The organism is Bradyrhizobium sp. SYSU BS000235, assembly GCF_049747295.1.
Lineage (GTDB): Bacteria > Pseudomonadota > Alphaproteobacteria > Rhizobiales > Xanthobacteraceae > Afipia.
In genome coordinates, this window is record NZ_JBMHJM010000001.1 from 1,522,501 (window position 1) to 1,576,744 (window position 54,244).

Sequence of the window (54,244 nt, forward strand, 5' to 3'; positions counted from 1 at the left end):
GCATTCATCCGAGGCGATACCTAAATATCTTTCGCGGAGAACCAGCTATTTCCCAGTTTGATTGGCCTTTCACCCCTAACCACAAGTCATCGGAGTCTTTTTCAACAGACACCCGTTCGGTCCTCCAGTGAGTGTTACCTCACCTTCAACCTGCTCATGGCTAGATCACTAGGTTTCGGGTCTAATACAACGAACTTGGCGCCCTATTAAGACTCGCTTTCGCTACGCCTACACCTATCGGTTTAAGCTTGCTCGTTAAATTAAGTCGCTGGCCCATAATACAAAAGGTACGATGTCACCCAGAACGTATCTTGGGCTCCATCTGTTTGTAGGTGTCCGGTTTCAGGTCTATTTCACTCCCCTCGTCGGGGTGCTTTTCACCTTTCCCTCACGGTACTGGTTCACTATCGGTCGCTGAGGAGTACTTAGGCTTGGAGGGTGGTCCCCCCATGTTCAGACAGGATTTCACGTGTCCCGCCTTACTCGAGCATAAATGTTTGCATTACCCATACGGGGCTATCACCCTCTGAGGCCCTGCTTTCCTGACAGGTTCTGGTTGTCTCACATTTATGACTGGCCTGGTCCGCGTTCGCTCGCCACTACTAGCGGAGTCTCGGTTGATGTCCTTTCCTCCAGGTACTTAGATGTTTCAGTTCCCTGGGTTCGCTTAAAACCTCCTATGTATTCAGAGATTTCATACCTTCACTTGATAACCGAAAATCCAAAACCTCACGGCTTGGTTTGCACCAAGGCACAAGGCCTTGGAGTTTCGGCTATCGAAGGTGGGTTTCCCCATTCGGAAATCTATGGATCAAAGCTCCTTCGCAGCTCCCCATAGCTTATCGCAGCGTAGCACGTCCTTCATCGCCTCTCAGCGCCAAGGCATCCACCGAACACCCTTAAGGCACTTGATTGCTCTCATTATCAATATCCACACACTCGGCAGAATGTTGCCTGCATGAGGCTCCTTTCGGAACGCCTGCAGACGGATATTGATTAGAAAGACCAGATTGCTTCGTAAGATCGAACCGATAGCGAGGCGGTCAAGCTTCGCTAAAAGGATCATTTTACAACTCGATCATCTTGCGATGGCCGAGCGCCGAAAATGATCCGGAGATAATGCAAGTCCCGCAATGTTTGCCTTACAGCAAACCCTGCGATCCAAGCTCGGATCGATCTCCTCTTTACGATGTCAGAAATCACGCAAGTCAGCGTTTTTGGTGAAAACACTGAATGCGAAACGATGTTCGCGGACTAAAAACAGGCAGCTTCCGAATGAAGCGCGCTGTGAACACAACAACCAATCTCGTTGATCAACTCGTCACCCCAACCAAACTTCTGGTGGAGGCAGACGGGATCGAACCGACGACCTCATGCTTGCAAAGCACGCGCTCTCCCAGCTGAGCTATGCCCCCGTTCCAGAAGACGAATGCTCGACGCTTAAGATCAGCATTTTTGCAAATACGATGTCGTGACGTGAGCAGCAGCTTCAATCAAGAAGCGCGCAAAGATGGTGGGCCTGGGAAGACTTGAACTTCCGACCTCACGCTTATCAAGCGCGCGCTCTAACCAACTGAGCTACAAGCCCTAACGACGAGGAGCTTGCCGGATCAACATTGCATGCAACATCGATCACTCAGCGCCGCCCCTGGCGCGTGTTCGTCCGCGAAGAAAGAGAAACGAAGACGGCGGTGTCCCGCCAATGGAGCTCAACGATCTGGCGATCTGTTGGCCCCTGAATGTTTCTAAAACGATCCGATAGATACCGAAGCATCTGAAGGATCATCCTTAGAAAGGAGGTGATCCAGCCGCAGGTTCCCCTACGGCTACCTTGTTACGACTTCACCCCAGTCGCTGACCCTACCGTGGCCGGCTGCCCCCTTTCGGTTAGCGCACCGTCTTCAGGTAAAACCAACTCCCATGGTGTGACGGGCGGTGTGTACAAGGCCCGGGAACGTATTCACCGTGGCATGCTGATCCACGATTACTAGCGATTCCAACTTCATGGGCTCGAGTTGCAGAGCCCAATCCGAACTGAGACGGCTTTTTGAGATTTGCTAGGGCTTGCGCCTTTGCATCCCATTGTCACCGCCATTGTAGCACGTGTGTAGCCCAGCCCGTAAGGGCCATGAGGACTTGACGTCATCCCCACCTTCCTCGCGGCTTATCACCGGCAGTCTCCTTAGAGTGCTCAACTAAATGGTAGCAACTAAGGACGGGGGTTGCGCTCGTTGCGGGACTTAACCCAACATCTCACGACACGAGCTGACGACAGCCATGCAGCACCTGTCACCGGTCCAGCCGAACTGAAGGAATCCATCTCTGGAAACCGCGACCGGGATGTCAAGGGCTGGTAAGGTTCTGCGCGTTGCGTCGAATTAAACCACATGCTCCACCGCTTGTGCGGGCCCCCGTCAATTCCTTTGAGTTTTAATCTTGCGACCGTACTCCCCAGGCGGAATGCTTAAAGCGTTAACTGCGCCACTGAAAAGTAAACTTCCCAACGGCTGGCATTCATCGTTTACGGCGTGGACTACCAGGGTATCTAATCCTGTTTGCTCCCCACGCTTTCGTGCCTCAGCGTCAGTATCGGGCCAGTGAGCCGCCTTCGCCACTGGTGTTCTTGCGAATATCTACGAATTTCACCTCTACACTCGCAGTTCCACTCACCTCTCCCGAACTCAAGATCTTCAGTATCAAAGGCAGTTCTGGAGTTGAGCTCCAGGATTTCACCCCTGACTTAAAGACCCGCCTACGCACCCTTTACGCCCAGTGATTCCGAGCAACGCTAGCCCCCTTCGTATTACCGCGGCTGCTGGCACGAAGTTAGCCGGGGCTTATTCTTGCGGTACCGTCATTATCTTCCCGCACAAAAGAGCTTTACAACCCTAGGGCCTTCATCACTCACGCGGCATGGCTGGATCAGGCTTGCGCCCATTGTCCAATATTCCCCACTGCTGCCTCCCGTAGGAGTTTGGGCCGTGTCTCAGTCCCAATGTGGCTGATCATCCTCTCAGACCAGCTACTGATCGTCGCCTTGGTGAGCCGTTACCTCACCAACTAGCTAATCAGACGCGGGCCGATCTTTCGGCGATAAATCTTTCCCCGTAAGGGCTTATCCGGTATTAGCACAAGTTTCCCTGTGTTGTTCCGAACCAAAAGGTACGTTCCCACGCGTTACTCACCCGTCTGCCGCTGACGTATTGCTACGCCCGCTCGACTTGCATGTGTTAAGCCTGCCGCCAGCGTTCGCTCTGAGCCAGGATCAAACTCTCAAGTTGGACTTGAACTTTGAACCGGCTGATCACAACGTTTGACGAGGTCCCACCATTCTTGTCGGCCGAAGCCGACAGCCGCCCACGATTCACATCGTTGGCAGCGATGGTGTAACCTTTAAAACGTGTACCGCCGAAGTCTTTCGTCCGGCCTCAATCCCCAAAAGCCGAAGCTTTCAAAAACCAAGACCCGCAAGGACTCCGCCGTCCACGTTTCTCTTTCTTCATCTTTACTTGTCAAACAGCCCGGAACCCGAAGGATCCACAGACCATCCATGGCTGGACAGTCATCAAATCTCAATGATCCTTGTTTATAAAGGATCTCACCAACCTCATCCGACGCCGAATAACAACCGACAACTATCGGCTGTTGTTTCACTCATCTGAGGTAGGAGCTTATCAGGCATGGAACCACCCGGGCAAACCGCCCCGGCGCCGCCACGCTCAGTGGCCGGTTTATAGGCCAGCCCTTCCGCGCTTGTCAACGCCTCTGTCAACAAATCGTCGCATCGCCCCGAACAAATTCGAATCACGCAAGAAGTGCTGATTTATCAGGGGCTCAGCCGTACTTGAGCCACATTCCTGCGACGTTCTGCTCCCCGGTGATGCCCTCGCCGAGCAAATCTTTTCTGGAGAAGCTTGTTCGGCCGAGCTCGAAAAAAGATCGTCGGGTGCATGGGAAGCATCTGGATGGTCCCGGGCGAGAGGCATCAACGAGGCAAACGGCATTGACGTAGACCCGTCTGACCAGCACTTTGGCGTACGGCGGGTCACTTCGATGAAGACGACGAGGCATTTGAGGCTCCTAGAAGAGCCGTATTCGGAATGCATCACTCGTTGACCAATGAGAGACTTGGGGGGAAGCGGGTTTGAGCCACGGGACGTCACGCGGGGGACATTACGGCCGTGCCGGGATCATTGATCTCGGACATGAGCCCCCGCTTTCCGTTGATGGCTCGGAAGCCGCCGTTATCGATCGCCGCCGCGTTTCCGTGCAGTGGTTTAGCGGCACGATTCTCACGGGTCTGTGCGGCGCAGCTCTGATCGGCGGCGCCGTTTTTGCGTCACTCGATGGCGAGATGACGTTTGCGAAGCTTCCCGAACATGTCGAAGGCGCGCTGCGCGGCGCGTTCGGTGCCAGCGACAAGGCCAGCGTTGCCCGCAAGAGCGACAGGCTGCCCCCGCCAAGTGATTCGGCCGCCGCGCGTCAGGTGATTCGGGTCTCGACAGCGACCCGCGCCGGCAACCGCGAGGTGATGCGCGTACGCCCCTTTGTGCGAATCGCCGGCAATTTGTCGCTTGCGACCAGCGACCTCTCCGCAAAAATTCCGCCCTTCAACGCCCAGCGTCTTCTGACCGATGTCGGCTCGGCCGCTCCTGCGGGCAGCGACGACCAACAAAGTTCCAGCGCCGCCGAACCGGATGCCGAAGTTTCGTTCGTGACCCGCGATCTCACGACGGTGCTTCCGCGCGCCAAGATCGCGGCCAATGTCGCCATCGACGAAGTTCTGATGCGGGTGCGGGACGCCTCGACCTGGCGCGGCAACAGCGCGGTCCGTTACGCATCCACCATGCCGACCGACATGAAGATGGCCTACGCCGCGGAAGGCACGCCAGATCCTTATGCCGGTTTCGAAACCCGCGTCGTACCTGAAAACGTGACGCTGCTGCCCAAGACCAAGGATCAGATCACCGGCGGCAATCCCACCGGCGAACGCATCCACATCGTCAAGAAGGGCGACACGGTCCAGAGTATTCTGCGCGACATGGGGGCTACGCCCGGCGAAGCGCAGGCGATCGCCAACAATCTCGGCGCCCGTGGTCGCGATGGCGGCCTCAAGGAAGGCCAGAAGCTGCGCATCCTGATGGCTCCGGCCGGTCCGGGGCAACAGCGGCAGCAACCGGTCCGCGTGATCGTCGCCAACGACACGACGATCGAGGCCGTCGCGGCGCTGTCGGATCTCGGTAAATACGTGGCCGTCGACGTGCAAAGCTTCAACAGCGTCACCGAGACCGCCGGCAAGAGCGACGACGATGACGACGACGATGATGACGGCACCGGCGTGCGGCTCTACCAGAGCATTTACGAGACCGCACTTCGCAACAAGGTTCCGACCAGCGTCATCGAGGATATGATTCGCATCTATTCCTACGACGTGGACTTCCAGCGCAGAGTTCAGGCCGGCGATTCGTTCGAGGTGTTCTTCGCCGGCGAAGACGAGACCCCGGCGGTCAGCAACGAAAAGAACGAGGTGCTCTATGCGGCCCTCACCGTCGGCGGCGAAACCAAGAAATACTATCGTTTCCAGACGCCTGACGATTCCGTCGTCGACTACTATGACGAGACCGGCAAGAGCGCGAAGAAGTTCCTGGTGCGCAAACCGGTCAACAACGCCATCATGCGCTCGGGCTTCGGCGGCCGCCGCCACCCGATTCTCGGCTACACCAAGATGCACACTGGCGTGGACTGGGCAGCCCCCTACGGCACTCCGATTTTTGCGTCCGGTAACGGCGTTATCGAGAAGGCGCAGTGGGAAGGCGGCTACGGCAAGTACATCAAGATCAAACATCCGAACGGGTATGAAACCGCCTACGGCCACATGACGGCCTTCGCCAAGGGCATGGAGCCCGGCAAGCGCGTCAATCAGGGACAGGTCATCGGATTCGTCGGTTCTACCGGCCTGTCGACCGGCGCCCACGTTCACTACGAAATCCTGGTCAACGGCCGCTTTGTCGACCCGATGCGCGTCAAGCTTCCGCGCGGCCGATCGCTCGACGGCCCGTTGCTGGCCAATTTCGAGGCCGAGCGCGACCGAATCGAAGGCATGATGGCGAATCGCCCCGGCGGCCGCCCGGCTCCGCAGGCCGCCAAGGGACAGAAGACCGCCCTCGCCGGCAATCGCTGATTTTCAAATTGGTTTGAACTGGTTCGAGAAGCAATACGGCTGGATCTCTCCAGCCGTATTGAAGCTGCCCGCTTAATGCAGTCGGCCCTTTGGTACGGACGCCGCCGCTTCTGCGCTCACGGACTGGCCGTTGAAGGTCAGACCGCTGTCATTCGCCGAGATCGCGACCGCCTCACCGTCGTGGACCTGGCCCGCGAGAATCATCTCGGCGAGCGGATCCTGAACGGCGCGCTGGATGGTGCGCTTGAGGGGGCGAGCCCCGTACGCCGGATCCCATCCCTTCGCCGCGAGCCAGTCACGCGCCTTCTCATCCAGCGAGAGCGTGATCTTGCGATCTTCCAACAGCCGCGACAGCCGCTGCATCTGGATATCGACAATGCGCCCCATCTCGCTCCGCTGCAGCCGATGGAACAGGATGATCTCATCGACGCGGTTGAGAAACTCAGGCCGGAAGCTCGAACGGACAATGGCCATGACCTGATCGCGCACGGCGCTGGTGTCTTCACCTTCCGCCTGCCCGACCAGATATTCGGAGCCGAGATTCGACGTCATGATGATCAGCGTGTTGCGGAAATCGACGGTGCGGCCCTGACCATCGGTCAGGCGGCCATCGTCGAGTACCTGCAGCAGCACGTTGAACACATCGGGATGCGCCTTCTCGATCTCGTCGAACAGCACCACCTGATACGGTCTGCGCCGCACCGCTTCGGTCAATGCGCCGCCCTCGTCGTAACCGACATAGCCCGGCGGCGCACCGATCAGTCGCGCGACCGAATGCTTTTCCATGTACTCGGACATGTCCATGCGGACGAGCGCGGTCTCATCGTCGAACAGGTATTCTGCGAGCGCTTTAGTCAGCTCGGTTTTGCCGACACCGGTTGGACCCAAGAACATGAACGAGCCGATCGGCCGGTTCGGATCCTGCAAGCCCGCGCGTGAGCGGCGCACAGCGGTGGAAACAGCCGTGACGGCCTCGGCCTGGCCGATGACGCGCTTGGCAAGCTGCAGCTCCATTTTGAGCAGCTTCTCACGTTCGCCTTCGAGCATCTTGTCGACCGGAATTCCGGTCCAGCGCGAGACGACCTGCGCGACGTGGTTCGCAGTGACAGCTTCCTCAAGCACGGCACCGCCGCCCCGCTCGCTGTCCTCAAGGTCCTGCAAACGCTTTTCCAGCGCCGGAATGCGCCCATAGGCCAACTCTCCGGCTTTCTGATACTCGCCACGCCGCTGCGCATCGGCCAATTCCTGGCGCGCTTGCTCGAGTTCACTTTTGACCTTCTGCGCGTTCGACAGCTTGCTGCGCTCCGCCTGCCATTTGGTGGTGAGCGCATCGGCTTTCTCTTCGAGATCGGCGAGTTCCTTTTCCAGGCGCTGGAGACGGTCCTTCGAAGCGGAATCGGTCTCCTTCTTCAGAGCCTCCTGCTCGATCTTCAGCCGCACGATCTCGCGATCGATGTTGTCGAGCTCCTCCGGCTTGGAATCGATCTGCATCTTGAGCCGCGCGGCAGCTTCGTCGATCAGATCGATCGCCTTGTCCGGCAGGAAGCGGTCCGTGATGTAGCGGTTAGAAAGCATCGCGGCAGAGACAATTGCGGAGTCCGTGATGCGGACACCGTGATGCAGTTCATACTTTTCCTTCAACCCGCGCAGGATCGAGACCGCGTCTTCAACGGTCGGCTCACTGACGAACACCGGCTGGAAGCGGCGAGCGAGCGCGGCATCCTTCTCGACGTGCTTGCGATACTCATCGAGCGTGGTCGCGCCGATGCAGTGCAATTCACCGCGCGCCAGTGCAGGCTTCAGCAGATTGGACGCATCCATCGCGCCGTCCGCCTTGCCGGCCCCAACGAGCGTGTGCATCTCGTCGATGAAGAGGATGATCTGCCCGTCCGAACCGGTCACTTCAGTCAGAACGGCCTTCAGGCGCTCCTCGAACTCGCCGCGATACTTGGCGCCTGCGATCAGCGCGCCGAGATCGAGGGACAGGAGCTTCTTGTCTTGCAGGCTCTCCGGCACGTCACCGTTGACGATGCGCAACGCAAGACCTTCCACGATCGCGGTCTTGCCGACGCCTGGTTCGCCGATCAGCACAGGGTTGTTCTTGGTGCGCCGCGACAGCACCTGGATCGTCCGGCGGATTTCCTCGTCGCGACCGATCACCGGATCGAGTTTGCCGTCGCGCGCCGCCTGCGTCAGGTCGCGCGCATATTTTTTCAACGCATCGTAAGCGTTCTCCGCCGTTGCGCTGTCCGCCGTGCGTCCCTTGCGCAACGCATTGATCGCGGCATTGAGATTTTGCGGGGTGACCCCGCCCTTGGCGAGCAGGCTGCCGGCCTCGCTGTCCTTGTCGAGGGCCAACGCGAGCAGCAACCGCTCGACGGTGACGAAGCTGTCGCCGGCTTTATCAGCGGCCTGTTCAGCCGCATCGAGAGCCCGCGCGGTCGCAGGTGCCAGATAGACCTGCCCCGCTCCGGAGCCGGAAACTTTTGGGAGCTTGTTGAGAGCGTCCTCGGTGGCCTTAAGGATCGCGCGGGAATTTCCGCCGGACCGGTCAATCAGACCGCCGGCGAGACCTTCGCTGTCATCCAGCAGGACCTTGAGGATATGGAGAGGCGTGAACTGTTGATGGCCCTCACGCACGGCCAGTGATTGTGCCGACTGGATGAATCCCTTCACACGGTCGGTGTATTTTTCGACGTTCATTCTGTGTCCCTCAGCCTGCCGTCCTGCCCCGAAAGCACAAGATCGGCATCTTCAATGGGTTTCCCGTCCGGCGCTGATATTCGTCAACCCGAAGCGGGGGACCGGCGCCTCGGCCGGCTTGACCCAGATGTGGGAACCCAGAACCGCCCGGGAAAGAGGCAGGACCAAAAATTCATCGGAAAACGCGCGCCGGAGCGGGAACTTGGAGAAATCAGCGCAGAAATCGACGAGGTCAGCCTTCAATCCCGGGCGGCGTCGCCGGCGGCGGAGGTTGCCCGCCGGCGAGACCATCCCGTCAGCTCGACGGCATGACGTAGGCGTAGACGCGCCCACGCGAGTAGGTCGCTTCAGCGACACGGTGGCCGTGATTGCCGGAGATGATGATCGGATTGCCCTTCGCATCGACGCCGCTCACGACACCGACGTGGCCGCCGCCGCGGCGGCTCATCACTGCAATCGCACCAACCTGCGGGCCAGACACCCGGTGCCCATAGCTGGCGAAGGAACGCGCCATGTCGGACCCCGTGCCGGTGTGCCCCGAGCGCTGCAACACGAAATTCATGAAACGTGCGCACCACAGCCGGCTGCGGCCCGTCGGATTGCCGCCGATATAACGGCGAGCTTCCGCGACAACGTCAGATACAACGCCAAAGCCGCCCGTATTCGCAGGCGCCTGTTCTTCATTCAGCGCAGCATGTCGCCCACGACCGTGCCGGACGTGACGATAGCGATGGTGTTTGCTGATGTGATGCTTGACGTGGTGAGAGTGAAAATGCCGACTTGCACCGTGGTGTGGCCTCGCCGAGGCCGGTGTCGCAACAGCGACGATTGCCAGTGAGCACAATGCAACAGCAGTGAGCGCGCCTGGCCGGCGAAACGCATTACTTACATTCATTCCATGAGTCCTCGTTACACCCCCAATTTCTGCCGCTCCAAAACCTCAGAGCGACATGCGAGAGTGGGCGTGAAACGGGCCCGGTATGGCAGAAAAAAGACGATCACTGTCACAATGGCTGTGAACAAGACAGCCATGCGCTAAACACTTATCAAATGATAACTTAGCGGGTGCCGTTAACGAATTCCGCCCCGTTCTGGCCGTTTACGTTAATCGCCGCGGCTTAAAAGAAACACGCCCTGCTCGCCGAACATGTTCCAAAACCACCACGGCGCATTGAGACGCAGCGGTTGGCCGTAGAGATCGAGCGCGACAGCACGCTCCATTTTGACGTGGATTTCATCGCAGAGCTGCACGAAATCCTTGATCGTACAGAAATGAATGTTCGGCGTGTCGTACCAGGTCGCGGGAAGATTTTCGGTGCGCGGCATCTGCCCCTTGACCAGGAGCTGCAAGCGCATTTTCCAGTGACCGAAATTCGGAAACGAGACGATTGCGCGTTGTCCGATCCGCAAAAGATTTTCCAGCACTACACGCGGCTGGCGGGTCGCCTGCAAGGTTTGCGACAGGATCACGTAGTCAAACGAGTCGTCAGGATAGTTGACGAGGTCGGTGTCCGCATCGCCCTGTACCACCGCAAGTCCCTTGGCGACACAGCGATTGACGCCTTCGCGCGACAACTCAATACCGCGACCATCAACGCCACGCGTCTCGAGCAAACGCAGCAGGTCGCCTTCGCCGCAACCCACGTCGAGCACCTTGGCACCAGGCTCCACCATCTGCGCCACCAACTGATGATCGCTGCGATAGCCGTCATCGTTGACGGGAAGCCGCGCCGTTAAACGAAATGCCTGATCCTGCAATGCCATGTTAGCGGCTCGCCGATGTCAGGCCGTGCGCGGACGCGGCCGATTCCAGGAACGCACGCGAAATATCGATAAATTCAGGCACATCGAGCAGGAATGCATCGTGACCGCGATCAGTCTCGATCTCGGCAAACGACACCCGTGCATTGCTGGCATTGAGCGCATGGACGATCGCGCGCGACTCCGATGTCGGGAACAGCCAGTCGCTGGTGAATGACACCACGCAAAAACGCGTGCGCGTGCTGCGCCAGGCTTCCGCCAGAACGCCTTGATGATCCGCAGCAATGTCGAAGTAATCCATCGCACGGGTGAGATAGAGATAGCTGTTGGCATCGAAGCGTTCGACGAACGACGAACCCTGATGGCGCAGATAGCTCTCCACCTCGAAATCGGCATCGAAGGAAAACGTCGGCACTTCGCGGTCCTGCAGCCGCCGGCCAAACTTGCGGTGCAAGGCAGCGTCCGAAAGATAAGTGATGTGTGCGGCCATGCGTGCAACACCGAGGCCACGGCGCGGATGGGTGACCGTCTCGAAATAGCGGCCATTGCGCCAATCCGGATCAGCCATCACAGCCTGACGGCCCAGCTCATGAAACGCGATGTTCTGCGCTGAGTGCCGCGTGCTGCAGGCCACCGCCAGCGCGGAGAACACGCGCTCCGGATAAGCCGTGGTCCATTGCAGCGTCTGCATGCCGCCCATCGATCCGCCGACAACAGCGAACAGTTTGTCGATGCCGAGATAGTCGATCAGCATCGCCTGCGCGCGGACCATGTCCGGAATTGTAATCACCGGGAAATCCAGTCCCCACAGCTTGCCGGTCGCGGGATTGGTCGACGAGGGGCCGGTGCTGCCCATGCAGCCGCCGACGACGTTTGAGCAGATGATGAAATAACGGTTGGTGTCGATGGGCTTTCCGGGGCCAACAAGCGTCTGCCACCAACCGGGCTTACCGGTGAGCGGGTGGACATTTCCGACGTGCTGATCGCCCGTCAGCGCATGGCAAATCAAGATCGCATTGGAGCGATCAGCATTGAGCTCGCCATAGGCCTGATAAGCGATTTGGAACGGTGCGAGATCGACGCCGCTATCCAGCCGCAGCGGCTTGTCCACGCCGAACTGCGCCACCAGAGAGGACGGATGATCCGCCTCGTGCGCGCGTTCGCCGGACTGCGCCGTCGGGGGCTTGAGCGGCTGAATATTTACCATATCAACACTGGCCTCTCAGGAAGTCGCGATACGACACCGAACACAGGCCACAAAAAACCGGCCTGAACTCACGCTCGGCCGGGATCCTTTTCATCCCCGGCCTGTTTAGCGAGTTGTTTAACGTGGCTGCAAGCCGGCCGGCTCAAATGACCACGGGATTGCCTTGAAGGTAGTGCTCAACAGGCTCCCCGTCAAGGTAAGCACCGGAACGGCCTGGCCGAAGGGGCAATGTTTTCTTTGCTTTCGCGGGTCGCGGCTCCTATCAAGCTCCTTGCAGGACTGACTTCCACCGCGGCTTTCGGGCTGCAAACCGAAATTTTGATCCCATGTCCAAAGAGCCCACGCCCCCCATTTCGCTGCAAGACCTCCGCCGCGAAATCGATCACATCGACGAGCAGGTGCACAGCCTGCTGTTGCAGCGTGGCGACATCATCGATCGCCTCATTTCGGTGAAGAAGACGCAGGAGGTCGGCTCGGCGTTTCGTCCGGCGCGCGAGGCCGACATGATGCGCCGGCTGGCACAGCGGCATCGTGGCATCCTGCCGCTCGACACGGTGGAGAGTATCTGGCGCGTCATCATCTCGACGTTCACCTACGTGCAGGCCCCGTTCGCGCTGCATGCCGATCTGTCCGGCGGCGAATCTGCCATGCGGGATTCCGCACGATTCCATTTTGGCTTCACAGTGCCGTTCGTCGCGCATTTCAGCGCGGCCGCCGCAGTGGACGCCGTCGCAAAATCGAAGGGCGACCTCGCGCTGGTTTCGGCCACCAGCAGCCGTGAGCCATGGTGGCTGACGCTCGAGCCGGAGAGCGCGCCGAGGATCATCGCGCGCCTGCCGTTCATCGAACGAGCCGATCACCCCGCAGCGCTGCCGGTGTTCGTTGTCTCGCGTGTCGCTGCCGACGCGATGGTCACCGAGATCGAAATGTGGAGCGTCCGCGTTTCCGGCTGGAGCGCCGACGTCGCCCGTGCGCTGTCGCCGTTCTCTGAAATTATCGCTGTTCCCGACACCGCCTCCGATGGCGCAGCGCTTCTGGTGTCGGTGCCGGGGCCGGGAGGGTTGGACAAGATCACCTCTGCGCTGATCGCAGCCGGGGCATCCGTGCGCTCTTCCGCCCTCGTCGGGGGCCATGCAACACGCTATACGGTGCCGTCAAACGGCGCTTCCAAGCCGTAAGATCTTTCTTTTTCGGAGTTTGAGTTGATGTCACGTCCCGTGCCGAACGCCGGTATTCTCGATATCGCACCCTACACGCCCGGCAAAAGCGGGGCGGGGTTGACCGGGCGCGTGTTCAAGCTGTCCGCGAACGAAACGCCGCTGGGCCCTTCTCCCAAGGCGATCGAGGCCTTCAAGTCCGCCGCCGATCACCTTGAGGACTATCCGGAAGGCTCGTCTCGCATCCTCCGCGAAGCGATCGGCCGCACCTACGGACTCGATCCCGACCACATCATCTGCGGCGCAGGTTCGGATGAAATCCTGAATCTGCTTGCGCATACCTATCTCGGCCCGGGCGACGAGGCGATCCACACCACGCACGGCTTTCTGGTGTATCCGATCGCAACCATGGCGAACGGCGCCATCAATGTCATCGTGCCGGAAAAGAATTTCACGGCGGACGTCGATGCCATTCTGAAGGCTGTGACGCCGCGCACCAAGATGGTGTGGTTGGCCAACCCGAACAATCCAACCGGCACCTACGTGCCGTTTGATGAAGTGAAGCGTCTCCGTGCGGAGTTGCCGTCGCATGTGCTGCTGGTGATCGACGCCGCGTATTCCGAATACGTCGTGCGCAACGACTACGAAGCGGGCATCGAGATGGTCTCAACCACCGACAATACGGTGATGACGCGCACGTTCTCCAAGATTCACGGCCTTGCGGCATTGCGCGTGGGCTGGATGTACGGCCCGGCGAACATCGTCGACGCCGTCAGCCGCATTCGCGGTCCCTTCAACGTGAGCACGCCGGCCATGCTGGCCGCTGTCGCCTCGCTGGAGGATACCGTCCATCAGGAACACTCCCGCGTTCACACCGACAAATGGCGTGCGTGGTTGACGGACGAAGTCAGCAAGCTCGGGCTCACCGTGACGCCGAGCGCCGCGAACTTCATCCTGATCCACTTCCCGCAGGAAGCAGGCAAAACGGCAGAAGATGCGGATGCATTCCTCACCAAGCGCGGGCTGATCCTGCGGGCGTTGAAGAACTACAAGCTCCCGCATGCGCTGCGCATGACTGTCGGCACCGAGGAAGCCAATCGCCTCGTGGTCGAAGCGCTCGCCGAATTCATGGGGCAGAAATAACGTGAACAGCGCGCCGCAATTCGCACGGGTCACAGTCATCGGGCTCGGCCTGATTGGCTCGTCGATTGTCCGCGCCGTCAAGCAGCTTGGCCTCGCGGGTGAGTCGGTCGCGACCGACGCATCACCCGAGGTTCGAAGCAGGGCTGTAGAGCTTGGTCTCGCAGATCGGATCGCGGCCACCAACGCGGAAGCCGTAAAGGATGCCGATCTGGTGATCGTCTGCGTGCCTGTCGGCGCGTGCGGTGACGTCGCCGCAAGCATTGGTCCTCATCTCAAGGCCGGTGCGATCGTATCCGACGTCGGTTCCGTCAAAGGTGTGATCCTGCGCGAAATGGCGCCACATCTGCCGAAGACGGTTCAGTTCATCCCGGCGCATCCCGTTGCTGGTACCGAACACTCAGGGCCGGATGCCGGCTTCGCCGAACTGTTCATCAACCGCTGGTGCATCCTGACGCCGCCGCCTGGGGCCGATCCATCGGCCGTGGAGAAGCTAGCGGAATTCTGGCGCGCGCTTGGTGCCAACGTCGAGACCATGGCCGCGGATCACCACGATCTTGTGCTTGCGGTCACCAGTCATCTTCCGCATTTGATCGCCTACACGATTGTCGGCACCGCCGACGAACTCGAAGACGTCACGCGCTCGGAAGTGCTCAAGTTCTCTGCCGGCGGCTTCCGCGATTTCACGCGTATCGCCGCCTCCGATCCGACCATGTGGCGCGACGTGTTCCTTGCCAACAAGGATGCGGTGCTGGAGATGCTCGGCGCATTTCAGGAAGATCTGTCGAAGCTCACCCGCGCGATCCGGCGCGGCGACGGCGAGGCGCTGTTCGAGCATTTCACCCGTACGCGCGCGATCCGGCGCGGCATCGTCAATCTCGGACAGGAAACCGCGAGTGCCGACTTCGGCCGGCCGCACGCAGACCTCCCCAAGAAGGCGCCGGAAAAATAATCAGAACAGCGGCGGGGTTTGCGCCACCCGGAGCGGACCGATCAACACCGCACCGTTGACGAACCGCAGCGGAAACGCCAGCGCGCTGCGGCCCTCGAGCGTCGACGGCTTTCCAAGCATGTTGATTCCAGCCATCACCCCGGCATTGGCATTCTTGCGTGCAGCGTCGCCTAAGCCCGGAATGAAACGATCGAGTGCCCCGATCAGCTTATTGACGCCTTGGACGTTGACACCAGCGCCACCGTTCCCTGGCTGAGCACTGTTATCGGCAAACGCCTTGTCGATGCCAAGCATCGGCACGATCTTCTCCATGCCTGCGACCGTCATCGTCAGTTCACCGTCGAGATATCCATCGGGTGTGATGGCGAGTGAGCCTGCCGCAACCGCAATCACATCTCCTTGCTGCACCCGCGACTGTGTGAAGTCGACGCGCCCGTTGGCGGCCTGAATTTCGCGAAATCGCTGAGGCCACGGCTTGGGTGAGAAATCCTTCAGACCGCGTAGTTGCGCACGAATGTCCGCATCGAACGGCTCCGCCAGAATCGGATGCAATCCCTGCAGGCTGGCCGCAGTGAGCTGAAATGCGGTTTCCACCACCGGATTGTCGCTGAGCGAGCCTTCCAGCAGACGCGTGTGCAGCTCGAGATGGCTGGCGCGGAGCAACGGCGCTGGCACAGCCCCATTCAAACGATCGAGCGTCGGATTATCGAACGCTATCGAGATGCGTTGCGGCGCGATCGGCAAGCCTGCAACGCTTGCCTGCCCGAGGGTCCAGTTCGCGCTGAATTGCGGCTCTGTGCCGCCGGCGGCGACCATCGTTGGACCCGTGAACTCCGCAATGATCTTGGTTGGATCATAGATCTGAGCCACGACCAGGATTTCTTTCAGACGTGCCGTCAGCCGCGCGTCCGCAACCTGCTGTGACGTCTGCGACGTCAGCGTCACAACCGGATTTTCGCAGCGAACCTCCATCCTGAACGGAAATCCGCCCACGGAGCGCTTGGCGCACTCGTAGATTCGTCCGGCCTTGGCCTCACGGGCCCGCCAGCCCTCAAACTGCGTATCGATCTGGGCCGCGGCATAGAACCAGAATCCGCTCCATCCGGCCGCGATCAGGAAAAACAGTCCCGGCGCAACGAAAACGGGCCAAAGGCGACGGCGCGGAGCGAGTTGAGATGGTTGCATGTCAGAACCCAGAGCACCCGAATTGGGCATTTGAAAGGTGCCATGTGGACTCAAATCGTCTTGAAGTCCAGTGCGGTGGATCTGACGTTCGTATCGGTATTGACCGCTGGTCCGTCATACGAACGTCAGATCCAAAACCGCACTAGGTTTATGTTTTTGCTAGTGTCCCTTTGGTTCTGACATTCGTAAACGAGCTAACCGCAGACAAATACGAATGTCAGAACCGGGACACTCGTACCGCCGATTTGAAGTCCCTGCATCAGTTGCGGCGATCGCGCTCAGGGACTTCAAATCGAAAGCGGTACTAGAATCATAGGTTGCTAGTACCCTTTGCTTTCCGAAGTTCGCAAAGTGGCTGCTGCGACGAGTTACGAACTTCGGAAAGCGGGTACTAGCGAGTTGCGCAGGCTGCAGGGGGCTGGTAGGCCATGAATCATGGCCGCAAAAGTTCTTTCAGATGCTGAATTTCCCGATGGCGACTTATGGGTGTTCGGTTATGGCTCCCTGATCTGGAATCCGGGATTTGAGTTTCTGGACAAGAAACCCGCAAGATTGATCGGCGAACATCGTTCGCTTTGCATTTATTCGATGGTTCATCGCGGAACGCCTGAAAAGCCCGGGCTCGTGCTGGGTCTCGATCGCGGCGGAGCATGCCAAGGCGTCGCTTTCAGAGTAGCGCCGGACAAGCGGCACGCGACAATTCGATATCTCCGCGAACGCGAGCAAGCGACCCACGTCTATCGCGAAGTGCTGCGCTCGGTCTGGGTCGAGGGCGATGCGCGGCAGCGTGTCAGCGCACTCGCTTACGTCGCCGACCGCAGTCACGACCAATATGCAGGCCGGCTCTCACCCGAAGAGCAGTTGCGGCTGGTGCGTCAGGGCCATGGCAATTACGGCCCCAACGATGAATACATCATCGCGACGGTAGCCGCACTGGAGGCGCAGGGCATTCGCGATGTGCCGCTGCATCAACTTGCGGCCAAGCTCCACGGCGAGGCCACATTGCATCGGCATGCGTCAGACGAACAATCCTTAGGATAGACCGGATTTCACTTCGCTTGAAAAACCCGAGGGTGCAGAGAAGCCGACCAACCGCACCTGTTCTTCGCGGCCGGCTTTTACCAAGCGATTGGTCGCGTCTTCGATGACACTCCTCACGCGTTCGGTGAATGCGTCGCGTGACAATCCCGGCTCGATTGGATCCAGGAATTCGATCACGATCGTGCCGGGATAACGCATGAAAGTACGCCGCGGCCAGAACAGGCCGGAATTGAGTGCAACCGGAATACAGGTCACGCCGCAATCAACATAAACCTGGCTGACGCCGGTTTTGTACCGCGGCGGCGCATCCACCGGGGTGCGCGTTCCTTCCGGGAAGATGATGAGTTGACGTCCGCGCCGCACTTCGTCCCGCGCGCGCCGCGCCATCTCGATTAGCGCGCGTGCGCCCGAGCCGCGGTTGACGCCGATCATCTGCGCTTTGCTTAGATACCAGCCGAAAAAGGGCAACCACAACAATTCACGCTTCAGGATGTAGAGCGGCTGGTCGAAGAACTGCAGCAGGGCGAAGGTTTCCCAGGCCGACTGATGCTTGGACGCCACGAGCAGCGGACCGGGTGGAATTTTCTCGCGACCGCGGTATTCGACCTTGGTGTTGCAGATAAGGGTCATCAGCCAGATGCTGGTCCGCCCCCAGTTCTTGGCAATCCAAATAATACCCCAGCGCGGCATGAAATAGGTCGGGAGACCGAAGATGACCCAAACCACCGTGTTCAGATAGAAAACGATATTGTAGATCAGCGAACGCAAAAATATCGAAACCATCGAACAATCCGATCAATTGGCGGATGCGGTGGCCGGCTTTCGAGGCGCCACCGGCGGCTGAATTTCAGTATCCGGCCTTCCACCCTGCCCCACGCCGCCGAACGCCACCCGTACCTCGGCAAACAAGTATTTGACGTATTCCGATAGCAGGAGCCGAAGCGCAGCGCCACTCGTCCACCAGGGCTCCTCGCGCCATTTCTCTCCCACCACAGCAAACGGGATCAATTCAATGTCGGGCATGGAGTGCGACAGTTCCACGATGGCGCGCGGCATGTGATAGTTCGATGTCACCACAATCAGCGACCGGAAGCCGCGTTCGGTGGCCCAGCGCCGCGTTTCCGTGGCATTGCTCCGCGTGTTAACGGCGGATCGGTCCAAGTCGACGCAGCACATGAGCAATGGCTGACTTTCCGGCAGGGAGCGCTGAATGTCACTAAATCCGTTGGTGGGATGCACACCGGAGATCAAGAGGCGCTTACCGTAACCCTCTGCCAGGAGTTCCACGGCATCGGATACCCGGGACGATCCGCCGGTGAGAACAACGATACCGTCAGCATTGCGCGAGGGCTTGTGTTCGTTTGGGAGAACAAGCGATAGGAACCAGACGAAGCCGGCACAGCCCGCCAATGCCGCAACCACGACCGCGGAAATCGCCGCACGCCATCGCCACCGCGTCACGCTCCGTGCGCGGATTGCTTCCGAAAAAACCGGACTGCTGTCTCCCTTCGACGTCATGATTTTACTGCACAATCTCCATCAGCAATTTTATCGCGAAATCCGGCACCGCTGTGACCTCAAAACGCGGCTCAATCAATCTCTTCAAGGGTCGCGAACAGCGTCCGCCGTGACGCCCAGGCTGTGACAATTGCAATCATCACCGCCTGCGCACCGAGCATCAGGTATCCCGAGGCCGGCAGCGCGAACGTTCCGAGCAGGGCCGCGAATTGATCGCCGACCGGCGTACCCGAAAACCAATTGGCGATCGATTCCGAAAATCCAAATGTCAGCATTGCAGCCAGACCGCCAATCAAGCCGCCTTCCAGACCAAGCCGCAGGAAATGCCGCAGGAAATGGTTGGCAATGTAGCGGTCCTGCGCACCGACGAAATGCAGCACTTCGACGATGGGCCGATTCGCCGCCATCGCCCCGCGTGTCGCGAACGAGACGGAGATCACCGTAGCAATGATCACGAGAATGAGAATGCCGGTCCCCGCAAGGACGATGGCACCCGTCATCGACCGCATGCGTTCAATCCAGGCCCGATGATCGTCGATGCTTGTGCCCGGAGCGGCCTTCGTGATGCTCGAGCGCAGGGCGGATAAATCGGGCACCGCGCCCGGCGCAACGCGGGCGACCACGAGCCGCGGCACTGGCAGATCGTCCAGTGACAGTCCTGTTCCAAGCCATGGCTCCAGCAATTTTGCGGATTCATCCTTGCTGAAAGGCCGCACTTCGATGATTCCGGACTGCGCCCGCGTAGCCTCCACGACCGCTTGCGTATCGCGTTCGAGATCTCGTCCGGGCGATGGCCGGATCTGAATGGTCAATTCACTCGCCACATCGGACTGCCATTCCGCTGCGGATGCCCGCACCAGCAACACCGCGCCCGTCGTCATCGACGCCAGGAATGTCATGATCGCGACGACGGCAATCAGCGCGCGGCCGGCGATCGATCCGCGCGGGACGATCGGCGACGTGTTGCGTGCATCCGCGACGACAGCCGACGTTTCGTCACCAAGGTCCCTCATTGCGCAACACCCATGGCGTTGACACTACTCATAGATATGCAACCGCGATTCATGCAGCACCATCCGCCGCGCTTCATATTGGTCCATCAACGCGATGTCGTGGGTTGCGATGATCACGGCAGTGCCTGATTTGTTCAACTGGATGAAGAGATTGAGCAGCCGCCGCGCGAGAGAAGGGTCCACGTTTCCTGTCGGCTCGTCGGCGAGCAGAAGCTGCGGCCGCGCGATGACGGCGCGTGCGATCGCCGCGCGCTGCTTTTCACCGCCCGACAGAATCGGCGGGAGCGCATCCATGCGATGCCCTAGTCCGACCCACTTCAACAAGTCGATGACTTCCTTGCGATAGCTGGACTCGCTTTTCCCCATCACGCGGAATGGCAGTGCAACGTTCTCATAGGTGGTCATGTGGTCGAGCAACCGGAAGTCCTGCAAGACGATGCCGATGCGCGAGCGCAATGCCGCACGAGCGTTCTTGTCCAGCAGCGAGACATCCTGTCCAAAAATATTCACGAGGCCCCGCGTCGGCCGCAGCGACAGGAACAGCATGCGCAGCAACGAAGTCTTCCCAGCACCGGACGGTCCGGTCAAAAACTGGAACGAACGCGCAGGTATTTGGAACGTCAGGTCGCGCAAAACCTCCGGACCAAGCCCGTAGCGCAGACCAACATTTTCGAACCGGACCAAGTTCAGCTCCGTTCGACAGGACCGATGAAATCAATGCCCGGACCGTTCCCGGACGGAACGCGTTCACGGGCGGGGACCAAGGAATGACCGTAAAAAGCTTGTGCGACCGTTATGGTTTCCGGTTCGTTAACGGACGCCGGGTAGCTTCCGGACGGTAACCCCTCGGCGATTCGTCCCATGCACATTGTCTGCCCTCACTGTACGACATCCTACGCGGTCGACGCGGCCAATTTCACCGACGCCGGGCGCCGGGTCCGCTGTGCCCGCTGCGGAGAGGTCTGGGTGGCGAAGCCCCAGGAGATGGCCGCCTCCGCGCCAATGGCAGCCCAAGACTTGAGAATGCAAGGCTCGGCAGCACAAGACCTGCCACCGCAAGGCACGGCCGCGGCCCCTCCAGAGACCGATTTTGGATCGGCTGCCACATCAGCCGGTGCTGATTGGCAAAATCATGATGCTCCGCACGTGGAGAGCCCGTCCATTTCCGCCGACTGGCCCGAGCCTGAGGCAGCCCCGCCGGCGGATGGAACCAATGGCGACTGGCCTGCGGAAGCCCAGCAGGACGGCGCAGCGGTTCATGACGACCAGGCTATAGCGCCCAAGAAAGCTGGTCGCATGCCATCCCTCAAGATGCGGGGCAACTGGGCGAGGCGTCTTCCGACCGCCTCCGCCCTGCCGACGCTCTGTGTTGCCCTTGCGGCAATCACCTTCGCGCTGATCGCCTGGCGCGGCGAAGTCGTGCGACTGATGCCGCAGACCGCCGATTTCTTCAAACTGACCGGCTTGGGCGTGAATCTGCGCGGCCTATCGATCGAAGGCGTTAAGGTCAGTTCCGAGATCGTCGACAACAAGCCGGTGCTGCTGATCGAAGGTGCAATTGTCGATGTCACGCGCAAGACCACCGAAATTCCACGGCTCAGATTCATCGTGCGCAACGCCAAGGGCGCCGACATCTATGCCTGGACCACAGTGCTGGAACAGCCCGTGCTGCATCCCGGGGAAAAAGCATGGTTCAAGACGCGGTTGGCTTCACCGCCGGCCGAGGGTCGCGAAATTGCCGTGAGGTTCTTCCACAAGCGGGACCTCGCCGCCGGGGGTATGTAAATGTCTCGTGTTTTGATTGCTGATGACGAAGAATCGATGCGCCTGTTGGTGGCGCGCGCGATTGCCATGGATGGGCATGATATCGTCACGGCTGAAGATGGGGCCGAAGCGCTGGACATCATCACGCGCGAAGACGGCGCCTTTGATTTGCTGCTGACCGACATCAAGATGCCGGTAATGGACGGCATCGCACTTGCGCTCGCTGTCGCGCGTGACTTTCCCCGCCTGACGATCTTGCTGATGACCGGCTTCGCCGATCAACGCGAGCGGGCTTCCGGGCTCGATGCCATCGTGCATGACGTCGTCACCAAGCCCTTCGCTGTGGCGGATATCCGCACGGCCGTCGCCGACGCGCTCGCGTCGCGCAAGCCGGATTAGTTCTGCTCCGCCGGCTGCGGCGCCATCTCCCGTGGACGCAACGTCAGCCGCGTCAGCACGAACGCCGCCACCGCACACGCCGCAATCGTCGTCACCATTGGCAGTGCTGTTCCGTTGAAGAACACGCTGGCGATGACGATCATCACAGCCCCATTGATCATTTGCAGGGTGCCGCCGAGCGCCGAGGCCATACCCGCGATCGGACCGTGGTCCTCCAGCGAGAGCACCATGGTTGATGGAATGACAAGGCCAAGCCAGGCAAAGGCCAAGAACAGCATTGCGATCAGTACGGCGAGATTATCAACGCCGGAAACAATGACAGCAAACAAAGCAACCGACATGGCCGCGTAGCAGGTGACGGCGACAGAAATCACGCGTGCAATCCCGAAGCGGCTCGAGAGATAGGCGCTGAACTGCGACGCCCCGATAAATCCGATCGCGTTGAGAGAGAACGCAAAGCTGTATTGCGTCGGCGTCAAGCCGAAGTGTCCAATATAGATGAATGACGAGCTGGCGAGGAACGCGAAGAAGCTCGCCATGCCGAAACCGCCGATAAAGGTCAGACCCAGGAAGCGCCAGTCGCGCAGCAACTCACCAAATCCATCGAGCACGCTTCGAACGCTGACTTGAACACGCTCCTCGGGCGGACGTGTCTCCGGAAGCACAAAAGCGACAAGCGCAAACGACAGAATTGCTGCGATCGTGACGGCGACGAACACCGCACGCCAGCCGAACGGCACGATCAGTGCGCTGCCGGTGAGCGGCGCAAGAATCGGAGACACGCTGAAGACCAGCATCACCAGCGACATCAGACGGGTGGCATCGACCCCGGTATGCAGATCACGGATGATCGCGCGGGGAATGACCATCACCGCTGCGGCGCCAAGCCCTTGCACGAAGCGAAAGAAAATCAGCCAGTTGATATCGGACGAAAGGCTGCAGCCGATACTGCCCAGTGCGAACACCACAATTCCGAAAAACAGCGGCGGCTTGCGGCCGACCATATCGGACAGCGGACCGTAGACGATCTGGCAGACGCCGAACGCCACGAAGAACACCATCAAGGTCATCTGCGTCGCGGCCGTGGACGCACCGAGATCCGCCGTGATGGTCGGCAACGCCGGTAGATACATATCGATGGCGAACGGCCCAATGGCGGAGAGAAGACCGAGGACGATAGCGTTGCGCATAAAGCTGGACGACATGACATTCACACCTGAAGAAATCGAAAACGTACATAACGGCAAATCGCCGATCTGCTTGTCTTTGGCCGAAAGACGCCCGTCACTTAGGATGGAAAAAGGGCGAAGTAAGGTTTCGCTTCTTCAACAACACGGGCGAAAGAAGGGCGCGCCATCAACTGATCGAAATATCGCGTCGCATTCCGATGCGTCTCGCTGAAGGGAAGCACCCGATTGGCGTAGAACAGCGCTGGCGCTGCAGCACAATCGGCCATCGAGAAATGATCGCCCGCTGCCCACGTTTTCGATGACATCTCCTTATCGACCAAATCAAGCCCTGTTCGTAACTTTGCACGGGTTTGGTCGACACCAAAAGGATCTTTCCGGTCGGCTGGGCGCAACCTGTCCGCAACAATCCTTTGCATAGGGTCATGGATATACAGATCGAAAACGCGATCACGTAGTCGTACTTCTCGCGCCAAGTTGACATCATCCGGAACAAGCTGCGCACGACCGGGATAATAGCTCGCTAGGTACTCGATGATAATGCTCGATTCTGGAATCGTCAGTCCATTCGCTTCATCCCGCAGCACGGGAAACTTTCCGATTGGCCAAAGCTTCAAAAACTCCGAGCGCTCGGTCTCGTCACCGAGATTAACGACATGCGGCTCGAACGGTGTCTCGTTCTCGTAGAAGGCGATCAGCGCCTTCCAGCAAAACGATGACAGGGGGTGGAAATAGAGCTTCAGTGACATTGGATGCCCTTCATCGCACGGGTTGGTAGCGCAAGACGACGATCCCGGTCGAATAAGGCTTCGCATCCAGAAGATTCAGTTTGAGCCTTTCAGGACTCTCTTTGAACAGCCGCGTGCCGTTTCCCAAAATCACAGGGCAAACACCGATGCGGAATTCATCGATCAAGCCATGCGGGATGAGACTCGCGGCAAGGTTCGCGCTGCCAAACAGATAGATGTCCTTCGCCGTGTCGCGCTTGAGCTTCGCCACGGTGTCTTGGACATCGGACTTAAAGATGTGCGTGTTATTCCAGTTAGACTTCGTGATCGTGCGAGAGAAAACGAACTTGGGCAGCTCGTTCATGAAGTCCGCCACCTCGCCCTCTTCTCCCGGCCAATGCCCCGCCATCAGGTCATAGGTCAATCGCCCGAACAGCAGCGCTCCTGCGTTGTTTCCTTGTTCGATCGACAGACGTTCGAGCTCCTCGCCCCAGACGTCGAGATGCCAGGAAATATCATGGTTCGGCCCTTCGACGAAACCATCCAGCGTCATCAAGTTCCACATGATCAGCTTCGCCATCTCGTTCTCCCATGATAACCGATTGTGTTTTGCAACCAGTTGCACGATAAGAGTACTAATGCAACAATGCAAGCGGTTTTTGGCGGACGATGAATATCGATGAGCGAGACACAACGATCAGGCTGTCCAATCAACCTCACCCTTGAGGTGCTTGGCGACAAATGGAGCCTGCTCGTCATCCGCGACATCATCTTCGGCAACCGCCGACATTTTCGCGAGCTTCTCACGAAGTCCGATGAAGGTATTTCGTCGAACATTCTGGCCGATCGGCTGAAGACTCTGGTCGAAGAAGGCATCCTCACCAAGGTGGATGATCCTACCCACAAACAGAAGGCGATCTACAGCCTCACCGAACAGGGCATCGAGCTGTTGCCGATCCTCGCCCAGATGTCAGCATGGGGATTCAAATACCTGCCGGTCAGCGAAGAGCTTGGCATCCGCGCGCAATTGCTCAGCGAAGGCGGCCCAAAGATGTGGGACGAGTTCATGATGGAACTGCGCGAAACGCATCTGGGCATCAAGCGCACATCCAAGCCGCGCGTTTCAGTCGGCGAACGGCTGCGGGCCGCCTATGAAGCGGTGATGGCCAAACGCCAAAAGCAATAGGTCGCGCCAAGTGCAATGCCAGATGCAATAATAGCGGCGGGCTGGAAATACGTCATGAGACACGCTAGCACAGGGTCGATGGCCGAGGGCTGAGGCAACGCGCAAACGTGATTCGTGGCAGCGCATCCTTCACGAAGACAATCAACACATGGAACGGAAATGACCAATACACACCATAAAGTCGCTTTGGTGACGGGTGCCGCACGTGGAATCGGACTTGCGGCAGCCAAGCGATTTCTGGCGGAAGGCTGGCGCGTTGCGCTGCTCGATATCGAGCGCGAACTGCTTGATCAGACGATCAAGGCGATTGCGGCTCCCGAGACTGCTCTCGGCATCCATTGCGATGTTTCAGATCCCAAAGCCGTAGCGAACGCTGTCGCCAAGGTCGGCGAGCACTTTGGGCGCCTTGATGCACTGGTCAACAACGCCGGCATCGCAATCTTCAAGCCGTTGCTTGAGACGACCCTTGATGATTGGAGCCGCGTGATGGCGGTCAACCTCACCGGCCCCTTCATCTGCACCCAGGCGGCCGCGCCGTTACTGCGCGAACATGGCGGCGGCGCCATCGTCAACATTACATCGATCTCGGCGCTGCGCGCGTCAACGCTGCGCACGGCCTACGGCACCAGCAAGGCCGGCCTGGCGCATCTGACCAAGCAGTTCGCCGTGGAGCTTGCTACCCTCGGCATTCGCGTCAACGCGGTTGCCCCGGGACCGGTGGACACCGCCATGGCCAAGGCGGTCCACACGCCGGCGATCCGCGCCGACTATCACGACACCATTCCGCTGAACCGCTATGGCCTCGAGGAAGAACTCGCGGAAGCGATTTTCTTCCTGTGCAGTGAACGTGCGACCTACATCACCGGGCAGATGCTGTGCGTCGACGGCGGATTCGAGGCAACCGGCATTGGCCTACCGACCCTGCGTGGGGAAGGACGGAACGGGTAGCGGTGTGACCGCTACCGCTCAGCCACCGCTTTCATGTTGGCGAGGCCTTGCTCGAATTGGCCTCGCACCATGTCTCGCCACGATGTCGCTCCCTGACATATCAACCGGTACTTTAGACCCGACGTAACGGGAAAATCAGGCGCAAGCGTTCGTCCCTGAGATAGAGCCCGCCCCAGATCATCAAGCCGAGATAGATGCTGAACAGCGTGTGGCTGAACAGTGGGCTTCCTGCGAGCACATGCACGTAGATCGCGCCGCCAAGATAGCCCGTCAACAGAATGGCCCCGAGCACAGACGTCTGCGGAATCGCGTAGAGCAACGTGCAGGCCAGCGTCAGGACACCCAAAGTGAATGCGAGATGGGTTGGAATACCCAGCTGCTTCGATGTCGCGATCACCACATCCAAAGGGATCAATTTAATAGCCCCGTCCAACAGCAGGAAGATGATCACCACGCCGCTGAGGATACGTCCGGTCCACAGCGCCGTGCGGGAGATAGGAATCAGTTCATTCATCGCGCGTGCTCCTTCGTGGTCGGACTCTTTTTTCAAAGCGGAGAGCCCATAGGCAGACGCCCACCAGGCTCTCCGGATTGATCTGATCGAACTCGGGTCGATCAGGCTTTCGCCAGATACTCGTCGAGCTGATCGAACGTCCCGGTGAAGCCTTGCTGCATCGACTCGAACATGCCCTCAAAGAAGGCCCGCTCTTCGGGGCTCGCATTGATCGGGCCGCCGCGGAGCGCCACCGCCGTCTTTCCATTTTCCTCGGTGAGGGTGAGGGTGTTCAGGACTTCGAGCGGCCATGTCGAACTGAATGGCGCGCGGGTGATCCCTCCCGCTTCATCGGAAAACGAACTGACGAACACGATGCGGTGCGGCTTTTCGATTTCACGATAGACGAAGCGGCCCCACCACATGCCTGGCCCCATCTGCATGCCGTAATGAAAAATTCCGCCCGGCTTGAACTCCAGTTTGCGGACTTCGAGCTTACAGCCCTTTGGTCCCCACCACTGTGCGAGACGCTCAGGCTCGGACCAGGCTTTCCACACCAGATCACGCGGGGCATTGAAAGACCGCGTCACCGTAAATTCACGGTCCACGGCAGTGGCGCTGGCTTGATTTGTCATTGCTGTTCCTCGTCAACGCGACGCTTGGATTGAAAGTCGTATCAGCCGGCCTTCGGCGGCAGCGGATGCGCGAAGCTCCAGGCGTGACCGAACGGATCGACGACCTGTCCGTAGCGCGCCCCCCAGAATGCATCCATCGCAGGCATGACAACCTTTGCGCCGGCGTCGACCGCCTGCTTCATAGCTTCATCGCAGTTCTTCACCTCAAGATGGACGACCAGCGAAGTTCCACCGAGGGCAGTAGGAGACTTGATGTTTGCATTGGCTCCGCTCGGACAGAAATCCGGGAAGTCATCGTGCAGATACACAGCACCACCGTTGATCGTGATGTGCGCATGCAGCAGGCGCTTGCCGTCCTCGGCAGGTATCGCCATCACTTCGACAGCACCGAGCGCCTTCTTGTAGAATTCAATCGCATCGCGCGCGCCATTGACAGCAAGATGTGGGACCAGCGAGGGCAGTTGGTCAGTCATGGAGGCTCCTTGGTTGAGTTGAGACGTCTGGTTCGTTGTCGGCTCTGCCGACGTTTGCTTCCCCTCGCCTATTTGCGCGGGGACGTTTGCTTTTTGGCTTTAACGACGCGCTTGGCTTTTTGCGGCTTCACCGCATCAGCCGCTTCCTTTGCCTGAAGTTCGTTCAGGTAGTCTTCAAGGCGATCGAGCCGCGCATCCCAGAAGCGGCGGTATTCCTCGAGCCAGTCGTCGACTTCCTTCAGTGCGGCCGGTTCAATCCGGCACGGCCGCCATTGCGCCTCGCGGCTTCGCGTGACGAGACCGGCGTGCTCCAGCACTTTGAGATGTTTTGAGACCGCCGGAAGGCTCATGGCAAAAGGCTCGGCGAGCTCCGTCACCGACGTTTCTCCGAGAACCAGACGCGCCAGAATGGCCCGGCGGGTTGGATCGGCAAGCGCTGCAAACTTTGTGCTCAAAGCGTCCACGGATGCCTCTTACATAACCAATTGGTTAAATAACTCATTGGTTAAATACAGCGCTCGGCCGCGAGCGTCAAGCGACCCTGCAACGAAATTTTGATGACATGCCTTTGGTATGACGCGAGCGCGGCGATGTGCCGCGCATGAGGACTGGCTCAATAGTCCTTGAGCAGTCGCTCCAGATAATCGAGCTCGAACTGAGGTCGCTGTGAATCGCCGAGGCGCCGGCGCAATTCTTCGAGAATCCGCCGCGCACGCTGCACGTCGATTTCGCCGGGAATTTTCACGGAGAGGTCATCGCTCCACTCCCGGCCGTGCAGCGGTCGCCCGAGGGGATCGGTCGTGTTCTCGCCGGTCTGCTGGCGGCCCATTTGATTGCCGGGACCGTCATTCTGGCCTTCGCCGGGTTGCATGGATTGCGCCAGATTTTGCGCGCCCTTGCGCAGCGCCTCCAGAGCGCGACCCTGGGCATCCACGGCGCTATCCGCATTGCCTTCGCCGAGCTGATTGCCGGCATCACCCATTGCGGATTCGGCATCACCCAAGGAATCGCCATCCTGACCATCGTCGCCCTGCCCGGGCTGGCCTTGCTGTCCTTGCTGTCCTTGCTGGCCTTTTTCACCCCGCTGCCCAGGCATCATGCCGTTCTTCTTCATGTCGTCGAGCAGCTTGTTCAGGCGGTTTCGCAGGGCCTGCTGGTCCTGACGCAACCCGTCCAACCCGTTCTGGTCGCCTTGATCGCCGCGGTTGCGATCGCGGCGCGACTCCTGCCCCTGCCTGAAGGTCTTGTCGCGCAACTGCTGTTGCTTGCGGATCATGTCGCCGAGTTCGTTCAGCGCCTGATCCGCATCATTGGAGCCTTGTCCGGGCTGCGCCATCTGCAGATTTTCGAGCATCTGCTGCATCTGGTCGAGCAACGCCCGCGCGGCGTCCTTGTCGCCGGAGCGCGACAAGCGCTCCATGCGATCAATCATGTTCTTGAGGTCCTGCTGACGCAGCACCTTGGTATTGGGATCGAGCGGCCGCGCCAATTGCTGCGGATTGTTACGCATCTGCTCGGCCAGCTGCTTGAGGAAATTATCCAGCGCCGCGCGCAGGTTTTCCGTCAGCTTCTTGATTTCCTCGTCGCTGGCGCCGCGTTCCAGCGCTTCCTTCAACGCGTCCTGTGCTGCGCGCAGTGCCTTGTCGACATCGGTGATGTTGCCATCTTCGATGGTCACCGCGAGCGCCCACATGCTGTCCACAACTTCGCGCATCGTGGTCTTGGAGTTGGCATGACCGAGCTGCGCGGCAATGCTGCGCAGGCCGAGATAGTGTCCGAGCTCCGGTGTGAACGTTTCCGGCGCGATCATCAGAGCCTCGAGCGCGATCAGCACCAGAGGCTTCTGGTTGGCATCAAGTGCCAGATTGCGGCGCTGTTCGATCAACGCGCGCGCCAATGGCTTGACGAATAACCGCTCAGGCAGCCGCATCTCGAAGGGCTCGCTGTGTCCCTCATTGCCGGCTTCATCTTTCGCTGTCAGCGTCAGCGTCACATCGGCACCCGCGTAAGGATTCTCGCTGAGATCTTTGATGGTCTGGCCGACACCATTTCGCGTCCGCGCGTTCGGCAACCCAAGCGTGATTTGCGGCGGGTCGAACAGCGGTTGAGCGTCGTCTCCATCGCCCTCTGTGCGACGCGGCGCGAACTGGGCGTGTGCTTCGGTCACGCCGTAATCGTCTTCAAGCTTGTAGGACAGCAGCAAGCTGCCACGCGCCTGCCGCTCGGGATCCTTCGCCAGGGAAATGGTCGGCGCGCGATCGGCAACCGCCTTGAATGTCCACTGCGGCTGTCCGGACGGCGCGCGCACATGCGCCGTGCCACCGCCCGTGATGTTAAAGCGACGCTCGTTGGTTCCTTGCGGCGCATTCTCCGTGACAGGGACCTCCGTCACGCCACCCCCGGCCGCGACATCGAGCCGCCCGCCGCTGGAGCGAACGATCAGCGTGCTTCCCGAAGGGACGGTCACCGGCCCCGCGTCGGCATGTTGCGCTTCCTTGGTCGTGGATCCAGACAGGATAACAGGCGGACGGTTCGTGTAGGCCGGAGGCGTCACCCAGGCATCGACACGAACATTCGCCGCGGTAAACGTACCATCCCAATCAAACGCCGCGAGAACACGCGATAGACGATCGCTGCCCGCCGCAATGAAGGTCGCAACCATCAGCATCACGACCAACGCCCGCAGCGCCTGCGGATCGTGCAAAGCCAGACGCGGCGACGGCAAGCCGGCACGAATGCGCTTGATCGAGGCCAGCGTCCGCGCGCGTTGCTCCTGCCATAAGGCCTGCGCGATCGGGTCTTGCGACTTGAGCGTGTCGGTCAGCGCCGTTGCGGGACGGTGGCGAATACCGGTTCCAAGATCGAGCCGGCGCAACGCGTCTTCCCGCGTCGGCCAGCGGAAACGAACTGCGGGCACAAGCGAGGCAAGTGCGAGCAACACGAACGCAGCAAACGCAATGACGCGAACCGTGAACGGGAATGCAACCCACAGCCCGGCCCACGACGCGGCCAGAAACAGCCCGATGACAGTCAGCAACCGTGCGAGATGCGGCCAGCCTCGTTCCCAGGCCAGCGCCCATCGCGCCCGCTGCAAAGCCTGCGCAAGCTGAAGCTGCTGCACGGCTTCAGGATCGCGCGGTTGCTCTGACGGGTCTTGGGTCGGGCTGCTCAACAGGCTCTCCGGGTTCTTGAAAGGGCACCGTACCACAGCGGCGGCAATGAGGCATGCCCTTCCGGCGCCTGTACCCACATGCAGGCAAAGGTTGCGCTCCGGAACACATTCCGGGCTGTCACGAAAGCGTGACAGTGCACTTCATCTGCGAATATTGGCCGCATACCGGGGCGGCTTACCTTGCGCGGCAGATGGGAGCGATCCTCATGAATACCAATACCCGAAAAGCACTCGCAGGCTTGTCCCGATGGCTCGTTTTGCTCGCCATCATGTTTTTCGGCTCCGCCTGGTCGCTGCGATTTTGGCAGGGTTGGATCTACATCGCGATCATGGCCGCGGCGTCAGCCGCCATCATTGCCTATCTCGCGCATTACGATCAGGCGCTACTGGAACGACGGCTCAACGCCGGGCCTGTCGCGGAGAAGGAAAAGAGCCAGCAGCGCATTCAAGCTGCAACGTCGATCGTTGGCATCGTCCTGATGTTGTTGCCGGGCTTCGACCATCGATGGCACTGGTCGCAAGTGCCGACAACACTCGTCATCCTCGGCAATGTTGGCCTCGCATTGGGGTTCGTCCTGATTTTTCTCGTATTCCGCGAAAACAGCTACAGTTCCGGAATCGTCGAAGTCGCGAAGGACCAGAAAGTCGTCTCGACCGGTCCATATGCCCTTGTCCGGCACCCGATGTATTCCGGCGCGATCCTGATGTTTCTCGCCACGCCGCTTGCGCTGGGCTCATGGTGGGCTTTGATCCCGGCGATCGCGCTGAGCGCCATGATCGTGGTGCGCCTGCTCGACGAGGAAAGATTTCTCGCGATCAATCTGCCGGGCTACGTCGCGTATACGTTACAGGTCCGCTCCCGGCTGGTTCCGGGAGCTTGGTGATGCCGGTCAGAGCCAGGGCGCCGGCTTGTCCATGGCGATCAACGCATCCGCGTCGATGCGCGGCCGGACCACTGCGTACTGGTCATCCTTGACCAGCACTTCCGGCACGAGCCCGCGCGTGTTGTAACTTCCAGCCTGCACCGCGCCGTAAGCACCTGCCGTCATGATCGCCAGCAGGTCGCCCGGCTTCGACTCCGTCATCTTGCGATCGAGCGCAAGGTAATCGCCGGTTTCACACACCGGCCCGACGACGTCGGCCACGATGGTCCTTTCGCCTGCTGCCGCCTGCCGCAAAGGCAGAATGTCATGGTGCGCTTCGTAAAGCGTCGGGCGAATGAGATCGTTCATTGCCGCATCGATGATGACAAAGGTCTTGGCCTCACCGTGCTTTACGTAGATCACGCGCGACACGAGGATGCCGGCATTGCCGACGATCATACGGCCGGGCTCGAACAACAGCGTTGCATCGAGCCCCTTGGTGACGCGCTTCACCATCTGCGCATAGGCCGCCGGCTCCGGCGGATTGGGCAGATCGTGCTCGTAGGGAATGCCGAGACCGCCGCCGAAATCGACATGCGAGATCGTGTGCCCATCCGCGCGCAGCGTGCCGACAAACTCGACCAGCAGCTTGAACGCATCTTCCATCGGCCCGAGATCCGTGATCTGGCTGCCGATATGCATGTCCACACCGGCGACCTTGATGCCCGGCAACTTTGCCGCGCGCGCGTAAACATCACGGGCGTGCGTCAGCGGAATGCCAAACTTGTTTTCGGACTTGCCCGTTGAAATCTTGGCGTGGGTGCGCGCATCCACGTCCGGATTGATGCGCACCGAAATGTGAGCGGTGCGACCGGTTTCGCTCGCAAGCGACGACAGCAAGGCCAGTTCCGGCTCAGACTCGACGTTGATGCAGAGAATGTCCTCCGCGAGCGCCTGACGCAGCTCGGCTTCGGTCTTGCCGACACCGGAGAACACGATCTTCTTCGGCGGAATTCCGGCCGCGCGCGCACGCTTCAATTCACCGCCGGACACCACGTCGGCGCCGGCACCGAGTTTGGCCAGCGTGCGCAGCACGGATTGATTGGAGTTCGCCTTCATGGCGTAGCACACCAGCGTGTCCACACCGGCGAAAGCCTCGGCAAACACCCGGTAGTGACGCTCAAGGGTCGCCGTCGAATAGCAGTAAAACGGCGTGCCGACAGTTTCGGCCAGCGCCGTCAAATTGACGCCCTCAGCGTGAAGCACGCCGTCACGATACTGGAAATGGTTCATGTCAGATCAATCCAGGATCGGATCGAGAAAGATTCGTTTTTTGTTGCCGCGTGCAGCGGTCGGCGCGGGCTCAGTGCCAGGAGAGGTAAAAACATCACCCGGCAGCTTGGCGCTGTGCTCCTCAGGCGCAGCCGTCTGGCCCGCCGCTGCAGCCGGCGGCAGATCAAGACCAGCCTTGCGGCCACAACCTGCCAAAATGCAGGTCAAAGCAATCAAGCCTGCGACTGTCAGCTTTGAAAAACGGCGATTGGAGCGAGGAGTCACGTGTCAGTCCCTGAATTGCGCGCCACCATACAAAGAAGGTGCCGCTCTGGCGAGGGGGCATGAGCAGCAAAAATTGTTGGGATCAGCCCGATTTTTGCTCTTTTTCCAGTCGCTTGAGCCATTCCTGGGCCTGCGCACGCACATTTTGGGGCGCCGTTCCGCCGTAGCTGGTGCGGCTCTCCACCGAGGATTGGACGGAGAGGACATTCAGAACGTCTGCCGTGATCTTCGGCTCGATGACCTGCATGTCTGATAGCGGCACTTTGTGCAGCGGCAGGTCCATCTCGGACGCCTTCGCGACGATGCGGCCGGTGACGTGGTGCGCCTCGCGGAACGGCATCTTCAGTGTCCGCACCAGCCAATCGGCGAGATCGGTGGCGGTGGCATAGCCTTCGCCCGCCGCAACCTTCATCCGCGCCTCATCGGGCACAATGTCGAGCACCATGCCGGTCATGGCACGGATCGCGAGGGAGAGCGCTGCGAACGCCTCCATGGCGCCCTGCTTGTCTTCCTGCATGTCCTTTTGATAGGCGAGCGGCAGCCCCTTCATCACGATCAGCAGGCCGTTCAGCGCACCGATGACGCGTCCGGTCTTGGCGCGCACCAGCTCCGCCGCATCCGGATTCCGCTTCTGCGGCATGATCGACGAGCCGGTGGTGAACTTGTCGGACAGACGCACCAGGCCGACCAGCGGCGATGTCCAGATCACGATCTCTTCCGCGAAGCGCGAGAGATGGACGGCCGTGATCGCTGCCGCCGACAATGTCTCCAGCACGAAATCGCGATCGGAGACCGCATCGAGCGAGTTGGCCATCGGCCGATCAAAGCCAAGCGCGGCGGCTGTGGCGTGACGGTCGATTGGAAACGACGTTCCCGCGAGCGCCGCAGCGCCCAGCGGACTTTCGTTCAAGCGCTTGCGCGCATCGGCAAACCGGCCGCGATCGCGCGACGCCATTTCGGTGTAGGCCAACAGATGATGACCAAAGGTCACCGGCTGCGCCGTCTGCAGATGGGTAAATCCCGGCATCACGGTGTCGGCGTGTTCGATGGCGCGGTCGACCAGCGCGCGCTGGAACGCAGCCAGCGCCTTGTCGGTGTCATCGACGACATCGCGCACATAGAGGCGAAAATCGGTGGCGACCTGATCGTTGCGCGAGCGCGCGGTGTGCAAGCGGCCTGCCGCCGGGCCAATGAGCTCGCTGAGCCGGCTCTCGACATTCATGTGAATGTCCTCAAGCGCACGCTTGAACGTGAAGGAACCTTTGCTGATCTCTGACAAAATCGTGTCTAGACCGCCGGTGATGTTTTTTGCATCAGTTGCGGTGATAATGCCCTGTGTGGCAAGCATGGCTGCGTGGGCCTTGGACGCGGCGATATCCTGGGCGTAAAGGTGCTGATCGACGTCTATCGAGACGTTGATCTCCTCCATGATCGCATCAGGGCTTTCATCGAACCGCCCGCCCCACATCTTGTTGCTCATGATAATCCCGCCTAACGACGTCCCGAAAATTCACTATTTCATCATCGCATCCGACCTGTCCGGAGAATGACAAGCAAAATGCCTGACACCGACCAGCCACGTCCCGATTCGACCCGGAAAGCTTTCCGCACACCGATGGTGCTTGCCGCCGTCGTTCTAGCGGCGGCCATCGGGTTTGTGGGGATATACGGGATCGGGGGGCTGACAGGCAATCATTCCGGCGACCCCACCTGCCGTCCCGCGGTCGATCTTGCGAAAAAGCTGGCGCCGCTGGCGCATGGCGAGGTCGCGGCATTAACCATGGCCAGCGCGCCGCTGAAGGTGCCGGACCTGACCTTTAACGATGCCGACGGCAAACCGCGCAAACTCTCCGAGTGGCGCGGCCGGACGGTGCTGGTGAATCTGTGGGCAACGTGGTGCGTGCCATGCCGCAAGGAAATGCCGGCCCTCGACCAGCTTCAGGCCAAGCTCGGCGGGCCCAAATTCGAGGTGGTCGCAATTAACATCGATACGCGCGACCTCGACCGTCCCAGGAACTTCCTGAAGGACGGTAATCTGACGCAGCTCAGCTATTTTCACGACGCAAAGGCCAAGGTCTTCCAGGACCTCAAGGCGGTCGGCCGCGCCTTGGGAATGCCGACGTCTGTCCTCGTCGATGGCGCAGGCTGTGAAATCGCCACCATCGCCGGACCCGCGGAGTGGGCCAGCGACGATGCGGTGAAGTTGATCACGGCCGCAACCGGCTCCTGACCTCCCCAAATTCAGCAAGTAACCGTAGGCACATCAGTGCCTGCAGCGGAGCGCCCGCGCCTATAAGCCGCAGTTCCATTTGAGGCTGCCCTTGACGCCGCGGCGCACATCCTTATACTTAACCACATGGTTTACTATTCTGCAGATCAGTTGAACCGCACGTTTTCAGCCGTCGCTGACCCGACCCGCCGCGCAATGCTGGCGCACCTGGAAGGCCGCGAGAGCGTCACCATCAGCGAACTGGCAAAGCCGTTCGCGATGTCGCTGCCCGCGGTGATGAAACATCTCGACGTGCTGTCCGATGCCGGCCTGATCACCCGCACCAAAACAGGCCGCACGGTGACCTGCCGCCTCACGGCGGCCCCGATGGAGCAGGCGATGGAATGGCTCAGCCGCTACCAGCGATTCTGGTCTGCCCAACTCGATCGCCTCGCCGCTTTTGTGGAGAAGGACCTATGCTCATCCAGCCAAGCCTCACCCTCGCCCGACGACTCAACGCCCCAGCCGCCAAAGTCTTCGAAGCGTGGACCGACCCGCAAAAAATCGTCCAGTGGTTCGGACCCGCACCAACCTTAGTCGAGACGGTCAAGGCCGACATGGATGTCAGGGTCGGCGGCCATTTCCGCATCAGCTTCAAGACGGATGACGGCGACTATCATGAGGTCGGCGGCAAGTATCTCGAAGTAACGCCCAACCAGCGGCTGGTGTTCAGCTGGGCGTGGCACTCGACGCCGGAACGCGTCTCGCAGGTCACCGTCGTGCTGCGAGAAGAAGGCGACGTGACGCTGCTGACGCTCACCCACGACAAGTTCTTCAACGAGGCCGCGCGCGACGGTCACAAGCGCGGCTGGACCGGAACACTCGACAAGCTCGAGAAGCTGTTCGCCTGAATCTAGCGGAGGAAGTCGATATGAAACTCTTCTATTGCGAGACACTGAATCCGCGCAAAGCCTGCGCTGTCGCGAAGTATCTCGGCGCGCCGGTCGACTACATCCGCGTTGACCTGGCGAAAGGCGAAAACAGAACGCCTGCATTTCTGGCGATGAATCCCAATGGCAAAGTGCCGGTTCTCCAGGACGGCGCAACGACGCTTTGGGAAGCCAACGCCATCATGTGCCACCTCGCCCGTGTGACTGACTCCGATCTTTGGCCCACCGGCGAGCGTCAGGTCGAAGTGATGCGCTGGCTTAGCTGGGACGCAAATCATTTCACGCGCTTCGCCGGCACGCTGTATTTCCAAAATCTCATCAAGCCGCAGCTCGGCTTCGGAGCGCCGGACACGGACGTCGTCCGCGAAGCCGAAAAATGGGTTCGCCAGCACGCCTCCGTCCTCAACGAACATCTGCGTGGCCGCACCTATCTCTTGGGCGATGCTCTCTCCATTGCCGATTTCGCCGTGGCTGTGACGCTTCCCTATGCCAAGAGCGCGCGAATTCCGATCGACGATTTCACCGAGATCCAGCGCTGGCACACGAAGTTGAACGAGCTTCCCGCTTGGCGCGATCCGTTCCCCATTTACGCCGAAGCTGCCTGACGTCCCGGGCAACAGGAGTTGGCCATGCCATCACACAAGGAACAAGAATTCACGTGGCTGCGACTTCATGATCGCTATGACGCCGGCGGTCATGTGGATATGACCGGACGTTACCACGCGCCGGAAGAACCGCACGCGTGCTGCGCGACGGGCAAAGAAGTCCCGTCAACATAATCGCGATCAAAGACAATCAGCTGAGGGAGTATGAGATGCAGTATGTCGATGGCTTCATTATTGCTGTTCCAAAGAAGAATCTCAAAGCCTATCAGGCGCTGGCCCGCAAGGCCGGCAAGATCTGGAAAGAGTATGGCGCGCTCGAATACCGCGAGTGTGTCGCGGAAGACGTCAAGGTCGGCAAGCTCACCTCATTTCCACGCAGCGTGAAACTCAAGCCTGGTGAGACCGTGATCTTTTCCTGGATCACCTACAAGTCGCGCAAGCATCGCGACAAGGTCAACGCGAACGTGATGAAAGATCCTCGTCTCGGAGGAATGGATCCCAAGACGATGCCGTTCGACGCCAAGCGCATGATTTACGGCGGCTTCGATACGATCGTCACGATGTAACTGCCGTAACCATCTGGACTTTGAAGTGAAGTAAGGAGTGAAACGATGAAGGATATCGTGCCGTGTCTGTGGTTTGACGGCAGAGCTGAAGAGGCCGTGAATTTCTATGCATCGAACTTCACGAATACGAAAATCGGTCACGTCGCTCACTACGGTGACGGCGCACCGATGCCGAAAGGCTCAGTGCTGACCATTGAGCTCGAAATCAACGGGCAGAAATTTCTGGCGTTGAATGGTCCTCCGGTCTTCACGTTCACGCCTGCACTCTCGCTGATCGTCAATTGCGACTCCCAGGAAGAAGTCGATCATTTCTGGGAGAAACTTTCCGAAGGCGGTGAAAAGCAGCAATGCGGATGGCTGAAAGACAAGTTCGGTGTGTCATGGCAGGTCGTACCCACCGTGCTCACCGAACTGATGAGACAGGCGACGCCGGCCAAGTCGCAGAAAATTCTGGACGCCATCATGCAAATGAAGAAGCTCGATATCAAAACGCTGCAGCAGGCCTATGCACAGTAACGCAGCGCGACGCGCTTATGATGCGGAAGGGAATGGTGATGCCGCCATTCCTTCACCGCGCCCCGGGAATGGCGTGTATCGCGGCGTATTGAACGCAGCATGGCGCCATGCCGAGGGCATTACCGAGTTGAAGGAACCTCCAATGACAGCCCATGGTCATTTTCATTGGAATGAACTGCGGACCCGTGACGCCGAACGCGCCAAGCGGTTTTACACCGACACCATTGGTTGGACGTTTCAGTCCACCACTGCGGGCGACGGATCGACCTACTGGATCGCCTATATGGACGAGCAGCCTGTCGCAGGTTTGTTCTCGATCGATCAGCCGCGCTTTGAAGGCGTGCCCGAGAGCTGGATTCCATTTCTGGCGGTCGACGACGTCGATACGCGCGTCAAGAACGCCGTCGCCGCGGGGGCCGAGCTGATGATCCCGATCTTCGACGTACCGAACGTCGGCCGCATTGCAATGCTGCGTGAGCCGAGCGGAGCCGGGATTGGCTGGATGACGCCGACCTGCTGAGCAGCCAGACAGAGAGCGTCCGGCTCTAAGACTGAGTCTAGCTTAGGCCGAGATGTCGAGGTTGGCGCCGATGCCTGGCGCGTTGTTCGCGGCGGGGGCCGCCGGCGAAAGCAGTTGCAGAACGGATGCCTGGGAGTCGAGGTTCGACTTCAAAACACTGGTTGCGACTTGCTGTTGGAAATTTCCCGCCTGCATCGCCATCATGGCGGAGACCATAGCCATCATATCCATCGCAACACACTCACTCGCACTTCAACTGTCCGGAACCATACCCGGCACTGGTTAATAAATTTTCAGCGACAAGTTTATGCGAATGTCACAGATTAGCGCGTGGGAACGGGCTTTTCGCCGCGATAATCGTAAAATCCGCGCTGCGATTTGCGACCGAGCCATCCGGCTTCGACATATTTCACCAGCAGCGGGCACGGACGATATTTCGAATCCGCGAGTCCCTCGTGCAGGACCTGCATGATCGACAGGCAGGTATCGAGACCAATGAAATCCGCCAGCTCAAGCGGCCCCATCGGGTGATGCGCCCCGAGCTTCATGGCGGCATCGATGGCTTCGACATTCCCGACGCCTTCGTAGAGCGTGTAGATCGCTTCATTGATCATCGGCAGCAGGATGCGGTTGACGATGAAGGCCGGGAAATCCTCGGAAACGGCAATCTGCTTGCCCATCCGGGTGACGAATTCGCGTGCCGCTTCGAAGGTCGCGTCGTCGGTCGCAATACCGCGGATCAACTCCGCCAGTTCCATCACCGGAACCGGGTTCATGAAGTGAATGCCGATGAAGCGTTCAGGACGATCGGTCGAGGCCGCAAGCCGCGTGATCGAAATCGATGACGTGTTGGACGCGATGATCGCTTCCGGCTTCAGGATTCCGCACAGCTCATGAAAAATCTTGCGCTTGACGTCTTCCTTCTCAACCGCTGTCTCGATCACGAGGTCGCAGTTGGCGAGACCGTCGAGGCTCTCCGCCGACGTGATGCGCGCCAAAGCCTTCTTATGGGCATCTTCGGTGATGGTTTGCTTGGCGACTTGCCGCGACAGGTTACCGTTGATGGTGGCCATTGCGGACTTGAGACGATCCGCCGAGACGTCGTTCAACACGACATCGAACCCGGCCAGAGCTGCGACATGCGCGATGCCGTTGCCCATTTGGCCTGAGCCAATCACACCAACCGTCTTTATCGCCGTCATTTGCCGGTCTCTTCCCGCCGTCCAAGTGAGCGGCGTCACACTGCCGCACCACCTTTAATATAACGTCAAACCCCGACGGATGTGTATTCGTCCTGCCGGGGCCGGACAGTTCAATCGGCGCGACCAGAGGCCGCGCCGCATGAGTTATTTCCCAAGCTCCGCCGTCAGTTCAGGGACGGCTTGATAGAGATCGGCAACAAGACCGTAATCCGCAACTTGGAAGATCGGCGCGTCTTCGTCCTTGTTGATCGCGACGATCACCTTGGAATCCTTCATGCCGGCCAGATGCTGGATCGCGCCGGAAATACCGATGGCGATGTAAAGCTCGGGCGCCACCACCTTTCCGGTCTGGCCTACCTGCCAGTCGTTCGGAGCATAACCAGCGTCCACAGCCGCACGCGATGCACCGACCCCTGCGCCGAGCTTGTCGGCCAGCGGCTCGATATACTTGGCGAAGTTTTCGCGGCTCTGCATGGCCCGCCCGCCGGAGACAATAATCTTTGCCGACGTCAGTTCCGGACGATCGCTCTTGGCAACTTCCTCACCAACGAAGCTCGACAGACCAGGATCGTTCACAGACGCTGCACTTTCGACTGCGGCACTGCCACCGTCGCCCGCCGCCGCAAACGTCGAGGTACGAACCGTGATGACCTTCTTGGCGTCTTTCGACTTCACGGTCTGGATCGCGTTACCAGCATAAATCGGACGCTCGAACGTATCGGGCGACACAACCTTGATGATCTCGGAGATCTGCATCACATCCAGCAGCGCTGCCACGCGAGGCATCACGTTCTTGAACCGCGAGGTCGCCGGCGCAACGATGGCATCGTACGATCCGCCCAATGCCACGACGAGCGCCGCCAGCGGCTCGGCCAGATCGTGCTCGTAAGCCGGGCTTTCAGCGAGCAAAACCTTCGTCACGCCCTTGAGCTTGGCAGCCGCTTCTGCGGCTCCCTTGGTGCCACCGCCACCACCGGCCACGAGAACGTGGACCTCCGCGCCAAGCGCAGCAGCGGCCGTCAGCGCCTTGTTGGTGGAATCCTTGAGGTTGGCGTGGTCGTGTTCGGCAATCAACAGCGTGGCCATCAGAGCACTCCCGCTTCGGTCTTGAGCTTGGAAACCAGTTCGGCGACGTCCTTGACTTTGACGCCTGCCTTGCGGCCCGCCGGTTCCGAGGTCTTGAGAACTTCGAGACGCGGCGAGAGGTCAACGCCGAACGAGTCCGCGGCCTTCTCGTCGATCGGCTTCTTCTTCGCCTTCATGATGTTCGGAAGACTTGCATAGCGCGGCTCGTTGAGACGCAGGTCGGTCGTGACGATCGCCGGCCCCTTGACCTTGACGGTCTGAAGTCCGCCGTCGACTTCGCGCGTCACCTTGAAGTCCGATCCATCGACTTCGAGCTTGGACGCGAACGTTGCCTGGGACCAGCCGAGCAAGGCTGCGAGCATCTGTCCGGTCTGATTGGAGTCATCATCGATGGCCTGCTTGCCGAGGATAACAAGACCCGGCTTCTCTTCCTCGACGATCGCCTTCAAAATCTTCGCCACCGCCAGCGGCTCGACACCGGCATCGGTCTTCACGAGGATGCCGCGGTCCGCGCCCATTGCGAGGCCCGTGCGGATGGTTTCCGATGCTTGCGCCGGGCCGATCGACACCACGACGATCTCGGTCGCCTTTCCAGCCTCTTTCAGGCGCAGAGCTTCCTCGACCGCGATCTCGTCGAATGGGTTCATCGACATTTTGACGTTGGCGAGTTCGACACCCGAGCCATCGCTCTTCACACGGATTTTGACGTTGTAATCAACGACCCGCTTAACCGGCACCAGAACCTTCATCGGTTCCCTTTCGTCTTGACTTTGGTTGATCTCGTGGCGGCGGAACCTAAAGGTCCCGCCAACCCGGGTCAACGCGCGAAAATCGAAAAACCAGAAAGGTATGCCTCTTCTGCGTGTTACCGGTTCTGGCCGGGCACCCAGAGAACGTCACGCGCGCCGTTATCGTTCACAGCGCGGCTGGCCACGAATAAAAAGTCAGATAACCTGTTGAGATACTGGACCGCAGCGTCACTCACGGGCTCATCCGGCTGGGATGCCAGTTCCACCACCATGCGTTCCGCTCTGCGACACACGGTGCGCGCCAAATGCAGGTAAGCCGCAGCCGGTGTTCCGCCAGGCAAAACAAACGAGTTGAGCGGAGCCAGATCGGCATTGAGCGCATCGATGTCCTGCTCCAGACGCGCAACCTGCGAAGCCAGGACGCGCAGCCGTTCCGCCTTGCCATCGCGCTGGGGCACTGCGAGGTCCGCACCGAGATCAAACAGGTCATTCTGGATGCGCCCAAGCATGGCGTCGACCGTCTGCGCGCCGGCAAGATGGAGGCGAGCAACACCGATGGTCGCGTTGGTCTCATCGACCGTGCCATAGGCGCTGACGCGGAGATCGTATTTGGGCCGGCGCTCTCCGCTGCCCAGCGCCGTCGTGCCGTCGTCTCCGGTGCGGGTGTAAATCCGATTGAGAATGACCATCGCTTCGATCCGTTTTGGCTTCGATCCGCTTTGGTGAACCCGTTATCGCCCTAGAGCCCAGATCGCCGCCATGGCGATAACGATGGCGATGAACTGAAACAACACGCGTAGCCGCATCAGCCGCTGCGAGGTGTTCGGCGAGCCGCCACGCATCATATTGACGAGGCCGAGCAGCAGAACGACGGTAACTGCTGCAAGGGCGATAGGAAGAGCAATGCTGCTGAGAAATGATGTCATGATTGCTACATAACACCGCAGACCGGTTTGTGCCATCGCCGCACAAAAAATGCCGACAGAGAACCTTTTTGCCCGTCAATCGTACTGACTAGAGTGTTCCGGCGCGCTAAAGCATATGGGCTGATGGGTCAGGGTGAAACGTGAAGCGGCTTCGCTACGCATTCAATGTCGCGCTCGATGCGTTTTATAAATTTCTGGCCGATGATGGCTGGGCCATTGCGAGCCATATCGCCCTGTCGGCGCTGATGGCACTGTTTCCATTTCTCATCGTGATCACGTCACTGGCCGGTTTCTTCGGCTCGAAAGGCCTTGCTGATGATGCCGTTGAATTGATGCTGGAGACCTGGCCCCCACAGGTCGCCGATGCGCTCTCCGGAGAAATCCACAACGTCCTGACGACATCACACGGAGGGGTGCTCACCATCGGCGTGGTGCTCGCGCTGTATTTTGCCTCAAACGGCGTGGAGAGCCTCCGCGTTGCGCTGAACCGTGCCTATGCGGTGACCGAGCCCCGTAGCTGGTACTGGTTGCGCCTTGAATCGATCGGCTACACCATCGTCGCTGCGGTGTCGGCGCTGGCCATGGCGTTCCTGATCGTCCTCGGCCCGCTCATATTAGCTTTCGCGCGCCGCTACATCCCTCTGCGGATCGAACCGAATGAAAGCCTCTTTACGGTGCTGCGTTATGGCCTTGCCATCGGATCGCTGATCGTCGCACTGATCATCCTGCACAAATGGCTGCCGGCCGGGACGCGAAAAATGCGCGAAATCATGCCCGGCATCGTGGTCACGATGATCGCATCGCTGGTGTCGGGTGTTGTGTTCGGAAAATATCTGGAACGCTTCGCCAGCAACTATGTCACGACCTACGCGGGCCTCGCCTCGGTGATGATCGCGCTGGTGTTCCTCTATTTCACCGCGGCGATTTTCGTCTACGGCGGCGAACTGAACGCAGCCATTCTCAAATCGCAGCATCCCGGCCCATTGCCTGCAGAAGGGCCATCGCCAGCGCCCGCGGGTTGACCGGCTTGATCAGGAATGCGTCCGCGCCAGCTGCGCGCGCAGCCTGCTCGTCCTCGGCACGCCCCGATACGCCGATGATGGCAACACGTCCCTGCGGAACGTCCAGCGCGCGAAGACGCCTGATCGTCTCAACGCCATCAATGCCCGGCAACACCATATCCATCAGCACCGCGTCGAATGCGCCCTGCGTCAGGCGATCAAGCGCGTCTTCACCGCGCCCGATAAATTCCGCGCGATGGCCCAGCTCAATCAAAATGGCGTTGAGCACGACGCGGCCAAACGGATTGTCCTCGATGCTCAGAATGCGAAGTCCCTGGACGGGAGGTTGCGATGGCTCCCCCATCCCCGCCGGCGTCGCTTTTGACTTCTCCGCGCGCGTCAGTGTCGCGGTTAAGGTGAACGTGGCACCGCCACCCGGCCGCTGGGCTGCTGTGACGTCGCCGCCCATCGCGCGGGCGAGTTGTTTGACGGACGACAACCCAAGTCCGGCACCGCCGAAGCGCGACGCGATCGTGGCATTCGCCTGCGAGAATGGCTTGAACAGCCGTTTGATCTCGGTCAGCGACAACCCGATGCCGCTGTCGGACACGACGAACGCAACGCGGAGCTTGTCTTGAGCGACCGATGTGACAGCCACATTCAAGGCAACCTCGCCCTGCGCGGTAAACTTCACCGCGTTGTCGATCAGGTTTTCAAGCGCGGCCCGCAGCCTGACGGAGTCACCAATCACAAAGGCCGGCAGGTCTTCGGGAATGTCCACCTCTGACCGCAGACCCTTTGCTGCGGCCCGCCCTGTCAACGAATCTCCCACCGCCCGCACCAGCGCGCGGAGATCGAAAAAATCATCCCGAATCGTCAGAATGGAATTACCCCGCCGCGCGGCATCGACAAACAGCGACGCCAGAGCGGCCAAGTGCTCTGCGCCGACCTTGATGGTCTCGACCCAGCGCCGTTCGCGCTCCCCGAGTTCGGATGTAGCGAGCAGCGAACTGATGGCGAGAATTCCGGTGAGCGGTGTACGGACCTCATGCGCGAAAGTCGCGAGGGCCGCCTCAACCAGTCCGGCCTCGGTGGATACGGACGGTCGCTTGGCTCGAGACTTTTTCACGGCTGCTTTCGGAGCGCTCTTCTTCAAAGCCCGCTTTTTGGCGACTCGCTTTTTCGGCGCTCGCTTTGCACCTGCCCGCTTCACACCTGTTCGCTTGGCAGACGTCTTTTGGCTCCGCTTCACGCGCGATCTCGCCGCCATGATCCCTCTTTTATCTACCGGCAACATGCCACGCCGGGGGCTCCAGAGTCACGCCGGATGGAACCGGTCAACGCTCAGAAAATGTCGAGCGAGGTTAATCGCCGGACCTCGTCCGGCGTCACCCCGCCGGCCCGTAGCGCCCGAAGCGCGGTTGAATGTGTCGATTTGGACAACTTGTGCCCGCTCTCGTCCATCAGGAGGGAATGGTGCCGATAAGCGGGCTCCGGCAGGCCCAGCAGCCCCTGGAGGAGGCGATGAACGGCGGTCGCCCAGAACAGGTCCTGTCCACGGACGACATGGGTGACGCCCTGGAGGGCGTCGTCAACGACCACCGACAGATGGTAGCTGGTTGGCGTCTCCTTGCGGGCCAGGATGACGTCACCCCACTGCTCGGGCCTGGCCACGACTTTCCCGGCCTCGCCGTTGGGCCCTTCGCCCTGCTCAGTCCACGTCAGCGCGCCGGTCCGTGCCAGGGCCGATGTCATGTCGAGCCGCAGGGCGTAGGGTGCACCGGACTGCATTCTCGCTTCACGCTCCACGCGCGACCAGTGCCGCGCAGTCCCTGGATAGATCGGCGCGCCATCCGGATCACGCGGCCAAACGCCTGCTTCCTCTTTTTCGCGGACAAGCTGCGCGATGTCCGCCCGGCTCTCATAGGCGGGGTAGAGCAAGCCCTCTCCCGCGAGACGCGAAAGCGCCTCGCCGTACAGTGCGAGGTGTTCGGATTGCCGCCGCACCGGTTGCTCCCACGTGATCCCGAGCCAAGCCAGATCTTCATAAATCGCGGCTTCATAGTCCGGGCGGCAGCGCGTCGTATCGATGTCCTCAATACGCAACAAAAACCGGCCGCCGGTTTTCCGCGCCAGATCGAAGTTCAGCAGCGCCGACCGGGCGTGCCCCAGGTGCAGAAATCCGTTCGGGCTTGGCGCAAATCTGAAAACGGGTGGCGTTGTCATCTCAAACTCTGGTCGACGACGCGCGGCGGGCATTTGCGCTGGTGTGGCGTCTCGCAATTGCCGACCTCTCTTGCAGCTAGCGTCTTATCGGCAATTGCGAGACAAAAGCCACACTAGAATTATAGGTTTGCTAGTGTCCTATCGTCTCCGAATAACCGTGCGAGCGGGCGGCAAATTGGTCGGTTATTCGGAGACGGGAGACTAGCGTCCGATTCCCTTCATGCTGATGAATTCAATGACAGTCCACCTCAACACGCAAGCCGACCTCGAAGAAGCCATTCAAGCGCTGGTCAAGCTCGACCCACGGCTCGGGCCGGTGCTGGATATCGCGGGCATGCCGTCGCTACGCCGGCGCGAACCGGGCTTTGCCGGTCTCGCCGCCATCATCTGCGGCCAGCAGCTTTCCACATCTGCCGCAGCCGCGATCTGGGGCCGCGTCAGCACGGCTTTCAATCCGTTCGATCACGAGAAGCTGAAAAGTGCGCGCGCCGACCGCCTCGGCCGCCTTGGCCTGTCCGCTGCAAAGATCAAAACACTGAAGTTCATTGCACGAGAGCTCAGCGAGGAACGCCTCAACCTCGACGTGCTGGCCGAAGAGGACGCCGATGCCGCCCATGCAACGCTGACGAAACTGCATGGCATCGGCCCTTGGACCGCGGACATCTATCTGCTGTTCTGTCTTGGACACGGTGACGCTTGGCCGGCCGGTGATCTTGCTGTGCAGGAAGCGATGCGGATCGGTCTCGGATTGAAGTCACGACCGACCGTGAAAGAGATGCAGCCCTTGGCAGAGCCGTGGCGTCCGCTACGTGGCGCAGCGGCGCATCTGTGGTGGTTGTATTATCGCGCGGTGAAGAAACGCGAAGGTGTGTTGTCGTCGGACGACAAGGCCACCACAAAAGCCGCGACGAAACCTGCTTCAGGAAAGAAACCCGTTTTAAACAAGGCACTTGTCGCAAAGAAGTCATCGGCAAAGGGAAAGATCACGCCACGGAAGTGAAACTCTAAAGCGGGAGCACGGGCATGACAGCGTCCACGCAGTTTGTCGTCGCACGTGATGATCTGAAGACCTGCAGGCTCATCGAGACACCGCTGCCCGAAGTGACGCAGCTGCCCGAGACCGGTTTGCTGGTGAAGGTCGAGCGCTGCGCCTTCACGGCGAACAACATCACCTACGCGCTGCTCGGGGACCAATTGAAGTACTGGGATCTGTTCCCGGCGCCGGAGGGCTTCGGCAACATCCCGGTCTGGGGTTTTGGCAAGGTCGTCCAATCACGACACCCGGATGTCGCCGCTGGCGAGATTCTGTTCGGTTATTTCCCGATGGCCACGTACCTCGTGATCGAAGCCTCTGACGTGAAGAAAGCGGCTCTGCGTGACGGCGCCGCCCATCGCCAAAGCGTATCCCCGGTCTACAATTCCTATGCACGGGTGACCGGCGATCCAGCCTTCGCCGGTCGTGAGGGCGACTACCAGGCGCTGCTGCGGCCGCTGTTCATGCTGTCCTTCCTGGTGGATGATTTTCTTGCCGACAGCGATTTCTTCGGCGCGCAAAACGTCATCCTCTCGAGCGCCTCAAGCAAGACGGCGTTCGGCCTGGCGTGGCTGCTGCACTCCCATCGCAAGCCGGTGCGTGTCATCGGCCTCACATCCGCGGCAAACGCCGCGTTCGTTCAGTCACTCGGCTGCTATGACAAGATCGTGAACTACGACAAGATCAACGACATGCCGGCGACCGCGCCGGTCGCATTCGTCGATATGGCGGGGAACGCCGACCTGCGCGGCAAGCTGCACCGGCACTTCGGCGCGCAGATGAAATATAGCAGCCGCGTGGGCCTGACCCATCAGGATGCCGGCTCCGACGACGACGCGCTGCCCGGCGCGAAGCCGACTTGGTTCTTTGCGCCTGATCAACTCCGCAAGCGCGCCAAGGAATGGGGACCCGGCGGCATTGACCAGCGATTCGCGGCCGTCTGGTCGGGCTTTACAAGGGCACTGGGACCCAAGCTCGAGATCGTGGAAAGCCGCGGCGCCAACGCCGTCCAGAAAGTCTATCTGGACACGCTGAAAGGCGACGTACGGCCCTCACAGGCCCATATGTTGTCGCTTGCCGAATAAGGCGGGAACATGGTCCAGGACAAAATCATGCCTCTGGAGACGCACGGAAACGCTCTTCACAATCCCGTCACGCTCCCTGTAGTATGTCGTTTGCAAGCTGCTTCGCAGCCAAATTAGGGGGCCAGGAGCGTTACTTGAACGCACATGTCTCGCAAGGTGGTTGGCCGGCACTGGTGCTAAATGCGGACTTCCGGCCGCTCAGTTACTATCCGCTCTCGCTTTGGTCGTGGCAGGACACGATCAAGGCGGTTTTTCTCGACCGCGTGAATATCGTTGCCAATTACGATCACGCGGTTCACAGCCCATCGTTCGAGATGCAGCTGCCGAGCGTGGTCTCGCTCAAGTCGTTCGTTCAGCCGACGACGCATCCGGCCTTCACCCGGTTCAACGTTTTCCTGCGTGATCGCTTCACCTGCCAATACTGCACGTCGCAGGACGATCTGACCTTCGACCACATCATCCCGCGCTCGCGCGGGGGACAGACAACCTGGGAAAACGTGGTCGCGGCGTGTTCGCCTTGCAATCTCCGCAAGGGCAACATGACCATGGAACAGGCGAGGATGTTCCCGCGCCAAACGCCCTACGCACCGACGGTTCATCAGCTTCACAGAAACGGCCGGCTGTTTCCGCCGAACTATCTGCACGAAAGCTGGCTCGACTATCTCTATTGGGACACCGAACTGGATCCGTAAATCGATCGTGCTCCTGGCATCTCACGAAATGCGCCGGCCTCCTTATCGAGGCCGGCGCATTGGTTTTAGACGGTTGCCAGCTTGTAGCGTGATGCCGCTTCCGTGCGGGACAGATACGGCCCAAGATTCTTTCTGGCCGTGTCGTACGTCTCCCAGACACCCGCATCGGGCAGCGAGGGAATTGTGATCAGTTCACGTTGATCGAAGCCTGCGAGCGCGGCGTCGACCATCTCTTCAGCCGACATCACAATCTCTTGCGGCAGATGCTCGACGGGCACCCCGGCCCGGCTCCAGAATTCCGTCCGCGTCGCACCCGGAAGCACGGCTTGGACCTGAACACCCTTGCCGCCGATCTCATGGTTCAGCGATTGCGTAAAGCTGACGACGTAAGCTTTCGTGCCGCCGTAGGTGCCGTTCAGAAGCTCAGGCGCAACCGCAACGATCGACGAGATGTTGATGATGACGCCGTTGCCCCGTGCAACGAACCCGGGCGCGGCGGCCCGCGTCAGCCGCGTCAAGGCGGTCACGTTGAGCTGGATCATCGCGTCGAGCTGATCAACATCCGAATCGATCAATGGTTTGGTGGCACCGACGCCAGCGTTGTTGATGAGCGCCGTAATCGTCGCGTCCGTCTTCAATCGCTCCTCGACCTTGAGCAGGTCGGCTTTGGCGTTCAGGTCGGCGGCAAGAATATCGACCTTGCGGCCGGTCTCCTTTGCGAGCCGCGCCGCCAGCGATTCAAGCCGCGACGTGTCACGTGCGACCAGGATCAGGTCGTAGCCGCGCCGTGCGAAGCGATCTGCGTAGATGGCTCCAATTCCCGAAGACGATCCGGTGATTAGGGCTGTGCCCTTGCTGGATGGATTGGACATATCGAAGGCTCCTGTTTCCTGACCCGGCGAGCCGCCGGCGTTGACGGAGCCAACCTAGGAGACTATGTAAATGTCTCAAATGTCATTCTTACCTCATTTCGGGACATCATGAAAAAGATCGGCCTCGTGGTTTTTCCGGGTTTCCAAGTCCTGGACCTTGTCGCGGCAACGGCCTTTGAGCTCGCGAACGCCGCCGCTCAACGTCCTGTCTACGACGTCCATCTGTTGTCCGAGGGGGGCGGATTGGTCACCAGTTCATCAGGCGTGCGCGTCGAGACCGAGCGCTTCGCCGATCCTGCGTTCGATACCGTCATGACCATGGGCGCGATGGACGTGGCGCCATCGACGCCCGGACTGCTTGCCTTTCTCAATAAGGCGCGCGCCGCATCGCGACGCACGGCAAGCATCTGCACCGGCGCGTTCGTCCTCGCCGAAGCCGGCCTTCTCGATGGCCGCCGCGCAACCACCCACTGGGCTTTCGCGAGAAACATGCAGCAGCAGTTTCCGAAGATCAAAGTTCAGGAAGACAAAATCTACATTGTCGACGATGACGTCTGGACGTCCGCAGGCATGACGGCCGGCATCGATCTTTGCCTCGCTTTGATCGAGGCCGACCTCGGCGTCGAGATATCCCGCACCATCGCCAAGAAGCTTGTGGTCTATCATCGGCGCACAGGCGGGCAGTCGCAGTTCTCGGCTCTCCTGGAGCTTGAGCCGAAATCGGACCGCATCCAGACCGCGCTGGCGTATGCCCGGGAGAACCTGCAGAAAGACTTGTCCGTCGAGTCGCTTGCCGAAGTGGCGAGGCTCAGCCCACGTCAATTCAGCCGGGCGTTCCGGTCCGAAACCGGACAATCCCCTGCGAAGGCCATTGAGAATCTTCGTGTCGAAGCGGCACGGATCATGATCGACGAGGGCGAGCATCCCATCGATATCGTTGCGCGCGAGACCGGCTTCTCAGATCCTGAACGGATGAGACGTGCTTTCCTGCGCGCGTTCGGCCAGCCCCCACAGGCGATCAAGCGTGCTGCACGACTGAGGCAAGTCGCATAGGCGAAGCCGTAAAGCACTTACCCCAAAAATGAATAAGGCCCCGTGAGGGGCCTTATTTTTAGACCGCGTCCTTCGCAGCCTTGACCGGGCGGGCCCGGACAATCTTGCGGGCCGGCTTGGCCTTGAACACCATCGGCTCACCGGTGAAGGGGTTGGTGCCCTTGCGTGCCTTGGTGGCGGGCTTCTTGATCACGACGAACTTGGCAAAGCCGGGAACGAGGAAGAGGCCGTTCTTCTTCAGTTCCTTGTAGCCGATGGTCGCCATCGTCTCGATAACACCCTTGATGTCCTTCTTCGAAAGCTCCGAGTGCTGCTCGTTGATCTTCTCAATGAGCTGCGACTTCGTCATTTGGGTTGCCATTGTGTCTCCAATTGCGTTGATTCGAATCATCGAACAGTATTGCGAAATCGGCGTTTCGCCTCGTACAGAATGCGATCTACACAGGAAAAAATGGGGTTTTTTGCAAAAAAATCGCATTTTCCCGCAGAATCCGGGGGAAATCGGACCTCGACAACCGCAGATACCTTAAAAAAAGGGGAATCGGGGCTGACCGCGGGAGGGCAAATCGCTCTTGCCAAAATCCCTCAGCGCAGCAGGAGGGTGGCCGCGAGCGGCACCAGAAGCGACGTCACCAGTGCATTGAGACCCATGGCGATGCCGGCGAACACGCCCGCAACCTCGTCGACCTGAAACGCCCTGGCCGTACCAATGCCGTGCGATGCAAGGCCTGCCGCAAAACCGCGGGCGCGGAAGTCGGTAATGCCCAGCCTGTTCATGGTCGGGGTCACGACAATGGCTCCCATGATACCAGTAAGGACAGTCGCAACCGCGGTGATCGCCGGATTTGCCCCGAGCGTTTCGCTAATGCCCATGGCCACGCCTGCGGTCACCGATTTCGGTGCCAGCGACAGCACCACATCCCTCGGCAGCCCGGCCAGTTCAGCGAACAGCACCACCGAGACAATGGCTGTGAGACACCCCACCACCAGCGCCATCAGCATCGGCACGATGGCCGACATCACGGTCTTGCGGTTCTCATAAAGTGGTATGGCGAGTGCGACGGTCGCGGGGCCAAGCAGGAAATGCACGAACTGGGCACCACCGAAATAGACAGTGTAGCTGGTCCCGGTGAGATGCAGGAAAACGCCGACGATCCAGATCGAATGCAGCACCGGGTTGGCGAGGGGATGCCGATGGGTCGCCTGGGAAATAGCGTCGGCGACCGCGTAAACGACCAGCGTCACAGTCAGCCAGAGCAGCGGCGTCTGGGACAGGTACACCCACAGCGAGAACGGATTGTTGTTCATGGCGCGCTCCGGCGCCGTGCGATGATCCGGCTCGTGAGCAGAAAGGTCCCGGCCGTGACCAACAAGGTGACGAGCACAGATCCGACAAGGATGATGAAGATCGCGATGCCGTGCTGCGCCAGCAGGTCGAGTTGCTGCACGATGCCAACACCCGCCGGCACGAACAACAGTGACAGATGCGCCAGCATGCCTTTCGCAGTGCCTTCGACCGCGCCCCGCCGCAACGGTCCGCGTGCCAGCACTGTAAAACGATCGCGCAGCACAAGCGCGACAAAAAGAAAGATCAGTCCGATCACCGGCCCCGGCAACGGCAGGTGCAGACCGCGGACGATCACTTCACCGATCAACTGGCAAATCAAAATCAGGCTGAGATTGGCGATCATACGGCGCTCCAGCGGCTCATCCGCCACTCTGCTGGGTGCGCGGCATGCGCGCAAGCACCAGAGATCGGAGATCGCGAGCGGGAGACAGTTGCGCTTTACTTCGACGCGTTCCGGTAGAGGTCGGCGACGTTCTTCCAGATCTCGTCCTTGAACTGCACCACTGCGGGGCTCGGCAAAATCCTCGGCGGCACCGTCGTCTTCTTGCAATCCTCGACGAGTCGCATCATCCAGACTTCGCCGTCGGTGAAATAGCTGTCGCCACCGCCGTTTCGCCCAAGCAGTGTCGGACCAAGTCCCATCACCTGGTAACGGGCGCTGATCATGCCCGCCGCCTGCAAACTGCTTTCGACCAGGTCGCGATCAAGATCGATGTCAGGTCCAATATGGTGGGTAATGGCGCCTGTGTAGCGGCTCAGCCCCACGCTCCGGTCGAAGGTCGCCGCACCGAGCCAGACCGGCCGGCCTTCCTCGCCATCCTTCAACACCATCCAGAACCGAACGTGATGCCGCTGGTCGGCGCTTTTTCCGACGGGCTTCTCAAACGCAAGGTCTTCCCGGCGGCCGGCGTAGAAAAGCGGGCTGACCGGCGCGTGCGGATAAGGTTGATCAAGCAGAACACTGCCTGAAATCTCGAGACTCGATTTCCATGTGATCGGATCGGCCGCATACCAGCCGGCCTCGCGCATCGCGCAAAGAACGTCCTTGGATGAGCCGACCAACCCGACATTGATCGCGTCGCCGGGAATCCCCTGCGCCGTGGTCGTCACCATGGGTAGGCCATCGAGCTTCTTCTGGTGCTCGTAGTGGCGCCACAGCGATGGAAGGATCACGTAAGCAAGCAGCAAATAGACGACGAGAACGATCAACAATACGCGGAGCAACCGTCTCGTCTTCGACACGGAAAGGCGCGCATGCAACGGCATCAATGTTGCCAGTCTGTTGTTTGTCCCATTTTTCCAAAATAGGGCAAAGCCACTGTCAGGCGCAATCAGCCACCTGACAGTGGTCCTCGTGTCCCGGTTCTAACGTTCGCATGACTTTGCGGCACTCTCGCCGACGAACGCTAACCAGAAAAAGCACGCAGGAGACTGAATACTGGATTAGCCCTTCAGCCTTTTGGTGCATTCGCTGTAATAGCCGCCGCCCTTCTGAATCCACTTCAGTCCGCCATTGGCGTTCGCCGCCTTATTGGCGTTGTACTGATCGACGCAGGTGTGCATGCGGCCCTTACCCGGGGTCTCGGATGAATACTTCGGTGCAATGGCCGTCGGAAAAACGGCTGCTCCTGCAGCGGCAGGAGCAGCGGCAGCAGGCGCCGTTGCGGATTTTGTAGCCTGCTCCTTTGGCGCCGCAGCCTTCGGAGCTTCCGTTGCAGCAGCCGCAGGCGCTGCATCCGCGCCGCACTGTGACTTCCGGAAATCATTCCACTTCTGGCCGCCGAGCGTGCCGGCGCTCTTCGCGGCCTGATACTTCGCGCTGCATTCCTGGGCCGTCAACGCCTGCGCCGGCATCGCGGCAAAAGTTGCTGCGCCTGTCAGCAATACGGCGCCCAACAGATGGATTCGTATGGTCATCGAACTCTCCTGAAAAAAGGGCAATCGAAAGCATCACATCCTAGCTCACGCGTTGCCCGGTTCAACGCGACAGCGTGCGATACGATCAAAAAATAATGAGCGCGGAAATTCATGACGCACTGCGTTGTTCAGCGACGGTTCATCCTGACAAGCCAACGCTTCGCACCTCTCCAACACGAGGTCTTCTCATGATGACAATCTCCTCACGCGTGATCGCCACCACTCTTGTCTCTTTCATGCTTGCCACCTCGGCCTTTGCGCAGACAGCGGCCACACCCGCTCCTGCTGCGCCAGCGACCAGTGCCGCGCCGGCCAAAGCGAAGCCGGAGCGCAGCGCGGCTTCGCTCGCATGTTCGAAACAGGCCGACGAAAAAGGTCTCAAGGGCAAAGAGCGCAAGAAATTCCGCTCACAATGCAAGCGCGAC

58 protein-coding genes, 2 tRNA genes, 2 rRNA genes and 1 riboswitch (2 of these 63 running past the window's edge) are annotated in these 54,244 nt (G+C 59.9%); of the genes, 23 read left to right on the forward strand and 39 right to left on the reverse strand.

Going from position 1 to position 54,244, the window contains the following annotated elements:
• The 4 genes from ACP0KA_RS07030 to ACP0KA_RS07045 all read right to left on the reverse strand — a co-directional run.
• A 23S ribosomal RNA gene (locus tag ACP0KA_RS07030) occupies positions 1-914 on the reverse strand; it reaches 1,911 nt to the left of the window's first position.
• A 425-nt stretch (positions 915-1,339) separates the two neighbouring features.
• A tRNA-Ala gene (locus ACP0KA_RS07035) sits at positions 1,340-1,415 on the reverse strand.
• Between the two features lie 96 nt (positions 1,416-1,511).
• Positions 1,512-1,588, reverse strand: a tRNA-Ile gene (locus ACP0KA_RS07040).
• 204 nt (positions 1,589-1,792) lie between these two features.
• Positions 1,793-3,281, reverse strand: a 16S ribosomal RNA gene (locus ACP0KA_RS07045).
• The 16S and 23S rRNA genes sit together here with 2 tRNA genes alongside, the layout of an rRNA operon.
• A gap of 863 nt (positions 3,282-4,144) precedes the next feature.
• Here ACP0KA_RS07045 and ACP0KA_RS07050 point away from each other — a divergent pair.
• A complete protein-coding gene (locus tag ACP0KA_RS07050; RefSeq protein ID WP_424628116.1) occupies positions 4,145-6,181 on the forward strand; it encodes a peptidoglycan DD-metalloendopeptidase family protein in 2,037 nt (678 codons plus the stop codon).
• Between the two features lie 72 nt (positions 6,182-6,253).
• Here ACP0KA_RS07050 and clpB read toward each other — a convergent pair whose 3' ends face one another.
• The 5 genes from clpB to metX form a co-directional block, all read right to left on the reverse strand.
• The gene (clpB, locus tag ACP0KA_RS07055) at positions 6,254-8,884 is read right to left on the reverse strand and encodes an ATP-dependent chaperone ClpB (RefSeq protein ID WP_424628117.1); all 2,631 of its coding nucleotides are present in this window, start codon (positions 8,882-8,884) and stop codon (positions 6,254-6,256) included.
• A gap of 51 nt (positions 8,885-8,935) precedes the next feature.
• The gene (locus ACP0KA_RS07060; protein ID WP_424628118.1) at positions 8,936-9,175 is read right to left on the reverse strand and encodes a hypothetical protein; all 240 of its coding nucleotides are present in this window, start codon (positions 9,173-9,175) and stop codon (positions 8,936-8,938) included.
• A 4-nt stretch (positions 9,176-9,179) separates the two neighbouring features.
• Positions 9,180-9,779, reverse strand: coding sequence for a TIGR02594 family protein (locus ACP0KA_RS07065; RefSeq protein WP_424628119.1), 600 nt, complete (start codon positions 9,777-9,779; stop codon positions 9,180-9,182).
• A 209-nt stretch (positions 9,780-9,988) separates the two neighbouring features.
• Complete coding sequence (gene metW, locus ACP0KA_RS07070) at positions 9,989-10,648, reverse strand: methionine biosynthesis protein MetW (protein ID WP_424628120.1); 660 nt, start codon at positions 10,646-10,648, stop codon at positions 9,989-9,991.
• Between the two features lies 1 nt (position 10,649).
• The gene (gene metX / locus ACP0KA_RS07075; protein ID WP_424628121.1) at positions 10,650-11,852 is read right to left on the reverse strand and encodes a homoserine O-acetyltransferase MetX; all 1,203 of its coding nucleotides are present in this window, start codon (positions 11,850-11,852) and stop codon (positions 10,650-10,652) included.
• An 84-nt stretch (positions 11,853-11,936) separates the two neighbouring features.
• Positions 11,937-12,016: riboswitch (SAM riboswitch) on the reverse strand.
• Positions 12,017-12,178: 162 nt separating this feature from the next.
• On the opposite strand from metX, the gene ACP0KA_RS07080 reads away from it, so the two are divergent.
• Genes ACP0KA_RS07080 through ACP0KA_RS07090 form a run of 3 tightly spaced genes read left to right on the forward strand, consistent with a single transcriptional unit; the run spans position 12,179 to position 15,101 of the window.
• Complete coding sequence (locus ACP0KA_RS07080) at positions 12,179-13,030, forward strand: chorismate mutase (RefSeq protein WP_424628122.1); 852 nt, start codon at positions 12,179-12,181, stop codon at positions 13,028-13,030.
• Between the two features lie 27 nt (positions 13,031-13,057).
• On the forward strand, positions 13,058-14,152 hold the full coding sequence (gene hisC / locus ACP0KA_RS07085) for a histidinol-phosphate transaminase (RefSeq protein WP_424628123.1): 1,095 nt from the start codon (positions 13,058-13,060) through the stop codon (positions 14,150-14,152).
• A 1-nt stretch (position 14,153) separates the two neighbouring features.
• On the forward strand, positions 14,154-15,101 hold the full coding sequence (locus tag ACP0KA_RS07090; RefSeq protein ID WP_424628124.1) for a prephenate/arogenate dehydrogenase family protein: 948 nt from the start codon (positions 14,154-14,156) through the stop codon (positions 15,099-15,101).
• Here ACP0KA_RS07090 and ACP0KA_RS07095 read toward each other — a convergent pair whose 3' ends face one another.
• Positions 15,102-16,286 (reverse strand): DUF2125 domain-containing protein, encoded by a 1,185-nt coding sequence (locus ACP0KA_RS07095; RefSeq protein ID WP_424628125.1) that lies wholly within the window; start codon positions 16,284-16,286, stop codon positions 15,102-15,104.
• A gap of 435 nt (positions 16,287-16,721) precedes the next feature.
• Between ACP0KA_RS07095 and ACP0KA_RS07100 the strand changes: the two genes are divergently transcribed.
• The gene (locus ACP0KA_RS07100) at positions 16,722-17,327 is read left to right on the forward strand and encodes a gamma-glutamylcyclotransferase (protein ID WP_424628126.1); all 606 of its coding nucleotides are present in this window, start codon (positions 16,722-16,724) and stop codon (positions 17,325-17,327) included.
• On the opposite strand, the gene ACP0KA_RS07105 is transcribed toward ACP0KA_RS07100, so the two are convergent.
• The 4 genes from ACP0KA_RS07105 to ftsE all read right to left on the reverse strand — a co-directional run bounded on the left by ACP0KA_RS07105 (position 17,319) and on the right by ftsE (position 20,542).
• Positions 17,319-18,110 (reverse strand): lysophospholipid acyltransferase family protein, encoded by a 792-nt coding sequence (locus ACP0KA_RS07105; RefSeq protein ID WP_424628127.1) that lies wholly within the window; start codon positions 18,108-18,110, stop codon positions 17,319-17,321. The genes ACP0KA_RS07100 and ACP0KA_RS07105 overlap by 9 nt on opposite strands.
• 12 nt (positions 18,111-18,122) lie before the next feature.
• Positions 18,123-18,845, reverse strand: a complete 723-nt coding sequence (locus tag ACP0KA_RS07110) for a YdcF family protein (RefSeq protein WP_424628128.1) — start codon at positions 18,843-18,845, stop codon at positions 18,123-18,125.
• Positions 18,846-18,916: 71 nt separating this feature from the next.
• Entirely contained in the window at positions 18,917-19,858 is a 942-nt protein-coding gene (locus ACP0KA_RS07115) for a cell division protein FtsX (RefSeq protein ID WP_424628129.1), read from the reverse strand.
• 24 nt (positions 19,859-19,882) lie between these two features.
• On the reverse strand, positions 19,883-20,542 hold the full coding sequence (gene ftsE / locus ACP0KA_RS07120; protein WP_424628130.1) for a cell division ATP-binding protein FtsE: 660 nt from the start codon (positions 20,540-20,542) through the stop codon (positions 19,883-19,885).
• 177 nt (positions 20,543-20,719) lie between these two features.
• Between ftsE and ACP0KA_RS07125 the strand changes: the two genes are divergently transcribed.
• Together ACP0KA_RS07125 and ACP0KA_RS07130 are read left to right on the forward strand one after the other, a co-directional pair.
• The gene (locus ACP0KA_RS07125) at positions 20,720-21,643 is read left to right on the forward strand and encodes an MJ0042-type zinc finger domain-containing protein (protein WP_424628131.1); all 924 of its coding nucleotides are present in this window, start codon (positions 20,720-20,722) and stop codon (positions 21,641-21,643) included.
• Entirely contained in the window at positions 21,644-22,021 is a 378-nt protein-coding gene (locus ACP0KA_RS07130) for a response regulator (protein ID WP_424628132.1), read from the forward strand.
• Here ACP0KA_RS07130 and ACP0KA_RS07135 read toward each other — a convergent pair.
• From ACP0KA_RS07135 to ACP0KA_RS07145, 3 genes are all read right to left on the reverse strand, one after another.
• Positions 22,018-23,226 (reverse strand): multidrug effflux MFS transporter, encoded by a 1,209-nt coding sequence (locus tag ACP0KA_RS07135; protein ID WP_424628133.1) that lies wholly within the window; start codon positions 23,224-23,226, stop codon positions 22,018-22,020. The genes ACP0KA_RS07130 and ACP0KA_RS07135 overlap by 4 nt on opposite strands.
• A gap of 83 nt (positions 23,227-23,309) precedes the next feature.
• Positions 23,310-23,957 carry a glutathione S-transferase family protein gene (locus ACP0KA_RS07140; protein WP_424628134.1) on the reverse strand — a complete coding sequence of 216 codons (648 nt, stop codon included), beginning with the start codon at positions 23,955-23,957 and terminating at the stop codon, positions 23,310-23,312.
• A gap of 10 nt (positions 23,958-23,967) precedes the next feature.
• On the reverse strand, positions 23,968-24,516 hold the full coding sequence (locus ACP0KA_RS07145; protein ID WP_424628135.1) for a dihydrofolate reductase family protein: 549 nt from the start codon (positions 24,514-24,516) through the stop codon (positions 23,968-23,970).
• 99 nt (positions 24,517-24,615) lie between these two features.
• Between ACP0KA_RS07145 and ACP0KA_RS07150 the strand changes: the two genes are divergently transcribed.
• Positions 24,616-25,122: a winged helix-turn-helix transcriptional regulator gene (locus tag ACP0KA_RS07150; RefSeq protein ID WP_424628136.1), complete on the forward strand. Its 507-nt coding sequence runs from the start codon at positions 24,616-24,618 to the stop codon at positions 25,120-25,122.
• A gap of 159 nt (positions 25,123-25,281) precedes the next feature.
• Positions 25,282-26,070, forward strand: coding sequence for an SDR family NAD(P)-dependent oxidoreductase (locus tag ACP0KA_RS07155; protein WP_424628137.1), 789 nt, complete (start codon positions 25,282-25,284; stop codon positions 26,068-26,070).
• Between the two features lie 112 nt (positions 26,071-26,182).
• Here the strand turns inward: ACP0KA_RS07155 and ACP0KA_RS07160 are convergent, their stop codons facing one another.
• The 5 genes from ACP0KA_RS07160 to ACP0KA_RS07180 form a co-directional block, all read right to left on the reverse strand.
• The gene (locus ACP0KA_RS07160; protein WP_424628138.1) at positions 26,183-26,584 is read right to left on the reverse strand and encodes a DoxX family protein; all 402 of its coding nucleotides are present in this window, start codon (positions 26,582-26,584) and stop codon (positions 26,183-26,185) included.
• Between the two features lie 101 nt (positions 26,585-26,685).
• Entirely contained in the window at positions 26,686-27,198 is a 513-nt protein-coding gene (locus tag ACP0KA_RS07165) for an SRPBCC family protein (protein WP_424628139.1), read from the reverse strand.
• A gap of 41 nt (positions 27,199-27,239) precedes the next feature.
• On the reverse strand, positions 27,240-27,671 hold the full coding sequence (locus tag ACP0KA_RS07170) for a VOC family protein (protein WP_424628140.1): 432 nt from the start codon (positions 27,669-27,671) through the stop codon (positions 27,240-27,242).
• 68 nt (positions 27,672-27,739) lie between these two features.
• Positions 27,740-28,135, reverse strand: a complete 396-nt coding sequence (locus ACP0KA_RS07175; protein WP_424628141.1) for an ArsR/SmtB family transcription factor — start codon at positions 28,133-28,135, stop codon at positions 27,740-27,742.
• A 149-nt stretch (positions 28,136-28,284) separates the two neighbouring features.
• On the reverse strand, positions 28,285-30,843 hold the full coding sequence (locus ACP0KA_RS07180) for a TIGR02302 family protein (RefSeq protein WP_424628142.1): 2,559 nt from the start codon (positions 30,841-30,843) through the stop codon (positions 28,285-28,287).
• A 206-nt stretch (positions 30,844-31,049) separates the two neighbouring features.
• Here ACP0KA_RS07180 and ACP0KA_RS07185 point away from each other — a divergent pair, with 206 nt between their 5' ends.
• Positions 31,050-31,727 carry a methyltransferase family protein gene (locus ACP0KA_RS07185; protein WP_424628143.1) on the forward strand — a complete coding sequence of 226 codons (678 nt, stop codon included), beginning with the start codon at positions 31,050-31,052 and terminating at the stop codon, positions 31,725-31,727.
• 6 nt (positions 31,728-31,733) lie between these two features.
• On the opposite strand, the gene lysA is transcribed toward ACP0KA_RS07185, so the two are convergent.
• The 3 genes from lysA to argH form a co-directional block, all read right to left on the reverse strand.
• Positions 31,734-32,999, reverse strand: a complete 1,266-nt coding sequence (gene lysA / locus ACP0KA_RS07190) for a diaminopimelate decarboxylase (RefSeq protein WP_424628144.1) — start codon at positions 32,997-32,999, stop codon at positions 31,734-31,736.
• A 6-nt stretch (positions 33,000-33,005) separates the two neighbouring features.
• Positions 33,006-33,263: an LPS translocon maturation chaperone LptM gene (lptM, locus tag ACP0KA_RS07195; RefSeq protein ID WP_424628145.1), complete on the reverse strand. Its 258-nt coding sequence runs from the start codon at positions 33,261-33,263 to the stop codon at positions 33,006-33,008.
• An 82-nt stretch (positions 33,264-33,345) separates the two neighbouring features.
• Positions 33,346-34,743: an argininosuccinate lyase gene (gene argH / locus ACP0KA_RS07200; RefSeq protein ID WP_424628146.1), complete on the reverse strand. Its 1,398-nt coding sequence runs from the start codon at positions 34,741-34,743 to the stop codon at positions 33,346-33,348.
• A 78-nt stretch (positions 34,744-34,821) separates the two neighbouring features.
• On the opposite strand from argH, the gene tlpA reads away from it, so the two are divergent.
• From tlpA to ACP0KA_RS07235, 7 genes are all read left to right on the forward strand, one after another.
• The gene (tlpA, locus tag ACP0KA_RS07205) at positions 34,822-35,493 is read left to right on the forward strand and encodes a thiol:disulfide interchange protein TlpA (protein WP_424628147.1); all 672 of its coding nucleotides are present in this window, start codon (positions 34,822-34,824) and stop codon (positions 35,491-35,493) included.
• A gap of 126 nt (positions 35,494-35,619) precedes the next feature.
• On the forward strand, positions 35,620-36,069 hold the full coding sequence (locus ACP0KA_RS07210; protein WP_424628148.1) for an ArsR/SmtB family transcription factor: 450 nt from the start codon (positions 35,620-35,622) through the stop codon (positions 36,067-36,069).
• Positions 36,036-36,383 carry an SRPBCC family protein gene (locus tag ACP0KA_RS07215; RefSeq protein WP_424631503.1) on the forward strand — a complete coding sequence of 116 codons (348 nt, stop codon included), beginning with the start codon at positions 36,036-36,038 and terminating at the stop codon, positions 36,381-36,383. The genes ACP0KA_RS07210 and ACP0KA_RS07215 overlap by 34 nt, the downstream gene beginning before the upstream one ends.
• A 20-nt stretch (positions 36,384-36,403) precedes the next feature.
• On the forward strand, positions 36,404-37,027 hold the full coding sequence (locus tag ACP0KA_RS07220) for a glutathione S-transferase family protein (RefSeq protein WP_424628149.1): 624 nt from the start codon (positions 36,404-36,406) through the stop codon (positions 37,025-37,027).
• A 209-nt stretch (positions 37,028-37,236) separates the two neighbouring features.
• Positions 37,237-37,593 (forward strand): DUF1428 domain-containing protein, encoded by a 357-nt coding sequence (locus tag ACP0KA_RS07225; protein ID WP_424628150.1) that lies wholly within the window; start codon positions 37,237-37,239, stop codon positions 37,591-37,593.
• A 45-nt stretch (positions 37,594-37,638) separates the two neighbouring features.
• Positions 37,639-38,109 (forward strand): VOC family protein, encoded by a 471-nt coding sequence (locus tag ACP0KA_RS07230; RefSeq protein ID WP_424628151.1) that lies wholly within the window; start codon positions 37,639-37,641, stop codon positions 38,107-38,109.
• A 142-nt stretch (positions 38,110-38,251) separates the two neighbouring features.
• Positions 38,252-38,629 carry a VOC family protein gene (locus ACP0KA_RS07235; protein ID WP_424628152.1) on the forward strand — a complete coding sequence of 126 codons (378 nt, stop codon included), beginning with the start codon at positions 38,252-38,254 and terminating at the stop codon, positions 38,627-38,629.
• 42 nt (positions 38,630-38,671) lie between these two features.
• Here ACP0KA_RS07235 and ACP0KA_RS07240 read toward each other — a convergent pair whose 3' ends face one another.
• The 6 genes from ACP0KA_RS07240 to ACP0KA_RS07265 form a co-directional block, all read right to left on the reverse strand.
• Positions 38,672-38,860 carry a putative motility protein gene (locus ACP0KA_RS07240; RefSeq protein ID WP_424628153.1) on the reverse strand — a complete coding sequence of 63 codons (189 nt, stop codon included), beginning with the start codon at positions 38,858-38,860 and terminating at the stop codon, positions 38,672-38,674.
• A gap of 92 nt (positions 38,861-38,952) precedes the next feature.
• Positions 38,953-39,831 carry a 3-hydroxybutyryl-CoA dehydrogenase gene (locus tag ACP0KA_RS07245; RefSeq protein WP_424628154.1) on the reverse strand — a complete coding sequence of 293 codons (879 nt, stop codon included), beginning with the start codon at positions 39,829-39,831 and terminating at the stop codon, positions 38,953-38,955.
• A 144-nt stretch (positions 39,832-39,975) separates the two neighbouring features.
• The gene (locus ACP0KA_RS07250) at positions 39,976-40,917 is read right to left on the reverse strand and encodes an electron transfer flavoprotein subunit alpha/FixB family protein (RefSeq protein ID WP_424628155.1); all 942 of its coding nucleotides are present in this window, start codon (positions 40,915-40,917) and stop codon (positions 39,976-39,978) included.
• Positions 40,917-41,666, reverse strand: coding sequence for an electron transfer flavoprotein subunit beta/FixA family protein (locus ACP0KA_RS07255; protein WP_424628156.1), 750 nt, complete (start codon positions 41,664-41,666; stop codon positions 40,917-40,919). The genes ACP0KA_RS07250 and ACP0KA_RS07255 overlap by 1 nt, the downstream gene beginning before the upstream one ends.
• Before the next feature lie 116 nt (positions 41,667-41,782).
• The gene (locus tag ACP0KA_RS07260; RefSeq protein WP_424628157.1) at positions 41,783-42,355 is read right to left on the reverse strand and encodes a cob(I)yrinic acid a,c-diamide adenosyltransferase; all 573 of its coding nucleotides are present in this window, start codon (positions 42,353-42,355) and stop codon (positions 41,783-41,785) included.
• Between the two features lie 42 nt (positions 42,356-42,397).
• Positions 42,398-42,592, reverse strand: coding sequence for a twin transmembrane helix small protein (locus ACP0KA_RS07265; protein WP_424628158.1), 195 nt, complete (start codon positions 42,590-42,592; stop codon positions 42,398-42,400).
• A gap of 140 nt (positions 42,593-42,732) precedes the next feature.
• On the opposite strand from ACP0KA_RS07265, the gene ACP0KA_RS07270 reads away from it, so the two are divergent.
• Positions 42,733-43,614 carry a YihY/virulence factor BrkB family protein gene (locus ACP0KA_RS07270; protein ID WP_424628159.1) on the forward strand — a complete coding sequence of 294 codons (882 nt, stop codon included), beginning with the start codon at positions 42,733-42,735 and terminating at the stop codon, positions 43,612-43,614.
• On the opposite strand, the gene ACP0KA_RS07275 is transcribed toward ACP0KA_RS07270, so the two are convergent.
• Complete coding sequence (locus ACP0KA_RS07275) at positions 43,553-44,863, reverse strand: ATP-binding protein (RefSeq protein ID WP_424628160.1); 1,311 nt, start codon at positions 44,861-44,863, stop codon at positions 43,553-43,555. The genes ACP0KA_RS07270 and ACP0KA_RS07275 overlap by 62 nt on opposite strands.
• A 74-nt stretch (positions 44,864-44,937) precedes the next feature.
• On the reverse strand, positions 44,938-45,819 hold the full coding sequence (gene gluQRS / locus ACP0KA_RS07280; RefSeq protein ID WP_424628161.1) for a tRNA glutamyl-Q(34) synthetase GluQRS: 882 nt from the start codon (positions 45,817-45,819) through the stop codon (positions 44,938-44,940).
• Between the two features lie 235 nt (positions 45,820-46,054).
• On the opposite strand from gluQRS, the gene ACP0KA_RS07285 reads away from it, so the two are divergent.
• The 3 genes from ACP0KA_RS07285 to ACP0KA_RS07295 all read left to right on the forward strand — a co-directional run bounded on the left by ACP0KA_RS07285 (position 46,055) and on the right by ACP0KA_RS07295 (position 48,629).
• Positions 46,055-46,819, forward strand: a complete 765-nt coding sequence (locus tag ACP0KA_RS07285; RefSeq protein WP_424631504.1) for a DNA-3-methyladenine glycosylase family protein — start codon at positions 46,055-46,057, stop codon at positions 46,817-46,819.
• Between the two features lie 23 nt (positions 46,820-46,842).
• A complete protein-coding gene (locus ACP0KA_RS07290) occupies positions 46,843-47,937 on the forward strand; it encodes a DUF2855 family protein (protein ID WP_424628162.1) in 1,095 nt (364 codons plus the stop codon).
• A 134-nt stretch (positions 47,938-48,071) separates the two neighbouring features.
• Entirely contained in the window at positions 48,072-48,629 is a 558-nt protein-coding gene (locus ACP0KA_RS07295; protein WP_424628163.1) for an HNH endonuclease, read from the forward strand.
• A gap of 65 nt (positions 48,630-48,694) precedes the next feature.
• Here the strand turns inward: ACP0KA_RS07295 and ACP0KA_RS07300 are convergent, their stop codons facing one another.
• Positions 48,695-49,501, reverse strand: coding sequence for an SDR family NAD(P)-dependent oxidoreductase (locus tag ACP0KA_RS07300; protein ID WP_424628164.1), 807 nt, complete (start codon positions 49,499-49,501; stop codon positions 48,695-48,697).
• Between the two features lie 108 nt (positions 49,502-49,609).
• Between ACP0KA_RS07300 and ACP0KA_RS07305 the strand changes: the two genes are divergently transcribed.
• A complete protein-coding gene (locus ACP0KA_RS07305; RefSeq protein WP_424628165.1) occupies positions 49,610-50,554 on the forward strand; it encodes a GlxA family transcriptional regulator in 945 nt (314 codons plus the stop codon).
• A gap of 58 nt (positions 50,555-50,612) precedes the next feature.
• Here the strand turns inward: ACP0KA_RS07305 and ACP0KA_RS07310 are convergent, their stop codons facing one another.
• The 5 genes from ACP0KA_RS07310 to ACP0KA_RS07330 form a co-directional block, all read right to left on the reverse strand.
• Complete coding sequence (locus tag ACP0KA_RS07310; protein WP_424628166.1) at positions 50,613-50,915, reverse strand: HU family DNA-binding protein; 303 nt, start codon at positions 50,913-50,915, stop codon at positions 50,613-50,615.
• Positions 50,916-51,139: 224 nt separating this feature from the next.
• Positions 51,140-51,862 (reverse strand): LrgB family protein, encoded by a 723-nt coding sequence (locus tag ACP0KA_RS07315; RefSeq protein WP_424628167.1) that lies wholly within the window; start codon positions 51,860-51,862, stop codon positions 51,140-51,142.
• Positions 51,859-52,245, reverse strand: coding sequence for a CidA/LrgA family protein (locus tag ACP0KA_RS07320; RefSeq protein WP_424628168.1), 387 nt, complete (start codon positions 52,243-52,245; stop codon positions 51,859-51,861). The genes ACP0KA_RS07315 and ACP0KA_RS07320 overlap by 4 nt, the downstream gene beginning before the upstream one ends.
• 95 nt (positions 52,246-52,340) lie before the next feature.
• A complete protein-coding gene (locus ACP0KA_RS07325; RefSeq protein ID WP_424628169.1) occupies positions 52,341-53,168 on the reverse strand; it encodes an LssY C-terminal domain-containing protein in 828 nt (275 codons plus the stop codon).
• A gap of 177 nt (positions 53,169-53,345) precedes the next feature.
• Entirely contained in the window at positions 53,346-53,819 is a 474-nt protein-coding gene (locus ACP0KA_RS07330) for a hypothetical protein (RefSeq protein WP_424628170.1), read from the reverse strand.
• 188 nt (positions 53,820-54,007) lie between these two features.
• Here ACP0KA_RS07330 and ACP0KA_RS07335 point away from each other — a divergent pair, with 188 nt between their 5' ends.
• Positions 54,008-54,244: the 5' portion of a PsiF family protein gene (locus ACP0KA_RS07335; protein ID WP_424628171.1), read on the forward strand. It continues 48 nt past the right edge of the window; only the first 237 of its 285 coding nucleotides appear in the window; it begins with the start codon at positions 54,008-54,010; its stop codon lies beyond the right edge, outside the window.

Excerpts from the sequence above, each read along its gene's own strand:
- clpB (WP_424628117.1), bottom strand. The coding sequence starts at position 8,884 with ATGAACGTCGAAAAATACACCGACCGTGTGAAGGGATTCATCCAGTCG.
- ACP0KA_RS07060 (WP_424628118.1), bottom strand. The coding sequence starts at position 9,175 with ATGGTCTCGCCGGCGGGCAACCTCCGCCGCCGGCGACGCCGCCCGGGA.
- ACP0KA_RS07065 (WP_424628119.1), bottom strand. The coding sequence starts at position 9,779 with ATGAATGTAAGTAATGCGTTTCGCCGGCCAGGCGCGCTCACTGCTGTT.
- metW (WP_424628120.1), bottom strand. The coding sequence starts at position 10,648 with ATGGCATTGCAGGATCAGGCATTTCGTTTAACGGCGCGGCTTCCCGTC.
- metX (WP_424628121.1), bottom strand. The coding sequence starts at position 11,852 with ATGGTAAATATTCAGCCGCTCAAGCCCCCGACGGCGCAGTCCGGCGAA.
- ACP0KA_RS07080 (WP_424628122.1), top strand. The coding sequence starts at position 12,179 with ATGTCCAAAGAGCCCACGCCCCCCATTTCGCTGCAAGACCTCCGCCGC.
- hisC (WP_424628123.1), top strand. The coding sequence starts at position 13,058 with ATGTCACGTCCCGTGCCGAACGCCGGTATTCTCGATATCGCACCCTAC.
- ACP0KA_RS07095 (WP_424628125.1), bottom strand. The coding sequence starts at position 16,286 with ATGCAACCATCTCAACTCGCTCCGCGCCGTCGCCTTTGGCCCGTTTTC.
- ACP0KA_RS07100 (WP_424628126.1), top strand. The coding sequence starts at position 16,722 with ATGGCCGCAAAAGTTCTTTCAGATGCTGAATTTCCCGATGGCGACTTA.
- ACP0KA_RS07105 (WP_424628127.1), bottom strand. The coding sequence starts at position 18,110 with ATGGTTTCGATATTTTTGCGTTCGCTGATCTACAATATCGTTTTCTAT.
- ACP0KA_RS07110 (WP_424628128.1), bottom strand. The coding sequence starts at position 18,845 with ATGACGTCGAAGGGAGACAGCAGTCCGGTTTTTTCGGAAGCAATCCGC.
- ACP0KA_RS07115 (WP_424628129.1), bottom strand. The coding sequence starts at position 19,858 with ATGAGGGACCTTGGTGACGAAACGTCGGCTGTCGTCGCGGATGCACGC.
- ACP0KA_RS07125 (WP_424628131.1), top strand. The coding sequence starts at position 20,720 with ATGCACATTGTCTGCCCTCACTGTACGACATCCTACGCGGTCGACGCG.
- ACP0KA_RS07130 (WP_424628132.1), top strand. The coding sequence starts at position 21,644 with ATGTCTCGTGTTTTGATTGCTGATGACGAAGAATCGATGCGCCTGTTG.
- ACP0KA_RS07135 (WP_424628133.1), bottom strand. The coding sequence starts at position 23,226 with ATGTCGTCCAGCTTTATGCGCAACGCTATCGTCCTCGGTCTTCTCTCC.
- ACP0KA_RS07140 (WP_424628134.1), bottom strand. The coding sequence starts at position 23,957 with ATGTCACTGAAGCTCTATTTCCACCCCCTGTCATCGTTTTGCTGGAAG.
- ACP0KA_RS07145 (WP_424628135.1), bottom strand. The coding sequence starts at position 24,516 with ATGGCGAAGCTGATCATGTGGAACTTGATGACGCTGGATGGTTTCGTC.
- ACP0KA_RS07150 (WP_424628136.1), top strand. The coding sequence starts at position 24,616 with ATGAGCGAGACACAACGATCAGGCTGTCCAATCAACCTCACCCTTGAG.
- ACP0KA_RS07155 (WP_424628137.1), top strand. The coding sequence starts at position 25,282 with ATGACCAATACACACCATAAAGTCGCTTTGGTGACGGGTGCCGCACGT.
- ACP0KA_RS07160 (WP_424628138.1), bottom strand. The coding sequence starts at position 26,584 with ATGAATGAACTGATTCCTATCTCCCGCACGGCGCTGTGGACCGGACGT.
- ACP0KA_RS07165 (WP_424628139.1), bottom strand. The coding sequence starts at position 27,198 with ATGACAAATCAAGCCAGCGCCACTGCCGTGGACCGTGAATTTACGGTG.
- ACP0KA_RS07170 (WP_424628140.1), bottom strand. The coding sequence starts at position 27,671 with ATGACTGACCAACTGCCCTCGCTGGTCCCACATCTTGCTGTCAATGGC.
- ACP0KA_RS07185 (WP_424628143.1), top strand. The coding sequence starts at position 31,050 with ATGAATACCAATACCCGAAAAGCACTCGCAGGCTTGTCCCGATGGCTC.
- lysA (WP_424628144.1), bottom strand. The coding sequence starts at position 32,999 with ATGAACCATTTCCAGTATCGTGACGGCGTGCTTCACGCTGAGGGCGTC.
- argH (WP_424628146.1), bottom strand. The coding sequence starts at position 34,743 with ATGAGCAACAAGATGTGGGGCGGGCGGTTCGATGAAAGCCCTGATGCG.
- tlpA (WP_424628147.1), top strand. The coding sequence starts at position 34,822 with ATGCCTGACACCGACCAGCCACGTCCCGATTCGACCCGGAAAGCTTTC.
- ACP0KA_RS07210 (WP_424628148.1), top strand. The coding sequence starts at position 35,620 with ATGGTTTACTATTCTGCAGATCAGTTGAACCGCACGTTTTCAGCCGTC.
- ACP0KA_RS07220 (WP_424628149.1), top strand. The coding sequence starts at position 36,404 with ATGAAACTCTTCTATTGCGAGACACTGAATCCGCGCAAAGCCTGCGCT.
- ACP0KA_RS07225 (WP_424628150.1), top strand. The coding sequence starts at position 37,237 with ATGCAGTATGTCGATGGCTTCATTATTGCTGTTCCAAAGAAGAATCTC.
- ACP0KA_RS07230 (WP_424628151.1), top strand. The coding sequence starts at position 37,639 with ATGAAGGATATCGTGCCGTGTCTGTGGTTTGACGGCAGAGCTGAAGAG.
- ACP0KA_RS07235 (WP_424628152.1), top strand. The coding sequence starts at position 38,252 with ATGACAGCCCATGGTCATTTTCATTGGAATGAACTGCGGACCCGTGAC.
- ACP0KA_RS07240 (WP_424628153.1), bottom strand. The coding sequence starts at position 38,860 with ATGGATATGATGGCTATGGTCTCCGCCATGATGGCGATGCAGGCGGGA.
- ACP0KA_RS07245 (WP_424628154.1), bottom strand. The coding sequence starts at position 39,831 with ATGACGGCGATAAAGACGGTTGGTGTGATTGGCTCAGGCCAAATGGGC.
- ACP0KA_RS07250 (WP_424628155.1), bottom strand. The coding sequence starts at position 40,917 with ATGGCCACGCTGTTGATTGCCGAACACGACCACGCCAACCTCAAGGAT.
- ACP0KA_RS07255 (WP_424628156.1), bottom strand. The coding sequence starts at position 41,666 with ATGAAGGTTCTGGTGCCGGTTAAGCGGGTCGTTGATTACAACGTCAAA.
- ACP0KA_RS07260 (WP_424628157.1), bottom strand. The coding sequence starts at position 42,355 with ATGGTCATTCTCAATCGGATTTACACCCGCACCGGAGACGACGGCACG.
- ACP0KA_RS07265 (WP_424628158.1), bottom strand. The coding sequence starts at position 42,592 with ATGACATCATTTCTCAGCAGCATTGCTCTTCCTATCGCCCTTGCAGCA.
- ACP0KA_RS07275 (WP_424628160.1), bottom strand. The coding sequence starts at position 44,863 with ATGGCGGCGAGATCGCGCGTGAAGCGGAGCCAAAAGACGTCTGCCAAG.
- gluQRS (WP_424628161.1), bottom strand. The coding sequence starts at position 45,819 with ATGACAACGCCACCCGTTTTCAGATTTGCGCCAAGCCCGAACGGATTT.
- ACP0KA_RS07285 (WP_424631504.1), top strand. The coding sequence starts at position 46,055 with ATGACAGTCCACCTCAACACGCAAGCCGACCTCGAAGAAGCCATTCAA.
- ACP0KA_RS07290 (WP_424628162.1), top strand. The coding sequence starts at position 46,843 with ATGACAGCGTCCACGCAGTTTGTCGTCGCACGTGATGATCTGAAGACC.
- ACP0KA_RS07300 (WP_424628164.1), bottom strand. The coding sequence starts at position 49,501 with ATGTCCAATCCATCCAGCAAGGGCACAGCCCTAATCACCGGATCGTCT.
- ACP0KA_RS07305 (WP_424628165.1), top strand. The coding sequence starts at position 49,610 with ATGAAAAAGATCGGCCTCGTGGTTTTTCCGGGTTTCCAAGTCCTGGAC.
- ACP0KA_RS07310 (WP_424628166.1), bottom strand. The coding sequence starts at position 50,915 with ATGGCAACCCAAATGACGAAGTCGCAGCTCATTGAGAAGATCAACGAG.
- ACP0KA_RS07315 (WP_424628167.1), bottom strand. The coding sequence starts at position 51,862 with ATGAACAACAATCCGTTCTCGCTGTGGGTGTACCTGTCCCAGACGCCG.
- ACP0KA_RS07320 (WP_424628168.1), bottom strand. The coding sequence starts at position 52,245 with ATGATCGCCAATCTCAGCCTGATTTTGATTTGCCAGTTGATCGGTGAA.
- ACP0KA_RS07325 (WP_424628169.1), bottom strand. The coding sequence starts at position 53,168 with ATGCCGTTGCATGCGCGCCTTTCCGTGTCGAAGACGAGACGGTTGCTC.
- ACP0KA_RS07330 (WP_424628170.1), bottom strand. The coding sequence starts at position 53,819 with ATGACCATACGAATCCATCTGTTGGGCGCCGTATTGCTGACAGGCGCA.